General features: G+C 59.1%; 55 protein-coding genes, 5 tRNA genes and 1 pseudogene (1 of these 61 only partly in view). 37 read left to right on the forward strand and 24 right to left on the reverse strand.

The annotated features are described in order from the left end of the window. Positions 1-250 precede the first annotated feature (250 nt). The 11 genes from DK871_RS12190 to DK871_RS12240 all read left to right on the forward strand — a co-directional run bounded on the left by DK871_RS12190 (position 251) and on the right by DK871_RS12240 (position 10866). Positions 251-808, forward strand: coding sequence for a CvpA family protein (locus tag DK871_RS12190; RefSeq protein WP_005789751.1), 558 nt, complete (start codon positions 251-253; stop codon positions 806-808). A 41-nt stretch (positions 809-849) separates the two neighbouring features. Next, complete coding sequence (gene purF / locus DK871_RS12195; protein ID WP_003192537.1) at positions 850-2355, forward strand: amidophosphoribosyltransferase; 1506 nt, start codon at positions 850-852, stop codon at positions 2353-2355. Positions 2356-2420: 65 nt separating this feature from the next. Then, the gene (locus tag DK871_RS12200; protein ID WP_161905209.1) at positions 2421-3632 is read left to right on the forward strand and encodes an O-succinylhomoserine sulfhydrylase; all 1212 of its coding nucleotides are present in this window, start codon (positions 2421-2423) and stop codon (positions 3630-3632) included. Between the two features lie 11 nt (positions 3633-3643). Further along, positions 3644-4408, forward strand: a complete 765-nt coding sequence (locus tag DK871_RS12205; protein ID WP_003192533.1) for an SDR family oxidoreductase — start codon at positions 3644-3646, stop codon at positions 4406-4408. 108 nt (positions 4409-4516) lie between these two features. Then, a tRNA-Val gene (locus DK871_RS12210) sits at positions 4517-4592 on the forward strand. Between the two features lie 55 nt (positions 4593-4647). Then, positions 4648-4724: transfer RNA gene (locus DK871_RS12215), tRNA-Asp, on the forward strand. 105 nt (positions 4725-4829) lie between these two features. Continuing rightward, positions 4830-4906 (forward strand) — tRNA-Asp (locus DK871_RS12220). A gap of 385 nt (positions 4907-5291) precedes the next feature. Next, entirely contained in the window at positions 5292-8123 is a 2832-nt protein-coding gene (locus DK871_RS12225; RefSeq protein WP_161905210.1) for a xanthine dehydrogenase family protein molybdopterin-binding subunit, read from the forward strand. Next, positions 8116-8655 (forward strand): (2Fe-2S)-binding protein, encoded by a 540-nt coding sequence (locus tag DK871_RS12230; protein ID WP_161905211.1) that lies wholly within the window; start codon positions 8116-8118, stop codon positions 8653-8655. The genes DK871_RS12225 and DK871_RS12230 overlap by 8 nt, the downstream gene beginning before the upstream one ends. Before the next feature lie 2 nt (positions 8656-8657). Then, positions 8658-9893, forward strand: coding sequence for a cytochrome c (locus DK871_RS12235; RefSeq protein WP_161905212.1), 1236 nt, complete (start codon positions 8658-8660; stop codon positions 9891-9893). Position 9894: 1 nt separating this feature from the next. Next, positions 9895-10866: an XdhC family protein gene (locus DK871_RS12240; RefSeq protein WP_161905213.1), complete on the forward strand. Its 972-nt coding sequence runs from the start codon at positions 9895-9897 to the stop codon at positions 10864-10866. A gap of 114 nt (positions 10867-10980) precedes the next feature. Here the strand turns inward: DK871_RS12240 and DK871_RS12245 are convergent, their stop codons facing one another. Continuing rightward, on the reverse strand, positions 10981-12264 hold the full coding sequence (locus DK871_RS12245; RefSeq protein ID WP_161905214.1) for an FAD-binding oxidoreductase: 1284 nt from the start codon (positions 12262-12264) through the stop codon (positions 10981-10983). Between the two features lie 184 nt (positions 12265-12448). Here DK871_RS12245 and DK871_RS12250 point away from each other — a divergent pair. The 4 genes from DK871_RS12250 to pcp all read left to right on the forward strand — a co-directional run bounded on the left by DK871_RS12250 (position 12449) and on the right by pcp (position 15451). Next, positions 12449-12525, forward strand: a tRNA-Val gene (locus DK871_RS12250). Between the two features lie 625 nt (positions 12526-13150). Continuing rightward, on the forward strand, positions 13151-13867 hold the full coding sequence (locus tag DK871_RS12255) for a DUF969 domain-containing protein (RefSeq protein WP_032896171.1): 717 nt from the start codon (positions 13151-13153) through the stop codon (positions 13865-13867). Then, positions 13864-14814, forward strand: coding sequence for a DUF979 domain-containing protein (locus DK871_RS12260; protein WP_056785791.1), 951 nt, complete (start codon positions 13864-13866; stop codon positions 14812-14814). Before DK871_RS12255 ends, DK871_RS12260 begins: the two co-directional genes overlap by 4 nt. Positions 14815-14821: 7 nt before the next feature. Then, on the forward strand, positions 14822-15451 hold the full coding sequence (pcp, locus tag DK871_RS12265; RefSeq protein ID WP_161905215.1) for a pyroglutamyl-peptidase I: 630 nt from the start codon (positions 14822-14824) through the stop codon (positions 15449-15451). A gap of 33 nt (positions 15452-15484) precedes the next feature. Here the strand turns inward: pcp and DK871_RS12270 are convergent, their stop codons facing one another. Genes DK871_RS12270 through DK871_RS12280 form a run of 3 tightly spaced genes read right to left on the reverse strand, consistent with a single transcriptional unit; the run spans position 15485 to position 17856 of the window. Continuing rightward, the gene (locus DK871_RS12270; RefSeq protein WP_161905216.1) at positions 15485-16885 is read right to left on the reverse strand and encodes a heavy metal sensor histidine kinase; all 1401 of its coding nucleotides are present in this window, start codon (positions 16883-16885) and stop codon (positions 15485-15487) included. Further along, positions 16882-17553, reverse strand: coding sequence for a heavy metal response regulator transcription factor (locus DK871_RS12275; protein WP_003192516.1), 672 nt, complete (start codon positions 17551-17553; stop codon positions 16882-16884). Before DK871_RS12275 ends, DK871_RS12270 begins: the two co-directional genes overlap by 4 nt. A 42-nt stretch (positions 17554-17595) precedes the next feature. Then, entirely contained in the window at positions 17596-17856 is a 261-nt protein-coding gene (locus tag DK871_RS12280; protein ID WP_161905217.1) for a DUF2790 domain-containing protein, read from the reverse strand. A 196-nt stretch (positions 17857-18052) separates the two neighbouring features. On the opposite strand from DK871_RS12280, the gene DK871_RS12285 reads away from it, so the two are divergent. Further along, entirely contained in the window at positions 18053-18757 is a 705-nt protein-coding gene (locus tag DK871_RS12285; protein WP_161905218.1) for an HAD family hydrolase, read from the forward strand. Here the strand turns inward: DK871_RS12285 and DK871_RS12290 are convergent. From DK871_RS12290 to csrA, 3 genes are all read right to left on the reverse strand, one after another. Further along, positions 18719-19015 carry a hypothetical protein gene (locus DK871_RS12290; protein WP_161905219.1) on the reverse strand — a complete coding sequence of 99 codons (297 nt, stop codon included), beginning with the start codon at positions 19013-19015 and terminating at the stop codon, positions 18719-18721. The genes DK871_RS12285 and DK871_RS12290 overlap by 39 nt on opposite strands. A gap of 93 nt (positions 19016-19108) precedes the next feature. Beyond that, the gene (locus DK871_RS12295) at positions 19109-19369 is read right to left on the reverse strand and encodes a hypothetical protein (RefSeq protein WP_161905220.1); all 261 of its coding nucleotides are present in this window, start codon (positions 19367-19369) and stop codon (positions 19109-19111) included. A gap of 210 nt (positions 19370-19579) precedes the next feature. Then, positions 19580-19774, reverse strand: coding sequence for a carbon storage regulator CsrA (gene csrA, locus DK871_RS12300; RefSeq protein WP_003192511.1), 195 nt, complete (start codon positions 19772-19774; stop codon positions 19580-19582). A gap of 263 nt (positions 19775-20037) precedes the next feature. On the opposite strand from csrA, the gene DK871_RS12305 reads away from it, so the two are divergent. Next, entirely contained in the window at positions 20038-20403 is a 366-nt protein-coding gene (locus tag DK871_RS12305) for an SPOR domain-containing protein (protein ID WP_044275175.1), read from the forward strand. 32 nt (positions 20404-20435) lie between these two features. Here DK871_RS12305 and DK871_RS12310 read toward each other — a convergent pair whose 3' ends face one another. From DK871_RS12310 to DK871_RS12320, 3 genes are all read right to left on the reverse strand, one after another. Next, the gene (locus tag DK871_RS12310; protein WP_014719133.1) at positions 20436-21125 is read right to left on the reverse strand and encodes an endonuclease; all 690 of its coding nucleotides are present in this window, start codon (positions 21123-21125) and stop codon (positions 20436-20438) included. Positions 21126-21129: 4 nt separating this feature from the next. After that, positions 21130-21381, reverse strand: coding sequence for a DUF1654 domain-containing protein (locus tag DK871_RS12315; RefSeq protein WP_161905221.1), 252 nt, complete (start codon positions 21379-21381; stop codon positions 21130-21132). Positions 21382-21623: 242 nt separating this feature from the next. Beyond that, on the reverse strand, positions 21624-22712 hold the full coding sequence (locus tag DK871_RS12320; protein WP_161905222.1) for an asparaginase: 1089 nt from the start codon (positions 22710-22712) through the stop codon (positions 21624-21626). Between the two features lie 565 nt (positions 22713-23277). On the opposite strand from DK871_RS12320, the gene DK871_RS12325 reads away from it, so the two are divergent. Genes DK871_RS12325 through DK871_RS12355 form a run of 7 tightly spaced genes read left to right on the forward strand, consistent with a single transcriptional unit; the run spans position 23278 to position 30246 of the window. Further along, positions 23278-24237 (forward strand): sugar ABC transporter substrate-binding protein, encoded by a 960-nt coding sequence (locus DK871_RS12325; RefSeq protein ID WP_161905223.1) that lies wholly within the window; start codon positions 23278-23280, stop codon positions 24235-24237. A 57-nt stretch (positions 24238-24294) separates the two neighbouring features. Continuing rightward, positions 24295-25848 (forward strand): sugar ABC transporter ATP-binding protein, encoded by a 1554-nt coding sequence (locus DK871_RS12330; protein ID WP_161905224.1) that lies wholly within the window; start codon positions 24295-24297, stop codon positions 25846-25848. Further along, complete coding sequence (locus tag DK871_RS12335; protein ID WP_003192502.1) at positions 25845-26822, forward strand: ABC transporter permease; 978 nt, start codon at positions 25845-25847, stop codon at positions 26820-26822. The genes DK871_RS12330 and DK871_RS12335 overlap by 4 nt, the downstream gene beginning before the upstream one ends. A 3-nt stretch (positions 26823-26825) precedes the next feature. Beyond that, the gene (locus DK871_RS12340; protein WP_161905225.1) at positions 26826-27848 is read left to right on the forward strand and encodes a LacI family DNA-binding transcriptional regulator; all 1023 of its coding nucleotides are present in this window, start codon (positions 26826-26828) and stop codon (positions 27846-27848) included. A gap of 23 nt (positions 27849-27871) precedes the next feature. Then, on the forward strand, positions 27872-28789 hold the full coding sequence (gene rbsK, locus DK871_RS12345) for a ribokinase (protein WP_161905226.1): 918 nt from the start codon (positions 27872-27874) through the stop codon (positions 28787-28789). Further along, positions 28786-29190, forward strand: coding sequence for a D-ribose pyranase (rbsD, locus tag DK871_RS12350; RefSeq protein WP_161905227.1), 405 nt, complete (start codon positions 28786-28788; stop codon positions 29188-29190). Before rbsK ends, rbsD begins: the two co-directional genes overlap by 4 nt. 27 nt (positions 29191-29217) lie before the next feature. Then, positions 29218-30246, forward strand: coding sequence for a nucleoside hydrolase (locus DK871_RS12355; protein WP_032896207.1), 1029 nt, complete (start codon positions 29218-29220; stop codon positions 30244-30246). 34 nt (positions 30247-30280) lie between these two features. Here DK871_RS12355 and DK871_RS12360 read toward each other — a convergent pair whose 3' ends face one another. Continuing rightward, positions 30281-30481: a hypothetical protein gene (locus DK871_RS12360; RefSeq protein WP_161905228.1), complete on the reverse strand. Its 201-nt coding sequence runs from the start codon at positions 30479-30481 to the stop codon at positions 30281-30283. A 156-nt stretch (positions 30482-30637) separates the two neighbouring features. On the opposite strand from DK871_RS12360, the gene DK871_RS12365 reads away from it, so the two are divergent. Beyond that, on the forward strand, positions 30638-30943 hold the full coding sequence (locus DK871_RS12365; protein ID WP_161905229.1) for a hypothetical protein: 306 nt from the start codon (positions 30638-30640) through the stop codon (positions 30941-30943). Between the two features lie 144 nt (positions 30944-31087). Further along, on the forward strand, positions 31088-31408 hold the full coding sequence (locus DK871_RS12370) for an I78 family peptidase inhibitor (protein WP_161905230.1): 321 nt from the start codon (positions 31088-31090) through the stop codon (positions 31406-31408). A gap of 67 nt (positions 31409-31475) precedes the next feature. Here the strand turns inward: DK871_RS12370 and DK871_RS12375 are convergent, their stop codons facing one another. Both DK871_RS12375 and DK871_RS12380 read right to left on the reverse strand, forming a co-directional pair. Beyond that, positions 31476-31688 carry a cold-shock protein gene (locus DK871_RS12375; protein WP_003234260.1) on the reverse strand — a complete coding sequence of 71 codons (213 nt, stop codon included), beginning with the start codon at positions 31686-31688 and terminating at the stop codon, positions 31476-31478. A 289-nt stretch (positions 31689-31977) separates the two neighbouring features. Then, the gene (locus DK871_RS12380) at positions 31978-32292 is read right to left on the reverse strand and encodes a hypothetical protein (RefSeq protein WP_161905231.1); all 315 of its coding nucleotides are present in this window, start codon (positions 32290-32292) and stop codon (positions 31978-31980) included. A gap of 365 nt (positions 32293-32657) precedes the next feature. Here DK871_RS12380 and thrS point away from each other — a divergent pair, with 365 nt between their 5' ends. From thrS to DK871_RS12425, 9 genes are all read left to right on the forward strand, one after another. After that, positions 32658-34580: a threonine--tRNA ligase gene (gene thrS / locus DK871_RS12385; protein ID WP_003192490.1), complete on the forward strand. Its 1923-nt coding sequence runs from the start codon at positions 32658-32660 to the stop codon at positions 34578-34580. Beyond that, positions 34580-35131: a translation initiation factor IF-3 gene (infC, locus tag DK871_RS12390; RefSeq protein WP_015884933.1), complete on the forward strand. Its 552-nt coding sequence runs from the start codon at positions 34580-34582 to the stop codon at positions 35129-35131. Before thrS ends, infC begins: the two co-directional genes overlap by 1 nt. Positions 35132-35190: 59 nt before the next feature. Beyond that, complete coding sequence (gene rpmI / locus DK871_RS12395) at positions 35191-35385, forward strand: 50S ribosomal protein L35 (protein ID WP_002553160.1); 195 nt, start codon at positions 35191-35193, stop codon at positions 35383-35385. 29 nt (positions 35386-35414) lie between these two features. After that, complete coding sequence (gene rplT, locus DK871_RS12400; RefSeq protein ID WP_003192488.1) at positions 35415-35771, forward strand: 50S ribosomal protein L20; 357 nt, start codon at positions 35415-35417, stop codon at positions 35769-35771. A gap of 109 nt (positions 35772-35880) precedes the next feature. Further along, positions 35881-36897, forward strand: coding sequence for a phenylalanine--tRNA ligase subunit alpha (pheS, locus tag DK871_RS12405; protein WP_003192486.1), 1017 nt, complete (start codon positions 35881-35883; stop codon positions 36895-36897). Positions 36898-36923: 26 nt separating this feature from the next. Beyond that, positions 36924-39302: a phenylalanine--tRNA ligase subunit beta gene (gene pheT, locus DK871_RS12410; RefSeq protein WP_161905232.1), complete on the forward strand. Its 2379-nt coding sequence runs from the start codon at positions 36924-36926 to the stop codon at positions 39300-39302. Between the two features lie 3 nt (positions 39303-39305). After that, complete coding sequence (ihfA, locus tag DK871_RS12415) at positions 39306-39608, forward strand: integration host factor subunit alpha (protein WP_002553164.1); 303 nt, start codon at positions 39306-39308, stop codon at positions 39606-39608. Continuing rightward, the gene (locus tag DK871_RS12420; protein ID WP_003174972.1) at positions 39589-39945 is read left to right on the forward strand and encodes a MerR family transcriptional regulator; all 357 of its coding nucleotides are present in this window, start codon (positions 39589-39591) and stop codon (positions 39943-39945) included. Before ihfA ends, DK871_RS12420 begins: the two co-directional genes overlap by 20 nt. A 90-nt stretch (positions 39946-40035) precedes the next feature. Continuing rightward, a tRNA-Pro gene (locus DK871_RS12425) sits at positions 40036-40112 on the forward strand. 69 nt (positions 40113-40181) lie between these two features. On the opposite strand, the pseudogene DK871_RS12430 reads toward DK871_RS12425, so the two are convergent. The 5 genes and pseudogenes from DK871_RS12430 to DK871_RS12455 form a co-directional block, all read right to left on the reverse strand. Then, positions 40182-41378 (reverse strand): annotated as a pseudogene (locus DK871_RS12430) (tyrosine-type recombinase/integrase). Positions 41379-41698: 320 nt separating this feature from the next. Next, positions 41699-41995 (reverse strand): hypothetical protein, encoded by a 297-nt coding sequence (locus tag DK871_RS12435; protein WP_161905233.1) that lies wholly within the window; start codon positions 41993-41995, stop codon positions 41699-41701. A gap of 842 nt (positions 41996-42837) precedes the next feature. Next, positions 42838-44418: an aldehyde dehydrogenase (NADP(+)) gene (locus DK871_RS12445; protein ID WP_161905234.1), complete on the reverse strand. Its 1581-nt coding sequence runs from the start codon at positions 44416-44418 to the stop codon at positions 42838-42840. Positions 44419-44490: 72 nt separating this feature from the next. Then, positions 44491-46038, reverse strand: coding sequence for a UxaA family hydrolase (locus DK871_RS12450; RefSeq protein ID WP_161905235.1), 1548 nt, complete (start codon positions 46036-46038; stop codon positions 44491-44493). A 165-nt stretch (positions 46039-46203) separates the two neighbouring features. Then, entirely contained in the window at positions 46204-47163 is a 960-nt protein-coding gene (locus DK871_RS12455) for a LysR family transcriptional regulator (protein WP_161905236.1), read from the reverse strand. 120 nt (positions 47164-47283) lie between these two features. On the opposite strand from DK871_RS12455, the gene DK871_RS12460 reads away from it, so the two are divergent. Further along, on the forward strand, positions 47284-48480 hold the full coding sequence (locus DK871_RS12460; protein WP_161905237.1) for a fumarylacetoacetate hydrolase family protein: 1197 nt from the start codon (positions 47284-47286) through the stop codon (positions 48478-48480). 70 nt (positions 48481-48550) lie between these two features. Further along, positions 48551-49915: an MFS transporter gene (locus DK871_RS12465; protein WP_161905238.1), complete on the forward strand. Its 1365-nt coding sequence runs from the start codon at positions 48551-48553 to the stop codon at positions 49913-49915. 229 nt (positions 49916-50144) lie between these two features. Here the strand turns inward: DK871_RS12465 and DK871_RS12470 are convergent, their stop codons facing one another. The 6 genes from DK871_RS12470 to DK871_RS12495 form a co-directional block, all read right to left on the reverse strand. Further along, a complete protein-coding gene (locus DK871_RS12470; protein ID WP_161905239.1) occupies positions 50145-50564 on the reverse strand; it encodes an SRPBCC family protein in 420 nt (139 codons plus the stop codon). Positions 50565-50689: 125 nt separating this feature from the next. Then, the gene (locus DK871_RS12475; protein WP_161905240.1) at positions 50690-51901 is read right to left on the reverse strand and encodes an MFS transporter; all 1212 of its coding nucleotides are present in this window, start codon (positions 51899-51901) and stop codon (positions 50690-50692) included. Beyond that, positions 51898-52290, reverse strand: coding sequence for a heme-binding protein (locus tag DK871_RS12480; RefSeq protein WP_161905241.1), 393 nt, complete (start codon positions 52288-52290; stop codon positions 51898-51900). Before DK871_RS12480 ends, DK871_RS12475 begins: the two co-directional genes overlap by 4 nt. A gap of 84 nt (positions 52291-52374) precedes the next feature. Continuing rightward, on the reverse strand, positions 52375-53094 hold the full coding sequence (locus DK871_RS12485; RefSeq protein ID WP_161905242.1) for an IclR family transcriptional regulator: 720 nt from the start codon (positions 53092-53094) through the stop codon (positions 52375-52377). 79 nt (positions 53095-53173) lie between these two features. After that, positions 53174-54454 (reverse strand): MFS transporter, encoded by a 1281-nt coding sequence (locus tag DK871_RS12490; RefSeq protein WP_161905243.1) that lies wholly within the window; start codon positions 54452-54454, stop codon positions 53174-53176. Positions 54455-54496: 42 nt separating this feature from the next. Further along, positions 54497-55146 carry the 3' portion of a sugar phosphate isomerase/epimerase gene (locus DK871_RS12495; protein ID WP_161905244.1) on the reverse strand. It continues 208 nt past the right edge of the window, so only the last 650 of its 858 coding nucleotides appear in the window; its start codon lies off the right edge, out of view; its stop codon occupies positions 54497-54499.

Genomic DNA, 55146 nt, shown 5'->3' on the forward strand with positions numbered 1-55146 from the left:
ATCAAGATCAAAAGCAGATCAAGAGCGGCTCGCTTCGCATCGTGGTTACCGTCGGCGGCTACAGCCCACGAAGTTGTGTAGATACCTATGCTCATCGCAGGCAAGCCAGCTCCCACATTGGTTTGTGCCGGGGTTGAAATACGATCGGCCCATCACAATCTATTGATTTGCAAAGCACTCGCAATCACCGCTTACCGATAGCCCGGCGCTCTGCTAAAATGCGCCGCCTTATCCGTACGTAGGCTGCACTGTGCCATTTACTTGGGTTGATTGGGCGATCGTTGCAATCGTCGCCATCTCCGCTTTGATCAGTCTGAGCCGCGGCTTCGTAAAAGAAGCACTGTCGTTGCTGACCTGGATCATCGCAGGAGTCGTAGCCTGGATGTTCGGTGGTTCACTGTCGGTCTACCTAGCCGGGTACATAGAGACACCTTCGGCTCGCGTCATCGCGGGCTGCGCCATCATGTTCATCGCCACGCTGTTGGTGGGGGCAATGGTCAATTATCTTATTGGCGAGTTGATACGTGTCACCGGCCTTTCCGGGACCGATCGATTTCTCGGCATGGCCTTCGGGGCTGCGCGTGGCGCGCTGCTGGTGGTCGTGGCGGTCGGGCTGTTGAGCCTGGGGCCGGTACAGCAGGATTCGTGGTGGCAGGAGTCGGTACTCGTGCCAAAATTTCTATTGGTTGCAGACTGGTCCAAGAACCTCATATTGGGGTGGAGCAGTCAGTGGCTGGCCAGCGGAATCAGCGTACCCGCTGATCTTCCGTTCAAGGAACACCTCTTGCCGGCGCAAACGCCTCAGTAAGCTGTGTTCAGTCAAGATTCATTAAGTAGGGGTTGCGTCGCATGTGTGGCATCGTCGGTATCGTCGGTAAGTCGAACGTCAATCAGGCGCTGTATGACGCGCTAACCGTCCTCCAGCACCGCGGCCAGGACGCTGCCGGTATTGTGACCAGCCACGACGGCCGGTTATTCCTGCGCAAGGACAATGGCCTGGTGCGTGACGTGTTCCATCAGCGTCACATGCAGCGCCTCGTCGGGCACATGGGCATTGGCCATGTGCGTTACCCGACTGCCGGTAGCTCGACCTCGGCAGAAGCTCAACCGTTCTACGTCAACTCGCCTTACGGCATTACCCTGGCGCACAACGGTAACCTGACCAACGTTGAGCAGTTGGCCAAGGAGATCTACGAATCTGACCTGCGCCACGTCAACACCAGCTCCGATTCGGAAGTGCTGCTCAACGTGTTCGCCCACGAGCTGGCCCAGCGCGGCAAGCTGCAGCCGACCGAAGAAGACGTGTTCGCCGCCGTGATCGACGTGCACAACCGTTGCGTCGGTGGTTATGCGGTGGTGGCGATGATCACCGGTTACGGCATCGTCGGTTTCCGCGACCCCCACGGCATTCGCCCGATCGTGTTCGGCCAGCGTCACACCGACGAAGGCGTCGAGTACATGATCGCTTCCGAAAGCGTGTCCCTGGACGTGCTGGGCTTCACCCTGATCCGCGACCTGGCGCCGGGCGAGGCTGTCTACATCACTGAAGACGGCAAGCTGCACACCCGTCAGTGCGCCGTAGCGCCGAAACTCACTCCATGCATCTTCGAACACGTCTACCTGGCGCGTCCGGATTCGATCATCGACGGCGTCTCGGTCTACAAGGCGCGCCTGCGCATGGGCGAGAAGCTGGCCGAGAAGATTTTGCGCGAGCGTCCAGAGCACGACATCGATGTGGTTATCCCGATCCCGGACACCAGCCGTACCGCTGCGCTGGAGCTGGCCAACCATCTGGGCGTCAAGTTCCGCGAAGGCTTCGTGAAGAACCGTTACATCGGCCGTACCTTCATCATGCCCGGCCAGGCGGCGCGCAAGAAGTCGGTGCGCCAGAAGCTCAACGCCATTGAGTTGGAGTTCCGCGGCAAGAACGTGATGCTGGTGGATGACTCCATCGTGCGCGGCACCACCTGCAAGCAGATCATCCAGATGGCCCGCGAAGCCGGGGCGAAGAACGTGTACTTCTGTTCCGCTGCGCCTGCGGTGCGTTACCCGAACGTGTACGGTATCGACATGCCGAGCGCCCATGAGCTGATCGCCCATAACCGTTCGACCCAGGACGTAGCCGACCTGATCGGCGCCGACTGGCTGATCTACCAGGACCTGCCGGACCTGATCGAAGCGGTTGGCGGTGGCAAGATCAAGATCGAGCAGTTCGACTGCGCCGTGTTCGACGGCAAATACGTGACTGGCGATGTCGACGAGGCCTACCTGAACAAGATCGAACAGGCGCGCAACGACTCGTCCAAGATCAAGACCCAGGCGGTCAGCGCGATCATCGACCTGTATAACAACTGAGTAAACACCGGCCCTGAGGGGCCGGTTTTGTATCTTAAATAAAGAATTGAATAAGGAGTCGCAGCATGAGTCAGGAATGGGATGCCGGTCGGTTGGACAGCGACCTCGATGGCGTAGCTTTCGATACCCTGGCTGTGCGTGCCGGCCAGCACCGTACCCCGGAAGGTGAGCACGGCGACCCGATGTTCTTCACCTCCAGCTACGTGTTCCGTACTGCCGCCGACGCCGCTGCGCGCTTTGCCGGCGAAGTGCCGGGCAACGTGTATTCGCGCTACACCAACCCGACCGTACGCGCGTTCGAAGAGCGCATTGCGGCCCTGGAAGGTGCCGAGCAGGCCGTGGCGACCGCCACCGGCATGGCGGCCATCCTGGCGGTGGTGATGAGCCTGTGTAGCGCCGGCGACCATGTGCTGGTATCGCGCAGCGTGTTCGGCTCGACCATCAGCCTGTTCGAGAAGTATTTTAAGCGTTTCGGTATTGAGGTCGATTACGTACCCCTGGCGGACCTGTCTGGCTGGGAAGCGGCCATCAAGGCCAATACCAAGCTGTTGTTCGTCGAATCGCCGTCCAACCCGCTGGCTGAGCTGGTGGATATCGCCGCGCTGTCCGAAGTCGCGCATGCCAAGGGCGCGATGCTGGTGGTGGACAACTGCTTCTGCACCCCGGCCTTGCAGCAACCGCTGAAGCTGGGTGCGGACATCGTGGTGCACTCGGCAACCAAGTTCATCGACGGCCAGGGCCGTTGCATGGGCGGCGTGGTGGCCGGTCGCAGCGAGCAGATGAAGGAAGTGGTGGGCTTCCTGCGCACCGCCGGCCCGACCCTGAGCCCGTTCAACGCCTGGATCTTCCTCAAAGGCCTGGAAACCCTCAGCCTGCGCATGAAAGCCCATTGCGCCAACGCCCAGGCCCTGGCCGAGTGGCTGGAACAGCAGGACGGTATCGAGAAGGTGCATTACGCCGGCCTCAAGAGCCACCCGCAACACGCCTTGGCCCAGCGCCAGCAGCGTGGTTTCGGGGCGGTGGTGAGTTTTGAAGTAAGGGGCGGCAAAGACGGCGCCTGGCGCTTCATCGACGCGACACGCTTGATCTCCATTACCGCCAACCTGGGTGACAGCAAGACCACCATCACCCACCCGAGCACCACCTCCCACGGGCGCCTGGCGCCGCAGGAGCGTGAAGCGGCCGGCATCCGTGACAGCCTGATCCGCATTGCGGTGGGCCTGGAAGACGTTGCTGACTTGCAGGCAGACCTGGCCCGCGGGCTGGCGGCCTTGTGATCGAGTGGTCCATGGAGGCCGCAGCGGCCAGTAACGGGCGCGTGGCGTTGGTGACGGGCGCGGCGCGGGGCATTGGCCTCGGGATTGCCGCGTGGCTGATCAGTGAAGGCTGGCAGGTGGTGCTGACCGACCTGGACCGCGAGCGCGGTGCCAAGGTGTCCAAGGTGCTGGGCGACAATGCCTGGTTTATCACCATGGACGTGGCCGACGAGAAGCAAGTGGCCCAGGGCGTTGCCGAGGTGCTGGGGCAGTTCGGGCGCCTGGATGCGTTGGTGTGCAACGCGGCGGTGGCCGACCCGCGCAATATCACCCTGGAAAGCCTCGACCTGGCGTACTGGAATCGGGTGCTGGCGGTCAACCTCAGTGGGCCGATGCTGTTGGCCAAGCACTGCGCGCCTTACCTGCGTGCCCATGGCGGTGCCATCGTCAACCTGGCCTCGACCCGGGCGCGTCAATCCGAGCCCGACACCGAGGCCTATGCGGCCAGCAAAGGCGGGTTGTTGGCCCTGACCCACGCCCTGGCCATGAGCCTGGGGCCCGAAGTGCGGGTCAATGCAGTCAGCCCTGGCTGGATCGACGCGCGTGACCCGGCTGCACGGCGTGCAGAGCCGCTCACCGATGCCGATCATGCCCAGCATCCGGCGGGCAGGGTGGGAACGGTGGAGGACGTGGCGGCGATGGTGGCCTGGTTGCTGTCACGCCAAGCCGGGTTCGTCACCGGGCAAGAGTTCGTGGTGGACGGCGGCATGAGCAAGAAGATGATTTACAGCGAGTAGGGCCGGTAGCCGTCTTGAAGTCATTTTTGTCTTTTTCAGAAAAACTTCAAGCAGGCTATTGACTTAGGTCCGCTACCTGCGTAAATTTCGCGGCCTCAACGAAGCAAAGGGTGATTAGCTCAGCTGGGAGAGCATCTGCCTTACAAGCAGAGGGTCGGCGGTTCGATCCCGTCATCACCCACCACTTCTTGAGAGTTTTGCCTTAGGGCAAGACGCAACGTTAAAGGTTGCACCGACGCGCAGCGGTAGTTCAGTCGGTTAGAATACCGGCCTGTCACGCCGGGGGTCGCGGGTTCGAGTCCCGTCCGCTGCGCCATATTTTCCAGGTTCGATGTGTCGGGCTTGAGATTGAACAGCCAGAGCTGATCGGTCAGATGTTTAAAGGTGGTTGAGGGTTCATGCTCAGCCAGCCAAGCGATACGCAGCGGTAGTTCAGTCGGTTAGAATACCGGCCTGTCACGCCGGGGGTCGCGGGTTCGAGTCCCGTCCGCTGCGCCATATCTGCCTCAAGGCCCACTGAACGCCTTGAAGCACAAGGAAAGCCATTGGCTACCTTGATCCGATAGCAAAGACCCTGGTCGAAAGACCGGGGTTTTTTGTGTCTGGGGTTTGAAAAAAACCTCATCTTCTTCGCTACCACCAGCGCTCATTATCGGCAACGGCCGACAGATCATTTCGATTCTGTCGGCCGTTTTGCGTTCTTGTGTCAAAAAATTTCAATGTGGTTATTTGCCGCAGGCGCAGAAACCTTTAAAGTTAACCCTTCGGTCAACTTTGCACTGTCATCATGGCCTTTTGATTCGTCGAGAAAGGCTTCTGCAAGTCTCCAGATTCGGTGTACTTAACCATAAGGGCGGATTTATAACCGCTCAGAGGATGATCCATGTCCAACCGTGAAATAACCCGGCGCTCGTTCCTCCAGGGCGGGCTGGTGGCGGGTGTGAGTGTCACGCTCACGCCGCTCAGCACCCAGGCGCTGGCTGCCTTGATGGAAAACAGCGTGACCGTGCCGTCTGAAAAGTGGCTAGGCAATAACGGCAAGGCGCGCCAGCGTAACGATGCCTTGTCGAAAGTCTGCGGCAGCAAGGTGTTTGCCCGCGACATCCGTTCCAAGGACATGCCTGGCTGGCCCCAGCAGCAAGGCCACGCCATGTTGCTCAAAACCATCAAGGCCGACCACATCTACGCGGGCTACGACCTGTCGTGGCTTGGCGCCGATCTGCAGCCGGACCGTATTGTCACCGCTGCCGACCTGGACAAGGACGGTATCGTCTTCCCGGAAGAACATGCGCCGGACCCGTTGCTGCCTGAGGGCAAAGTGCCGATGTTCATCGGTCACCCGGTGGCGATCCTGATCTGGAACGACTTCGAACGTTTCCGCCAGGCCAAGAACAAGCTCAAGTTCAATGACAAGGCGATTCGTTACGGCGCCAAAGTGCCGTATTACGAAGGCGACCCCTACGGCAGCTTCCGCTATGTGCGCGTGGGTGGTGCAACCTCGGCCGACGAAGACGAATTCGCCAGCCTCAAGGATTCGATCCTGTTCCCGATGCTGAAAAACCGTCGCCCGGTGTGGAATTCCCAGCCAAACCTGCACGGCAACCTGACCGAGCGCGGGTTGTTCTACGCCGAGCGCATGAAGAGCCAGATCAGCACGCCGCCGGACAACTGGCTGGTGTTTGACGAGCGCTACAAAACCCCATCGATCGAACCGGCCGCCATGGAGCCGGACAACGGCAACGGTTGGTACGATCCGGCGACCAAGACCCTGCACTTTGTGGTGGCCACCCAGTGCCCATTGGAAGTCGCGACTGAGACCGCCAAGATGATCTCGCCGTCGCGCTTCGGCCTGGCCCATCTGAACATGCACCCGGGTTACACCGTGGGTTACGGTTCCAAAGACCACAACATTTTCGTCTACTACGCTGCCCTCGCTGCGTTGTACGGCGCCGGTGTGCCGGTGCGCCTGGCCAACGACCGTTACGAGCAATTCCAGAGCGGCATCAAGCGTCACCCGTTCGATATCCGCTATCAGTTGGCGGTCGACAAAAACGACCACAGCTTCAAAATCTTCCTTGCCGACATGAGCGTCGACGGCGGTGGCCGGATGAACTACAGCCCGTCGGTGGCTGCGGTGGGCGCCACGGCGGCGCAGTCGATCTACTACATGCCGCAGAACGACCTGCAAGTGACCGCGTACCACTCCCGTGGCGTTGAAGCCGGTTCGATGCGTGGCTACGGCACCTTGCAAAGTATGGCGGCGACCGAAATGATGGTCGACGAAATCGCCGGGCGCCTGGGTGTGGATGCCATTGAGCTGCGGCGCAAGAACGCACTGCGTTCGGGCATGAAGAACACCCAGGGCGCGATCCCAGCGGGGGCGTTGCGTCTGCACGAAATTCTCGACAAGGCCGCTGTGCACGACGTGTGGAAAAACCGCGACGCGATCAAGCACCAACGCGAAGCCGCAGACCCGGATAACTGGTATGGCGTTGGTTTCGCCATCTGCCAGAAAGACTTCGGCACCGGTTCCGAAGCGCCGATGGCCAGTGTCGAGTTCAGCGCTGACGGCCGCATCAGCCTGCGCCACATCGGGATCGAAATTGGCACCGGTATGTCCACTTCGCAATCGCTGGTGGTCGCCGATTTCCTCGGCAGCCCGGCTCATGAAGTAAAAACCGGCGAAACAGAGTGGCAGGAAATGCAGCTGGTCACCGGCGGCAACCCCTACACCATGAGCCAGGCCGAGCAGGACAACCTGCTGCGCAACCCGCGTTGGGTGGGTAAGCTCGCTTCGGCGTCTTCGGCGACCAACTCGGCGTACTACTTCAGCCACGCCACCCGTGAAGCGGCGCGTGTGCTGTTCAACCACGGCCTGTGGCCTGCAGCGCTGGAGATCTGGCGCCAGGGCCCGTTCGGCGGCCAGGCCAACCCCTATGTGGTGCGCCGCGAAGACGCGCATTGGGTCGACGGCAAACTCACCGCCAACGGCATGCAGCCGTTGAGCTTTGAAGAATTGGCCAAGCGTGCGCACGAGCGCGGCCTGGTCACTGCTGCCACGGTCCACGGGTTCAATCGCTGGAGCTGGGCCGAAGCCGAATACAGCATCGACGGCGTGCGCGAGCGCCTGCCGCTCGACGGTCTGGCGGTGAAGTACGGCGACGGCGCACCGAAAGCCAAGCAGGCGCTGATGAGCACTGCCGGTTTCCACCTGCTCGATCGCCAAAACATCAGCTATCCCGCCACCCAGTTGAACAACGCTGCGGTGACCTACTACAGCCCCGTCGCCACGTTGGTCGAGTTGAAGGTCAACAAGGGTTCGGCACAGGTCGAAGTGCTCAATCACCATTCGTGGATCGAGTGCGGGCGGGTGCTGGTTGAAGAGTTGGTCAAGGGCCAGCTTGAAGGCGGTGTGGCCATGGGCATCGGTCACGCCTTGATGGAAGAAATGCCGCTGTACGAAGGCGGGCCGGGGGAGGGTGACTGGAACTTCAACCGCTACCGCCTGCCGATGGCGCGTCACGTTGCTGTGTGGAAACAGACCTCGGAGATTCTGCCGGCGTTGTCGCCGAGCGACCCGTCCAAAGGTATCGCTGAGGTGGTGATGATCCCGATTGTCGGGGCCATTGGTAATGCGGTGGCGCACGCCATCGGTAAACGTGTTCGCGACCTGCCAATCACGGCTGCCCGCATCAAGGAGGCCCTCAATGGCTAACCGTCCGCTTCAACTGACCCTCAATGGTCAATCCGTCGGCCCGGTGGACATCCCTGATGATCTGCCGATGATCGACTACCTGCACGAGTACAAGAACCTCACCGGCTCGCGGTTGGGCTGCGGCCAAGGCATTTGCCACGCCTGCGTGGTGATCGTCGATAACCCGGACGGCACCAGCGAAGAGGTGCGCACCTGCATCACTGGCGCGCATTACTTTGAAGGTAAAAAAGTGCGCACCATCGAAGCCCATGCCAAGCGCGATGAGTCGGGCCAGGTCACTGAGCTCAACCCGATCCAGCAGCGCTTCGTGGATGAGTTCGCCTTTCAGTGCAGCTATTGCGCGCCGGGCTTCGTCAATGCGGCCACCGTGTTGGTGGAGAAACTGCAACGCCAGCCGACCGTGCACAGCAAGCTGGAACAAGTCATCGAGGACAGCCTCGGTCATCACGTCTGCCGTTGTACCGGGTACGTGCGCTATTACAACGCCACCCGCAACGTGCTGACCGATCTCGGCCTGGTCAAGGAGGGTTAAGCATGAAGCTTTTTCTGACCCGCCTGGCCTTGGCGGTTGGCCTGGCCGCGCCGGTATTGTTTGCCCACGCTGATGAGCAGGCCAAGCGCGGCGAATATCTCGCCCGCGCCGCTGACTGCATGGCGTGCCACACTGCGCCGGGCGGTGCGCCGTTTGCGGGCGGCCTGCCGATTGTCTCGCCGTTTGGCACCATCTACGGCACCAATATCACGCCAAGCAAAGAACACGGCATCGGCTTGTACACCGATGACGAGTTCTTCGCTGCGTTGACCGAAGGCAAGCGTCGCGACGGCGCGTACTTGTACCCGGCGATGCCCTACACCTCGTACCACCTGATGCCGCGTGAAGACTCGGACGCGATTCATGCGTACCTCAAGACCATCGAACCGATCGAGCGCGCAGCACCGGTGACGAGCCTGAGCTTTCCGTTCAACGTGCGCCTGGGCCTGATGGGCTGGAACGTGCTGTACGGCAAAGCGCTGAAACTGGAGCCGGCCCAAGGCAAGAGCGAAGCCTGGAAGCGCGGCCAGTACATGGTCGAAGTGCTCGGCCACTGCGGCGAATGCCACACGCCACGCGGCCTGCCCGGCGCGATGGAGCTGGACAAGCGCCTGACCGGCGGCATCCTCAATGGCTATCTGGCGCCCAGCCTGCTCGCCACGGACCTGGCTGCGCGCGGCTGGAATGAGCAAGACCTGAGCACTTTCCTCAAGCACGGCATGAGCGCCCAAGGCACGATGTTCAACGAGATGTTCCCGGTGTTCCACAACAGCACCCAGGGCCTGAGCGACGCGGACCTGGCCGCGATGGCGACCTTCCTGCTCGGCGATAAACCGCCGGCAGCCAAGGCGTTGGTCGAAGTGCCGGTGGACAAGCTCGGCCCGAGCGCTCAGCGCGGCCGCCAGGAATACCTGAACGTCTGTGCCGGTTGCCATGCCGCGGGTGGCGAAGGCAAGCCACATATTGCGGTGGCGATGCGCGGCAACACCACGCTGCGGCTGGAGGATCCGCGCAACCTGGTGCGGGTGATCGAGGACGGGATCGGCGAGCAGAAGTTCTCCGGGTTCGAACACATGCAACCGATGCCGGGCTTCGCTGGAAAACTCAGCCCGCAGCAACTCACCGACCTGGTCAATTACCTGCGCCAAGGCTGGGGCGGGCAATCGGCGGAGCTGGCGGTGAGCGACGTGCAGAAGCTGCAGGCTGAGGCGCCTTCCATCGAGCACAAGGCGCACTGACATGCAGCATCTGGATCTGCAGGTGATACGACGTGCGCTGGAGTGGTCGCTGGCCGGGCAACGCATCTGGCTCTGTACGGTACTGGCCACCTACGGCTCGGCGCCGCGTGCGCCGGGTTCGCTGCTGGCGGTGAACGCCGCTGGGCAGTGGGTCGGATCGTTGTCGGGTGGTTGCGTCGAGGAAGACTTTCTCGAACGCGTCGCCGAAGGAGCGTTTCTCGATGCGGTCAACGTGGTGCGCTACGGCGCAGGGGACGATCCGCGCTCGCGGGTCAGCCTGCCCTGCGGCGGCATTCTCGATGTCTTGGTTGAGACGTTCGAGCCTGGCTGCGAGGTGCAGGCGCACCTGCGTGAAATGGAGTCGGCGCTGCTCGGGCAGCGCCGTTTGATTCGCGAGGTGGACCTGGCCAGCGGGGCGCGCAGCCTGTTCGCTGATCGCGAGCAGGGCGCGCGCATCGAGCGTGACAGTGCGCGGGTGCGCATCCGCGTTGGTGCGGCTCAGCGTCTGTTGCTGGCCGGGTACTCCAGCGTGGCGCAGGCGTGTGCCGAGTTTGCAGTCGGCCTAGGATTCGAAGTGATTCTTTGCGACCCGCGCGATGAAGTGCTTGAAGGCGTGGTGCTCAATGGCGTGGAGATTCGTCGCCAGTTGCCGTCGGTGTTTATTGCCGACGGCGGCTGTCACCGTGATACGGCGGTGGTGGCGCTGACCCATGACCCGCGTATCGACGATCTGGCGATGATGGAAGCGGTGCGTACCGACGCGTTCTACATTGGCGTGATGGGATCGTTGCAAACCTCGCAGAAGCGCTTTGAGCGACTGCGCCGCATCGGTGGGTTAGGGGAGGCTGAATTGGCGCGGATACACGCACCCATCGGGCTTAACCTGGGCAGCAGGACGCCGGGGGAAATCGCGCTGGCAGTATTGGCCGATATCGTACGGATTCGTAGCGGGATTGCCCGCGACCAGCTCTGAAGCGCAGCCCTGTAGGAGCGAGCTTGCTCGCGAAAAACTCATAGCCGCCGCGTTCATTCAGAATAAATGCGTTATCGTTGAAGTTTTTCGCGAGCAAGCTCGCTCCTACAGTGGTTACATCCCGAATTTATCCCGCAGCCCGTAGTACCAGGCCCCCAGTGCCGCAAACGGCGTGCGCAACATCTGCCCACCCGGGAAGGGGTAATGCGGCAAGCCCGCAAACGCATCAAAACGCTCAGCCTGACCCCGCAAGGCCTCTGCCAGCACTTTGCCCGCCAGGTGCGTGTAGGTCACGCCATGGCCGCTACAGCCCTGGGAGTAATAGATGTTGTCACCCAGGCGGCCAACCTGCGGTAAGCGCGACAGGGTCAGCAGGAAATTGCCGGTCCAGGCGTAGTCGATCTTCACGTCCTTGAGCTGTGGGAATGCCTTGAGCATTTTCGGCCGGATGATCGCTTCGATATTCGCCGGGTCCCGCGCGCCATACACCACGCCGCCGCCGAAGATCAGGCGCTTGTCGCGGGTGAGGCGGTAGTAGTCGAGCAGGTAGTTGCAGTCCTCGACGCAGTAATCCTGAGGCAACAGCGTCTTGGCCAGTTCATCGCCCAGTGGCGCCGTGGTGATCACTTGGGTGCCGCACGGCATCGACTTGGCCGCCAGCTCCGGCACCAGGTTGCCCAGGTAAGCGTTGCCCGCGACGATAATGAACTTGGCCCTGACCCTGCCTTCAGCGGTGTGCACCACCGGATTGGCACCGCGCTCAATGCGCACCGCTGCTGATTGCTCGTAGATCGTGCCGCCCAAGGATTCCACGGCCGCGGCTTCACCGAGCGCCAGGTTGAGCGGGTGGATATGGCCGCCGCTCATGTCCAGCAGGCCGCCCACATAGTTGTCACAGGCCACCACCTCGCGGATGCGGCGCTCGTCCAACAACTCCAGTTGCGTATGGCCGTAGCGCTCCCACAGGCGCTTCTGTGATTCCAGGTGGCCCATGTGCTTGCTGTTGAGGGCAGCGAACACACCGCCGTCCTTCAAGTCGCATTGGATCTGGTACTTGGCCACGCGCTCACGGATGATCCTGCCGCCTTCAAACGCCATCTGCCCCAACAACTGCGCCTGCTGAGGCCCGACACTGCGCTCGATCACATCGATATCGCGGCTGTAACTGTTGACGATCTGCCCACCGTTGCGGCCCGAAGCACCAAAACCGACCTTGGCGGCTTCCAGCACCGTGACGCGAAAGCCGTTCTCCAACAAAAACAGCGCACTGGAAAGCCCGGTATAGCCAGCCCCGATCACACACACATCGGTCTCGACTTCACCTTGCAACACAGGACGGGGCGCAACTGCATTCGCAGAAGCGGCGTAATACGACTGGGGGTAGGGGGTGTTCGCCATCCTGGAACCTCTGTTTTATATTTTTTACGAGTGCGCCGATCCTACCTGAGTTGAAAATTGCCTGCCAGCCACCCGGAAATCACGGGTGGACCCGGTACAAATAAAAAATTCGCATATTCATAGGGTTAGCTGCAAAAAAGATGTTGACACCCCTTCGGAATTCCGTAGAATGCCGCCTCACAGCAGGCACGTAGCTCAGTTGGTTAGAGCACCACCTTGACATGGTGGGGGTCGTTGGTTCGAGTCCAATCGCGCCTACCAAACAAAATCCGCTCTGCTGGGCGGTCTAGAAGGGCTCACCGAAAGGTGAGCCCTTTTTTGTTGTCTGAAATTTGGGCACAGCAAAGCCAAGACGCCTGGCGGCGTCCTTTCAGGGCTTGAAAGTCCAATCAGGCGAACAGCGTCGCCACCGCCAGCAGGCAAATTACCTGGGCGAACAGTTGGCAGCGTATCTCGCCAAGCGTGGTCGCCATATTACTCATTTGTCCGGCATACATAGCGGGAACCCCTCATTGTCGGCGTGAAGCCGTGAATGAACTGCAAGTACACACAGCTGCATCGTCGAGTATAGGTGCTGATCAGGAATTTTCACTTCCGACGCCATAGCGAGGTCATCCACACGACGAGTCCAAAAAAACTGGGCTCAATTTCCTGCAGGCACCGCACCTCCCGGTGCCATCCCCCACAAAAAATATTGGTTTGCAGCAACAATTTTTCTTGTTGGACACCCCCGTCCCCAGGCAGCAAAGTTGCCGCCACTGACGCTCGACCTTCCAGGTCAACAATAAAAAAACCGAGCCGACTGCGCGCCACTTTCAAGCTGTGAGCCCTTTGCCCACATCCTGCTGTAATGGCGCCGCAGCGCGCACTAAAGGACCTCCCCGCCATGCAAACTGTTGTGAACTTATGGCCGTTGATCGGCGTACTTGTCATCGTGGTCGGCTTTGTATTGCGCTTCAATCCGCTGTTGGTGGTCACCGCGGCCGCCATCGCCACCGGGCTTGCCGCCCAGTTCCCGCTGGAAAAAATTCTCGCCACCATGGGTGATGGCTTCCTTCAGACCCGTGCCTTGCAACTGATTCTCTTATTGCCGCTGGCGGTGATTGGCCTGTTGGAGCGCCATGGCCTGCGCCTGCATGCGCAGAACTGGATCGCCCGCTTCGAACGCGCCACGGTCGGGCGCTTGTTGATCATCTACCTGTTTGTGCGTGAGTCCACGGCGGCCATGGGGCTGACCAGCCTGGGTGGGCATCCGCAAATGGTGCGGCCGCTGCTGGCGCCGATGGCCGAGGGCGCAGCGGAAAAACGCTATGGCAAGCTGCCGGACAAGCTGCGCCACAAGGTATTGGCCATGTGCGCTGCTACCGACAATGTCGGGTTGTTTTTTGGCGAGGATATCTTCGTGGCCTTTGGTGCGATTGCGTTGATGCACACCTTCCTGCTCGGCTCGGGGATTGATGTGGAGCCGCTGCACATTGCGGTGTGGGGCATCCCGACGGCGATCTGCGCCTTCATCATTCACGCTATCCGGTTGCATCGTTTCGACCGGCGCCTGACCCGCGAAATGAGCTCGGCCACCACCCCGGTGGAGGCTGCTCAATGATTATTTCCATTCAATACCTGTATTGGCTGGCGGGCGTGCTGTTGCTGATCACCGCGGGCATGATCCTGCTCGACCGTTCCCACCCCAAGCGCTGGTCCAGTGCGCTGTTCTGGTTGTTGTTCGCCGTACCGTTCCTTATAGGTGAGCGCCTGCCTTCGGTGGTCATCGGAGTGGGGGTTGTGGTGATGGCATTGATTGCGGGCTTGGGCGGCGTAGGTCGTGGCCAGCACGCCGAGTTGCACGACAAGGCGTCCCGCGCCAGTGCCGGGCGCCTGGGCCACAAATTATTCATCCCGGCGTTGGCGATTCCGCTGACCACGGTGATTGGTTCGGTGTTGCTCAAACACACCGAAATCGGCGGTGTACCGCTGCTGGACCCGAAGAACACCACCTTCGTTTCCCTCGGCATCGGTTGCCTGATCGCCCTTGGCCTGGCTTGCTGGCTGACCCGTGATACGCCGGTGCAAGCGTTGCGCGAATCCCGTCGCCTGACCGAAGCCCTGGGTTGGGCCATGGTGCTCCCGCAAATGCTGGCGATGCTCGGGTTGCTGTTCAATGAGGCCGGGGTGGGCACGGCGGTTGCCCACGTTACCACCACGTACATCAACCTGGACTACAAGTTGGTGGCAGTGATGGTCTATGTGCTGGGCATGGCGTTGTTTACCGTGATCATGGGCAATGGTTTTGCGGCCTTTCCGGTGATGACCGGTGGCGTCGGCGTGCCGGTGCTGGTGGGGATTTACGGCGGCAACCCTGCGGTGATGGCGGCCATTGGTATGTTCTCTGGCTATTGCGGTACGTTGATGACGCCGATGGCGGCCAACTTCAATATCGTACCGGCGGCGCTGCTGGAACTGCCGGACAAAAATGCAGTGATCAAGGCCCAGATACCCACGGCGTTGATGATGCTGGTGGTTAATATCGTGCTGCTTTACCTGTTGATGTGAGGTCTCTGTGCAAAGTGTATTGCTGACGGGCTTCGAGCCCTTTGATAAGGCGGCGGTGAACCCCTCTTGGGAGGCTGTGCGCCAGTTGGACGGTGTGTCGTTGAGCGAGGACGTGCAGATTGTTGCGCGTTGCTTGCCCTGCGCATTTGCCACCGCTGCCGAGAGCTTGCTGCAGTTGATCAACGAACTGCAGCCAGCAATGGTCATCGCCACGGGCTTGGGGCCTGGGCGCGGTGATATTTCCATCGAGCGCGTTGCGATCAACGTTAACGATGCGCGTATTCCCGACAATCTGGGCGCGCAGCCGATTGATACCGCCGTGGTGGAGGGCGGCCCGGCGGCGTATTTCTCGACGTTGCCGATCAAGGCCATGGTCAAGGCGGTGCGTGAGGCCGGTATTGCGGCCTCGGTGTCGCAGACGGCGGGGACGTTTGTGTGCAACCAGGTGTTTTATCGTTTGCAGCATGCGCTGGCGGGGACTGGGGTGCGCAGTGGGTTTATTCATGTGCCCGGCTTGCCGGAATCGGGTGAGCCATCGATGGTGCTATCGAAGATTGTAAAGGGGCTGCATGTTGCTACTTCGGCTGCTTGGCAAAACCCAGTGGATAGTGTCTTGCCCGGTGGCCAGATAAGCTGAAGGCAGGCGCTCTTGACCGAAGTTGAAGGGCGCTCAAACTTCACGCCCAGGGAAAAACAACTCAAAACAGGTCACGCCATCTTCACTGCTCACGCGGTACCGCCCGTTATGCAACTGCATGATGGTCGCCACTATCGAGAGTCCCAGGCCGTTGGACTGGGATGACCGCTCGCGGGATTCATCCACCCGGTAAAAACGTTCGAATAGCCGTGGCAGGTGCTCGGCCGGGATCGTCTGGCCGTGGTTACTGACTCTCACATTGATACCCGCGCCATCCGGCACTGCCTGGATACTCAGTGCCGAGCCCGGCGCGCCATATTTGATGGCGTTGGCGCACAGGTTGGCCAAGGCGCGGCGCAGCAGCATCGGTTCAGCCCAGATTACCCCTTCGCCCAAGGCGGTGATACGCATGTCCACATCACCGGCCAGCCCTTCGAAGTAATCCGCGATACGTTCCACTTCATCCGCCGCGTCCAGCGCCTGGCGTTGGCGCAGTGCGCTGGCGGGGTCGGTGCGGGCCAGGAACAGCATGTTGTCGAGCATCCGCGCCAGGCGCTCCAGCTCTTCGACATTGGAGGCCAGCAGTTGCTGGTAGCTTTCGATGTTGCGGTGCTGTTGCAGGGCCACCTGGGTTTCGCCGAGCAGGTTGTTGATCGGGGTGCGCAGTTCATGGGCCATGTCGGTGGACACTTGGCCCAGTTGTACAAAGCCTTTGGCCAAGCGCTCAAGCATGGTGTTGAACGAGTCGATCATGGGCAGCAATTCTTTCGGTGCGCCGTGGCTGTCGAGGCGTTCGGCCAGGTTGCTAACGCCGATCCCTTGGGCATGCCTCGCCAGACGGCGCAAGGGTAGCAAGCCGCGATGGACCAATAGGTAACCGACCAGCGCCAGGATGATCGCGGCGATACTCGCCAGGATGTATACGCTCAGACGATAACTGGCGAGCACCGCGGTGCGCTCGGTCATCAGGCGGCCGCTGGTGATTTGCAGGCTGCCCAGGTCGCCGGAGTCGATGGCCACGGATACCATCGAGAAGGGAATGTCGTTCAGGCCGGGCAAATGCTGCACGTCGTTCAACATGAGCTTGTGATCCTTGGGCAGCGGCTGGATCTGCGGCAGCGCAATGTTCCCCGGGTTTACCAGCAGCAGTGGCTGTTGGCCGGGCGCGGCGATGCTCAGCACCGATTCGCGGTTGCCCAGCATGTTCTGGAACAGCTCTGGCTTGGTCTTGATCAGGTCCAGGGTATTGCTGTCGTTGAGCAGGTTGCGCAATTGATCCACTCGGGATATCAGCGCGGCGTCATCGCGGCGGATCAGTTCGCGCTCCAGTTCCCGGTACAGCGCCACGCCCAGGGTTGCCAGCAGGGCGAAGGCGAGCAGGGCGAAGATCAGCGCCAGGCGCAGGGTCAGGGAGTAAGGGCGCTGGCGGCTCATGGCTGGGTGTCGAAGCGGTAGCCAATGCCACGCACGCTGTGGATCAGCTTGAGCTGGAACGGGTCGTCGATTTTCAGGCGCAGGCGGCGCACGGCGACGTCCACCACGTTGGTGTCGCTGTCGAAATTCATGTCCCACACCCGCGAAGCAATCAGCGAGCGGGACAGCACCTGGTCCTGGTGCGTGGCGAACAGATGCAGCAGGGCGAACTCTTTGTTGGTCAGAGTAATGCGCGTGCCGGCGCGGGTGACCCGACGTTTGAGTACGTCAATGTGCAGGTCGGCGATGTGCAGTTGTTCTTCATCCCGGCTCGGGCCACGACGGTTGAGGGTGCGCAGGCGCGCCACCAGTTCGGCGAACGAAAAGGGCTTGATCAGGTAGTCATCGGCACCCAGCTCAAGGCCTTTGATGCGGTCGGCGATGTCATCGCGGGCGGTGAGGAACAACACCGGGGTATCGGCCTCTTTGCGCAGGCGGCGCAGCACTTCCCAGCCATCCATTTTCGGCATCATCACGTCGAGTACGATCACGTCGAACGGCGTCTCCAGGGCCTGGTGCAAACCATCCACGCCATCGCGGGCCAGGCTTACGCAATGCCCCAGCTCCTGCAGGCCATTGAGCAGATAATTGCCGGCCTTGGGTTCGTCTTCGACTACAAGGATGTTCATGGGAAGTGCTCTGCTTCAATAAGTTGCGCCAGTGTAGCCCGATCAATTGTCATTGGTGCAACCGGTGTCCTGGACTTGGTAATCCAGCACGTGTACGCGGTCTTGGTGGTCCAGGTAGCGCAGTTGCGCCGGCACAACCCCGCATTGGCCGTAGGTGTCGGTGCTCGACAGTACCTTGGCGACATCCAGGTGGACGAAGAAGCCGGTTTTGTCGTGGATCACGTTGGCGGCAGGGGCGGTGTCGGCTGCGAATATCGAGCCAGTGACGAGCAAAGCGGTGAAGCCCAGGGCAATCAGTTTCATGGTGGTGTCTCACGTTTCGGGTTGGCTACCGGGTTGGCAGTGAGCTCACGGTAACCAGGCGACCCCAACAGCCAACCAACAGGATCATGACAAGTTCGTCATTTTTGCCTCGGAACTGAGGGGCCAGGTCTTGGCGTTTACAAGCGTCGAGGTGATCCGTAGATTGCAAGGGCCCAGCCCATGAGGAAGCCGCGCAGTGTCCAGCCCAACTCCAAATGTCTTTACCCGGCGTTACCGCGCCTTCCTGTTCGATATGGACGGGACCCTGCTCAACTCCATTGCCGCTGCGGAGCGCGTCTGGGGCATCTGGGCTGCACGGCATGGCTTGGATGTGGAAGCGTTTCTGCACACCATTCATGGCGCCCGCGCAATCGATACGATCACCCGCCAGGCGTTGCCGGGTGTCGATCCACAAGTAGAAGCCCAATGGATCACCGAGGCTGAGCTGCATGATGTCGAAGGCATCGTGGCGATTCCCGGTGCGGTGGCGTTTTTGGCAAGTCTGCCCGTCGATCAATGGGCGTTGGTCACTTCTGCGCCAAAAGCGTTGGCCGTGCGCCGGCTGCAAGCGGCGGGCATTCCGTTGCCGGCGGTACTGGTGACAGCCGAAGATGTGAAGACGGGCAAGCCTGATCCGGCCTGTTATGTGCTGGGAGCCCAGCGCCTGGGTGTGCCGGTGCAAGACTGCCTGGTGTTCGAGGACGCCACAGTGGGTATTCAGGCAGGGGAAGCGGCGGGAGCGGATATCATGGTGGTGACCTCGACACACTTGGCGCCGATGGTGACTGCCCATGCTTGCATCGAGGAATACGGTGCGTTGAAAGCCCAGCGTGGGGCTGATGGCTTGCTGTCCTTGAGCCCGTTACCGGTTTCGGCCTTCCATGCAGTCGATGGGGTCTGATAGGGCCTGCAACCGGCTATTTTTCATGCCTTGGCGCGACATCACCATTTCCCTGAGTATCTCGGTGGCGAGCTGGTTGATGGCCTCTGTACCGTGATAGTGCGCACGCACGATGCCGGTAATCGCGAAGTGATCGGTCTCTGGGCCGCTGAGTATGGCTGACAGGGTGCCGTCGGCATGCAGTGTGCACTCAACCTTGTAGCTGGGCAGACGATCTGCCAGGGCTCTCTCGATTTGGGATTTGTTGAGGGTGTCCATCGGCATTTGCACCTTTGACTGACTGCGCAAGCCCAATGATAGGGGGAGTTGCGGCGGTGTAAATACCGGCGATCCGATAGCTGTGAAAGGCGCTCAGCGTGCGGTTTTCTCATGGGCGCGATGAGCGGCACGCTGGCACAGCTTGCGCAAGATCACCTTCTGGATCGGCTTGAGGCAGAACACAAGCAGGTAGCCGCAGAGCAGAAGCGCCAGATCCACCCAGGAATGGGTGTCGGGATCGGCCCCTTCAACTTCCATTCTCAACCCACACCCGAGTGCCACGAAGACCAGCCCTATCAGCAGGGCAATCATCCAGGATCTTGAAACAAGGGGTTGCGACGCGGCTGGCCTCATCGACGTGTTCCTGAAATGCACTCGGATGGCAGGATAAAGTGTCAGAAATTGGGCTGCCAATAGCGCGACAAGTTCCGGATGCCCTGACAGTTTCATCTTGCAGCGAAGGGAAGGCTCAAGGCGCGCTGGTCACGCGGGGATACGCGAACAGACCAATGGGGTTTTCGCCAGCCGTTACAGTGAACGAAAAGGCTGGCTACTGGAGGCGTTTCAAGGCGTCTGGTTTTTGTCGGGTGCAGTCAGGCCGGCCTGGATACGTTGGTAAATCTCTTCGCGATGCACGGCAACATCCTTAGGGGCGTTGATGCCGATTCGTACTTGCTGGCCGCTAACGCCCAGGATGGTGATCGTAATGTCATCACCGATGTTTATGCTTTCACCGACTTTGCGGGTGAGTATAAGCATGGACTTCTCCTTGAATTACTTTTAAGGACACATGTTTCAGACAGGGCAGGTGTCGGATGTGTGTAGCTTACTGCGAAGCGCTTCCCTGTGACTGCCTCTTTTAGGACGCGTAGAGGCGGCATTAATTCCCATGGCGGTATCATACAGGTCGCGATACATGATTCGCATTGTTTAAGCCAACGTTTATGACGGCCAGAATAGACAGTGAATGGTAAAGTTGCCTCTTTGATCCTCAAAGGAGCAGGGCAGTGCGTAAAGTAGCGATGGCAATTGTGGTGTTGGCGTTGGCCGGATGCGGTGAAGGTAAGTCGGTCGATACCCCCAAGGCCAAGCCTGCCGTGACCGAAAGCCTGCCGCAAGCCGGTGCGATTGCCGCTCAGGAATGGGATATCCGGGTCGGCCCGCCGGACCACAAGCTGCAGGCGATCACCGACCTGACCGCCTGGTTGCTGGAGCATGGTTTCAATTTCTATATCGTGAAAGTCGACGGCAAGGATGAGGTGCTGTTGGGGCCGTTCGCGACCAAAGCCGAGGCCGAGGCCAAGCAGGCGCTGCTAAACGAAAAAATGGCGCGGGCCAAGAAAAACGACACCGTGTCGGAGATTATCGAGCACAAGGCTGCGCAGTAGCAGGCCAGGTGGGCGGGCACCCCCGCCCACGTTCAGCCGCAGGCCTTGAGGTTGACCGGGCCGACGAACTCATTACCACGCCCCATCACGCAAGCCACGGTCTGGTTGCGCTGGCGTTCCCAGGTTTGCACCGGGTAGGTCTTGTTCCAGGCTTCATACAATTGTCGGTCCTGCTTCGACAGGCGCAGGCCGTATTGCTTGCTCATATAAAAATACGTGCGCGCGATCATTCCGCGAATGGACGGGCGCGGCATGACCTTCTTCGCCTTGAAGTCCACCTGTGTCAGGCATGAGCCGTACTGCCCGCTTTGCACCGGCAGCCAGCCAAAGCTGAAGTTGTTACGGTCGCCATTCACTTCGCCGATGCTCGGCACCAGGTTATGCAGGTCTGCCTCGGCGCGCTTGAACACCTCATCATGGCGCGTGCAGTTTTTTCGTCCGCCGTTTTGCCAGCATTGGCGCAGATGCCCGATTTGCCAGGCCGGCACGATGTGTTCCCACTCAATGCGCGCGGCGCGGTTGGCGTTTTTACGCGGTATGTAACCGCAGGCTTTCAGGTTCACCCGGTTGCCGGTGTATTTGCAGCCGCAATAGAATTCGGTGGATTGCGGCGCGTAAAGCTTCCAGGCGATTTTCTTGGCTTCGCTGAAGGTTCGAGGGGCTTGGGCGTTGGCGGTGACGGTTAAAAACAGACAGCACACAGCAATAAAACGGGCACTCATTGAATCAATCTTCCTTCGGCACAACCCAGAAAATCTGCACGCCACCGTCATCTCGATAGGCGAGGGTGACGTTGTCGTTTTCCGCAATCTCTTCCAGTAAACGTTGCCAATCGTTTTCCGGTTCATCGGGTAAACGGAAGATCAACGCGGCCTTGGCTTTTTGGGCGTTGGTCGAGTTGATGATTTTTTGCACGCGGATAGCCAGGCGCTGGTAGGCGTCAGGCAAGGTAGGTGCTGCGGAAGAGGGCTTTGCCACAGAGTGTTCCTTAATTGGCTGTACGCACATACAGTATTTAACTGTAGGCAATTTCGCAACTGCTTAAATTTCAAGAAGTTCGTCTGACAGCGAATCAGGAAGTTTGTTGAGGGGGAGGGCAGGCATTGTAGGAGCGAGCTTGCTCGCGAAGAACGTTAACGATAACGCGTAAAGCCTGATTTACCGCGGCGCTATCAAGTTTTTCGCGAGCAAGCTCGCTCCTACGGGTGGATCAGCAGGGATCAGTACTCCCAGAAGATCCGTTGCAGTTCCTTGCTTTCCTGGGTCTTGGTCAGGGCGACCATCGCCAGGATGCGGGCTTTCTGCGGGTTCAGGTCAAGGGCGGCGACCCAGTCGTATTTGTCGTCTGGCTGTTCGGCGTTACGCAGAACCATGCCACCGGCGTTGACGTGGGAAGAGCGAATGATCTGCACGCCTTGTTTACGCAGTTCCACCAGCGCTGGAACGACCTTGGACGATACCGAGCCATTGCCGGTACCGGCGTGAATGATCGCTTTGGCACCCGCTTGGGCCAGTGCTTTGTAGGCGGTGTCGCTCACGTTGCCGTAGCCGTAGGCAATTTCAACGTCAGGCAGGCTTTTGATGGTCTTGATGTCAAACTCAGAATCCATGGTGTGACGCTTGGCCGGCAGGCGGAACCAGTAGGATTTGCCCTCGACGACCATGCCCATTGGGCCCCACGGGCTCTTGAAGGCTTCGGTCTTGATGTTGATCATCTTGCTGACGTCGCGGCCCGATTGGATCTCGTCGTTCATGGTCACCAGCACGCCTTTGCCGCGGGCTTCCTTGCTACCCGCGACCGCAACCGCGTTGTACAGGTTGAGCATGCCGTCTGCCGACATCGCGGTGCCTGGGCGCATGGAGCCGACCACCACGATAGGCTTGTCGGTTTTTTCTACCAGGTTCAGGAAGTAGGCGGTTTCTTCAAGGGTATCGGTGCCGTGGGTGATCACGATGCCATCCACGTCCTTGTTGTCGGCCAGTTCGGCGACACGGCGACCCAGTTGCAGCAGGTTTTCGTTGTTGATGCTTTCCGACGCAATTTGCATCACTTGTTCGCCGCGAACATTGGCGATCTGGCTAAGCTCAGGAACGCCGGCGATCAGTTGTTCGATGCCGACTTTGGCCGCTTGGTAGGTGGCACTGTTGGCCGCACTGGCGCCGGCGCCAGCGATGGTACCGCCGGTGGCGAGGATGACCACATTGGACAGTTTGGTCTTGCTTTCAACTTCCTTTGCCTGGGCAGCAACGGGGAACAGCAGCAGAAGGGCCATGGCGCCCGGAATAACGTTCTTCAATGCAGATTTCATTATTTTTCTCTCTGGTTTTTGATGAGTGCTGTAGCAGGTTCATCTAGAACACCCGGGCGGTTCTGAACGCCGCTAGGTGCTGAGAAAGAGCAGGATTTGTACCAGGCTGAGCATGTTGATTTTTTTAAATTAACTTATTGATTTAAAACAACTTAAAGTGAGGTTTCGGTTTGATGGGGCTGGGCGCTGTCCGGCTTTCCGAACGAGAAGGGCTGTGGTGTTCGGTTGTCCGAAAGCGTTCACGATTTGTCCGGGCACCCTGTGTGATCATTCGCCACACAGCCTGTCGTTTCAGAGAACGGTCAGAGAGGGGGAGTTTGCTTAAACGTATCAGCTGTCAGTGGCTGAAGGATAAGCTTGGAGGGCGCCCATGAAAGGCTCGCTGCTACCGTTGACAAATCTCGACAAGGTTCTCATAGTTTGCTCAACGCAAACGTTTGCGAGATGTTTCACTGCGCCCTTGGCACATCGTCACAGCTCGTATCAGCCGCCCGGGTGGGAGGGCTGCCGAAGGGGTCTTCGGTGCAAGCGTTGCTCACAATAATCATAAGATCGGAGTGAACCCATGAAGCTGCCATTTGCTGGACGTCTTCTTGCTGTTGCTGTGCTTGCTGCCGCATCCGCCGCTTTGCCTCTCTCTTCTGCATTTGCCAATGACGCTGCCAAAACGCCTACCGTGGGTTTGGTGATGAAGTCCCTTGCCAATGAGTTTTTCGTCACCATGACCGACGGTGCGAAGGACTACCAGAAAGCGCACCCAACAGAATTCAAGTTGATCTCCAACGGCATCAAGAACGAAACCGATACCAGCGCGCAGATCGCCATCGTCAACGAAATGATCAACGCCAAGGTCGATGCGCTTGTCATCGCCCCCGCCGACTCCAAGGCACTCGCCAGTGTGCTGAAGAAAGCTTCCGATGCCGGTATCAAAGTCGTCAACATCGACAACCGTCTGGACCCGGAAGTACTCAAAAGCAAAAACCTCGATATCCCGTTTGTAGGCCCGGATAACCGCAAAGGCTCCAAGCTGGTGGGCGACTACCTGGCCAAGCAACTGGCCGCCGGTGACAAGGTTGGCATCATCGAGGGCGTACCCACTACCACCAATGCCCAGCAGCGCACCGCAGGCTTCAAGGATGCGATGGACGCGGCAGGCATGAAGATTGTTTCCACCCAATCCGGTAACTGGGAAATCGACCAAGGCAACAAGATCGCCGCAGCGATGCTGAGCGAAACGCCGGATATCAAGGCGCTGTTGGCCGGTAACGACAACATGGCCCTGGGCGCTGTTTCCGCCGTGCGTGCGGCAGGCAAGGCTGGCAAGGTGCTAGTTGTGGGTTACGACAACATTGAAGCGATCAAGCCGATGCTCAAGGATGGTCGCGTGTTGGCCACCGCTGACCAGGCGGCCGCCCAGCAAGCCGTGTTCGGTATCCAGAACGCGCTGAAGCTGGTCAAGGGTGAGAAAGTCGATGCCAAAGATGGCGTGATCGAAACCCCGGTCGAACTCGTCATCAAGCAGTAATCCTGGCAGTACCCAACAGCGCCCGCTCGTCCTGGGCGGGCGCCTGGAGATTTTCCTATGTCATCTTCCGCCCCGAACGCTGTCCTCTCGGTCAGCGGTATCGGTAAGACCTATGCCCAGCCGGTTCTCTCCGACATTACCCTGACGCTCAATCGCGGGGAAGTGCTGGCGCTGACCGGTGAAAACGGCGCAGGCAAAAGTACCTTGTCGAAGATCATCGGCGGCCTGGTCACGCCCACCACAGGGCACATGCAATTCAATGGTCAGGATTACTGCCCTGCCAGCCGCACCCAGGCCGAAGCCTCGGGCGTGCGCATGGTCATGCAGGAACTCAACCTGCTGCCGACGCTGACCGTGGCTGAAAACCTGTTCCTGGATAACCTGCCAAGCCGCTGTGGCTGGATCAGCCGCAAACAGCTGCGCAAGGCCGCGATCGAAGCCATGGCCCAAGTTGGCCTGGACGCGATCGACCCGGACACGCTGGTGGGCAGCTTGGGCATTGGTCACCAGCAAATGGTCGAGATCGCCCGTAACCTGATCGGCGACTGCCATGTACTGATCCTCGACGAGCCCACGGCGATGCTTACTGCTCGTGAAGTCGAGATGCTGTTCGAACAAATCACGCGCCTGCAGGCTCGAGGCGTGGCGATTATTTATATTTCGCACCGGCTCGAAGAGTTGGCCCGTGTCGCCCAGCGCATTGCGGTATTGCGCGACGGCAAACTGGTCTGCGTCGAACCGATGGCCAACTACAACAGTGAGCAGCTGGTGACTTTGATGGTCGGTCGCGAACTGGGCGAACACATTGACCTGGGCCCGCGCACCATCGGTGGCCCAGCCTTGACGGTGACGGGCCTGACCCGTTCGGACAAGGTTCGCGATGTGTCCTTTGAAGTGCGCGCCGGTGAGATCTATGGCATTTCCGGCCTGATCGGCGCCGGCCGCACCGAATTGCTGCGCCTGATCTTCGGCGCCGACCCGGCCGACAGCGGCACCGTGGCCTTGGGTTCGCCGGCCAAGGTGGTGAGCATTCGCTCGCCGGTTGACGCAGTCGGTCATGGTATTGCCCTGATCACCGAAGACCGCAAGGGCGAGGGCCTGCTGCTGACTCAGTCCATCAGCGCCAACATCGCCCTGGGCAACATGCCGGAAATTTCCGGCGGGGGCGTCGTCAACAGCCGCAACGAAACTGCTCTGGCCAAGCGCCAGATCGACGCCATGCGTATCCGCAGTTCCAGCCCGACGCAGTTGGTGTCCGAGCTGTCGGGCGGCAATCAGCAGAAGGTAGTGATTGGTCGCTGGCTAGAGCGCGATTGCGCGGTGATGCTGTTCGATGAGCCCACCCGCGGCATCGACGTCGGTGCCAAGTTCGACATCTATGCCTTGCTCGGTGAACTGACCCGCCAGGGCAAAGCGCTGGTGGTGGTGTCCAGTGACCTGCGTGAGCTGATGCTGATCTGTGACCGCATCGGCGTGTTGTCTGCCGGGCGCCTGATCGAGACCTTCGAGCGTGACAGCTGGACCCAGGACGAATTGCTCGCCGCCGCCTTTGCCGGTTATCAGAAACGTGATGCGCTGCTCAACGAAGCGGCGCCTAGGAATACCCCATGAAAACAAGCATTTCCCCCGGTAAAACTGGCGGCAACTTCTATGGCCTGGGTACCTACCTGGGGCTGGCGGGTGCCTTGCTGGCGATGATTGCGCTGTTCTCGGTACTCAGCGATCACTTCCTGTCCTATGACACCTTCAGCACCCTGGCCAACCAGATCCCGGACCTGATGGTGCTGGCGGTGGGCATGACCTTCATCCTGATCATTGGCGGCATCGACCTGTCCGTGGGCTCGGTATTGGCATTGGCGGCCTCGGCGGTCAGCGTGGCGATCCTGGGCTGGGGCTGGAGCGTGTTGCCGGCCGCCCTGTTGGGCATGGGTTGCGCGGCGTTGGCCGGCACTATCACCGGTTCCATCACGGTGGCCTGGCGCATTCCGTCATTTATCGTGTCCCTCGGCGTGCTGGAGATGGCCCGCGGCGTGGCCTACCAGATGACGGGCTCGCGCACCGCTTATATCGGTGACTCGTTTGCCTGGCTGTCCAACCCGATTGCCTTCGGTATTTCCCCGTCGTTTATCATCGCGCTGCTGGTGATCATCGCGGCCCAGTTGGTACTGACCCGTACGGTCTTCGGTCGTTACCTGATCGGCATCGGCACCAACGAAGAAGCGGTGCGCCTGGCGGGCATCAATCCCAAGCCTTACAAGATCCTGGTGTTCAGCCTGATGGGCCTGTTGGCTGGTGTGGCGGCGCTGTTTCAGATTTCGCGTCTGGAAGCGGCGGATCCGAATGCCGGTTCGGGCCTGGAGCTGCAAGTGATCGCCGCCGTGGTGATTGGTGGCACCAGCCTGATGGGCGGGCGTGGCTCGGTCATTAGTACGTTTTTCGGCGTGTTGATCATTTCGGTCTTGGCGGCCGGGCTGGCGCAGATCGGTGCGACGGAACCGACTAAGCGCATCATTACCGGTGCTGTGATCGTGATCGCTGTGGTCCTCGACACTTACCGCAGCCAGCGCGCCAGTCGGCGGGGCTGAACCATGGCAACGATCAAGGATGTGGCAGCGCTTGCAGGTATTTCCTACACCACCGTGTCCCATGTGGTGAACAAGACGCGCCCGGTCAGCGAGCCGGTACGCATCAAGGTCGAGGCGGCGATCAAGCAGTTGGACTACGTGCCCAGTGCCGTTGCACGCTCGCTCAAGGCTAAGACCACGGCGACCATCGGCCTGCTGGTGCCCAACAGCCTCAACCCGTATTTTGCCGAGCTGGCCCGGGGTATCGAGGATTACTGTGAGCGTAATGGCTATTGCGTGATCCTCTGCAACTCGGATGACGACGCAGAGAAACAGCGCAATTATTTGCGCGTGTTGCTGGAAAAGCGCGTCGACGGCTTGATCGTGACCTCCGTGGGCGGCGATGACAGTGGTCTTGCCGCAGGCTTGAGTGCAGTGCGTACGCCCATGGTGATTGTCGACCGGGCGCTGGATGGAATTGATGTGGACCTGGTGCGCATCGATCACGAAGAGGGCGCTTACCTGGCGACCCGGCACTTGTTGGAATTGGGGCACCGGGACATCGCCTGTATCGGCGGCCCAGGGCATACCCGCGTGGCGCAGATGCGCCTGGCGGGGTACCAGCGTGCATTGCGCGAGGCGGGCATCGAGGTGTTGGCCAGCCGCACCCTGGAAAGCGATTTCACCAGCACAGGCGGCTATGCCGCAGCCGTACAGTTATTATCGCAACACCCGCCCAGCGCGATTTTCGCCAGCAACGATATGATTGGTTTTGGCGTGCTGCGCGCCGCCGCCGAGCGCAATGTGCGGGTGCCGGGCGAGCTGTCGGTCATCGGTTTCGATGACATCCAGATGGGGCGCTACGTCTACCCGGCGCTGACAACGGTCGGCCAGTCGATCCTGCAATTGGGCGAGACGGCAGCCGAATTATTACTGCAACGAATAGCAACACCCCAACTGCCGATCGATCAACGTATCGTGACGCCCAGTATTGTTTTGCGTGAGTCGACCGCGCCATTGGCTGATGTGTTCGCCCAATACCGCTGAACCGAATTGATGAGTACTGATGTATGCCAGCAAAAGTAGTGGTAATAGGCAGCTTGAACATGGACCTGGTCACCCGCGCCAGTCGCTTGCCGCGTGCCGGTGAAACCCTGATCGGCCAGACGTTCTCCACTGTGCCCGGTGGCAAGGGTGCCAACCAGGCCGTCGCCTCGGCACGTCTGGGGGCGAGTGTCGCAATGGTGGGGTGCATCGGTACCGACGCCTACGGCAGCCAATTGCGCGATGCGCTGCTGGTGGAAGGCATCGATTGCCAGGCAGTCAGCACGGTGGACGGCTCCAGCGGTGTGGCGTTGATCGTGGTCGATGACAGCAGCCAGAACGCCATTGTCATTGTGGCCGGCAGCAACGGTGAGCTGACGCCCGCGTCGCTGCAAATGTGCGACGCTGTGCTGCAGGCGGCAGACGTGATTATTTGCCAGCTGGAGGTGCCGATGGAAACCGTAGGGTATGCGCTCAAGCGGGGTCGCGAGCTGGGCAAGACCGTCATCCTCAATCCGGCCCCGGCAAGCGGGCCGTTGCCCCCAGATTGGTATGCCTCGATCGATTATCTGATCCCCAATGAAAGTGAGGCCAGTGCCCTGAGCGGTGTGACGGTCGACTCCCTCGGCAGCGCCAAGGTCGCCGCGACCGCGCTGATCAAGGCGGGCGCCGGTAAGGTCATCATCACTCTTGGCGCCCAAGGCGCGCTGTTTGCCGACGGCAAGAGCTTTGAGCACCTGGTGGCGCCGAAGGTCAAGGCGGTGGATACCACGGCTGCTGGCGATACCTTTGTCGGTGGCTTCGCCGCCGCATTGGCAGCGGGCGAGAGCGAAGCCGAGGCGATCCGTTTTGGCCAGGTGGCGGCGGCGTTGTCAGTGACCCGCGCCGGCGCTCAGCCCTCCATTCCTACGCTGCACGACGTAAAAGGTTTTGTGCCCGCATGAAAAAGACACCTTTGCTGAATATCGCCCTGTCGCGTGTGATCGCGTCCCTGGGCCACGGTGACATCCTGGTCATCGGCGATGCCGGCCTGCCGGTACCTCCCGGCGTCGAATTGATCGACCTGGCACTGACCCAGGGCATCCCGGACTTCATCAGCACCTTGCGCATCGTGCTTAGCGAAATGCAGGTGGAAAGCCATGTGCTGGCAGAAGAGATCCTGCTGAAACAGCCGGCCGCGCTGGACGCGCTAAATGCGCTCACAGAGCAGGCTGCACTGGGTGAGCGCCGCCTGCTCAGCCATGACCAATTCAAGCAATTGAGCCGCAATGCCCGCGCCGTGGTGCGCACTGGCGAGTGCCAGCCGTACTGCAATATAGCGCTGGTGTCCGGCGTAACGTTCTAGCGTCCCCCCTATGACAAGGAGTGCTTTATGCAACGTGGTCTACCTACCCTGAAAAACCTGTTCCGGAGTGTTCTGCTTTTGTCCGCGCTCACTGCTGCAAGCGCCCAAGCGGCGGAAAAAATCGACCTGATCATCGACACCGACCCGGGTGCCGACGATGTGGTGGCCTTGCTGTTCGCCATGGCTTCGCCGCAGGAACTGAGCATTCGTGCGCTGACCACCGTCGCCGGCAATGTGCGCCTGGACAAGACTTCGCGTAACGCGCGCCTGGCGCGCGAGTGGGCAGGGCGCGAAGACATTCCGGTGTACGCCGGTGCGCCAGCACCGCTGCTGCGCAAACCGATCTACGCCGAGAATATCCATGGCAAGGAAGGTATCTCTGGCGTCACGGTGCATGAACCGAAAAAAGGCCTGGCCGAAGGCAATGCCGTCGACTACCTGATCAAGACCCTGAGCAGCGCCAAGCCGCATAGCATCACCATCGCCATGCTCGGCCCGCAGACCAACCTGGCACTGGCCCTGACCCAGGCGCCCGAAATCACCCAGGGCATCAAGGAAGTGGTCGTGATGGGCGGCGCGCACTTCAACGGCGGCAATATCACCCCAGTGGCCGAGTTCAACCTGTTCGCCGATCCGGTGGCGGCGGAAATCGTGCTCAAAAGCGGGGTGAAACTGACTTACCTGCCGTTGGACGTGACCCATAAAGTCCTCACCAGCGACGCCCGTCTGAAGAAGATTGCCGACCTGAACAACAACGCGAGCAAGGTCGTCAGCAGTATTCTGAATGAGTACGTCAAAGGCGATATGGAGCACTACGGCATTCCGGGTGGCCCGGTCCATGACGCTACCGTGGTGGCGTACCTGCTCAAGCCTTCGCTGTTCAGCGGTCGTGAGGCCAATATGGTGGTCGACAGCCGCGAAGGCCCGACCTTCGGCCAGACCATCGTCGATTGGTACGACGGCCTCAAGCAGCCCAAGAATGTGTTCTGGGTTGAGAATGGTGACGCCCAAGGCTTCTTCGATCTGCTGACCGAGCGCCTGGCGCGTTTGAAGTAATACGTTTTACCGGTCGGCGTTCGCCGGCCGGTTCTTACTCTTGTGCGCCTATGTAGTCGGCCGGGTATTTCTCGAATACCTGGCCAATGAACGCTTGTGCCGCCTGGGTTCCCAGTTCCTTGACCAACAGGTCGATACCAATGATCGCCAGTTCTTCGGGACTGCCGGGGCTGTAGGAACTTTGCCCTTGGGGCCACTTGGCTTTGATGTCGGCTTGAAGCGTTACGGTGGTCATGGAAATCTCACGGGCTGAAAATGCGGGGTAATGCACTGGAACGCCGTTCCAGAGGGGCGCAGTTAAGCATTTTGTACGGCGTTTGGCACTGCTACTTAGGCATGACGCAGCGGCTGTGCGACACTGTCGGCCTGTTAAATGACCGGGAAACACCGCGTGCAAATCGATTTGAGCAAGCCCGACAACCTGACGCTGGACGCCGTGCGCCAACTGCTTGGCAGCGCCAGTGACGACGAACATACCCAGCTGCGAGTGACCAAGGCTGGCGTTGCCTACCTTTCTTCCGGCGTAGTCGGGGGGGTTGATATCGATGGCCTGGTGTTTCGCCTGGAGACCTGGGCCAAAGGTTCAGGCTATGTCGGCATCGTGGCGGCCAGCGATGAAGTCTGGGTCATGCAGATTTTCAACGCGCTGAAGGACAATTGGCCTACACCTGCGTCGGACTACATCGACATCTACTGAATACGTTCATATCTAGTCACGATTCACCGAGCGATAGCAGGCCTTGACTCAGGCAGACTTGCTTGCAGGCGGTTAACGTCTTGAAACCAATCGCCTTGACTGCTGTCGCACGATCTCTGTCCACTTTTTATCATAGGAGGCTTCATGCCTTTGAAGCTCGCATCATTCGGTACTTTGTTGGCTGCGCTCGCGTTGGCGGGTTGCAGTACCCCGGGTGCCTCTGAGCCAGGCAAAGCTGCCACTTCGACCGATGCAGGTCATAGCCGCTGTGAGTCGAAGGCTGCAGAGTTCGCCATCGGCCAGAAAGCCTCGCCCCAGTTGCTGGAGCAAGCCCGCACGCGTGCTGGAGCGCAGAATGCACGCATCCTCAAGCCCAATGACATGGTCACGCTGGAGTATCGCTCCGACCGCTTGAACCTGAACACCGACAACAACCTGGTGATCAACCGGGTTAACTGCGGCTGACACGGCTTTTGCATCACCCATAAAAAACCCCGCCACATGGACGGGGTTTTTTTAGCTCAGCGGAGAGTTACTCGCCGCGAACCTGTGCAGCTTGCATACCCTTTTGGCCTTTCTCAGCCACGAAGGAAACGGTTTGGCCTTCTTTCAGGCTTTTGAAACCGTCGCTTTCGATAGCTTTGAAGTGTACGAACAGGTCGTCACCGCCACCTTGAGGAGTGATGAAGCCGAAGCCTTTTTCATCGTTGAACCATTTAACGGTGCCGGTTTGGCGATTAGACATGGTGTATCTCCAAGAAACATATATTTTCAGTAGTGCTGTGCTGCTCAGGCCAACTGGGCACACAGGGCTATCATAGTCGAAATGTTCGGCTTGGGAGCCCCCCCAAGGCACTGTTTGCTAATCAATCGCTTTGCGTTTGATTCATTATTGGGCTGAAAGCCCCGATTTACGGGGCTTTGCGACGAAATATCAGCTGTTAAAAAAAGCCGTAAAACCTGAATAATTTGTGTGAAATGGCAGTTTTCAGGCTGTTTTTCCAGCGAAATGGCCGTCGAATCGTCAGCCAATCTTACTTTTTCTTCACCACTTTGCAGGACGAAATAGCCGCGACCGCTTTGTTTTTAAGCTCCGGGCTGGCGTTCTGGTTGGTCATCAATTCCTTGATCTCGGCAGTGCTCAATTCGGCATTGATCTTGTCAGCGCCACATTCGCAATGGGTCTTGGCAGTTTTGACGTCCACGTTCTGGCTGGCGGCGGCACTGCAGTCGTTGACGAAGGCGTCACGGGCGCCGGCTGGCCAGTTGGAAGGGGCTGCAGCCTGCGCGCCGAGGGAAAGGAGGCTCAGGGTAGCGGCGACAGCGAGGGTAGAGGTAAAACGCATCATGGGATGCTCCTTTGGGTCGAGGACGAACGGCGATTCTCAGTGGCTTTGAGGCCTTACGTACAGCTCAAGTTCACTTTCGCAGCTATAAAAGCCGTGAATTGCTCTTTACCCAACGCTTGGCCGACGCGATGACCGTTCATCTGTGCTAGCATCCTCGCCTGGCTATTTCCCGGTGCGCCATTTGCCGCCTTGCCAGGTTCTTTTTGTTCACTCCAGTCACTCTGGTTCGATTATCGGTTGGCCGAAAGGCTCCTGCCGCTGTAAGGCAGGCGTTCATCATTGAACGGCCTGGTGTTGGATCTTGTACTGGCTCATCCCAACCCACGTGACCTTTGGTAGGGGTCACCACTAGGAGAGGAGGCGCCATGCCAACTATTACTCTTCCCGACGGCAGTCAACGTTCATTCGATCATCCGGTTTCCGTAGCCGAGGTCGCCGCATCCATTGGTGCTGGCCTGGCCAAGGCCACCGTGGCCGGCAAGGTCGACGGCAAGCTGGTTGACGCCAGCGACCTGATCACCAGCGACGCCAGCCTGCAAATCATCACGCCCAAGGATCAAGAGGGGCTGGAGATCATTCGCCACTCTTGTGCGCACTTGATTGGCCATGCGGTCAAGCAACTGTATCCAACCGCCAAGATGGTGATCGGCCCCGTCATCGAAGAAGGCTTCTATTACGATATCGCCTATGAGCGTCCTTTTACTCCGGACGACCTGGCGGCCATCGAACAGCGCATGCACGCGCTGATCGAAAAAGATTACGACGTCATCAAAAAAGTCACCCCGCGTGCCGAAGTGATCGACGTGTTTACCGCACGTGGCGAGGACTACAAGCTGCGCCTGGTGGAAGACATGCCGGACGAGCAGGCGATGGGCCTGTACTACCACGAAGAATACGTCGACATGTGCCGTGGCCCGCACGTGCCGAACACGCGCTTTCTCAAGTCGTTCAAGCTGACCAAGCTGTCCGGTGCCTACTGGCGCGGTGATGCGAAGAACGAACAACTGCAACGGATCTACGGCACGGCCTGGGCTGATAAGAAGCAGCTGGCCGCCTATATCCAGCGCATCGAAGAAGCCGAAAAGCGCGACCATCGCAAGATCGGCAAGCGCCTGAACCTGTTCCACCTTCAGGAAGAAGCACCGGGCATGGTGTTCTGGCACCCGAATGGCTGGACCCTGTACCAAGTGCTTGAGCAGTACATGCGCAAGGTGCAGCGCGAAAACGGCTACCTGGAGATCAAGACTCCACAGGTGGTTGATCGCAGCCTGTGGGAGAAATCCGGGCACTGGGCCAACTATGCCGACAACATGTTTACCACTCAGTCGGAAAACCGCGACTACGCCATCAAGCCGATGAACTGCCCATGCCACGTGCAGGTATTCAATCAGGGCCTGAAGAGCTATCGCGAGTTGCCGATGCGCCTGGCCGAATTCGGTGCCTGCCACCGTAACGAGCCATCGGGTGCGCTGCACGGCATCATGCGTGTGCGTGGCTTCACCCAGGACGACGCCCACATCTTCTGCACCGAAGAGCAGATGCAGGCCGAGTCCGCAGCGTTTATCAAACTGACGATGGACGTTTATCGCGATTTCGGCTTTACCGAAGTCGAGATGAAGCTGTCCACTCGTCCGGAAAAACGCGTCGGTTCCGACGAGCTGTGGGATCGCGCCGAAGCGGCACTGGCCGCAGCGCTCGACAGTGCGGGCCTTGCATACGATCTGCAGCCGGGTGAGGGCGCCTTCTACGGTCCGAAGATCGAGTTCTCGCTCAAAGATTGCCTTGGCCGTGTCTGGCAGTGTGGTACCCTGCAGCTCGATTTTAACCTGCCGATCCGTCTGGGAGCCGAATATGTCTCCGAAGACAACAGCCGTAAACACCCGGTTATGCTGCACCGGGCGATCCTCGGCTCGTTCGAACGGTTCGTCGGTATCCTGATCGAGCACTACGAGGGCGCGTTCCCTGCGTGGCTGGCTCCGACCCAGGCAGTGATCATGAATATCACTGATAAACAGGCAGATTTTGCCGCTGAAGTTGAAAAAACTCTCAACGAAAGCGGGTTTCGTGCCAAGTCCGACTTGAGAAATGAAAAGATCGGCTTTAAAATCCGCGAGCATACCTTGCTCAAGGTTCCCTATCTCTTGGTTATTGGAGATCGGGAAGTCGAGATGCAGACTGTCGCTGTGCGTACTCGTGAAGGTGCTGACCTGGGCTCGATGCCCGTCGCCCAGTTCGCTGAGTTCCTCGCGCAAGCGGTTTCCCGGCGTGGTCGCCCAGATTCGGAGTAATTATTATTAAGCGTGAAATGAGACAAGATAAACGAGCTGCACCGAAAGCCCCGATCAACGAGAATATCTCGGCACGCGAGGTTCGGTTAATTGGCGCTGATGGCGAGCAGATTGGCATCGTCTCGATTGATGAAGCGCTTCGTATTGCAGAAGAGTCCAAGCTGGACCTGGTGGAAATCTCCGCCGATGCAATCCCACCTGTTTGTCGGGTGATGGACTACGGCAAGTCGATCTTCGAAAAGAAGAAGCAGGTTGCCGCAGCGAAGAAGAACCAGAAGCAGATTCAAGTAAAAGAAATCAAGTTTCGTCCAGGGACGGAGGAAGGGGATTACCAGGTAAAACTGCGCAACCTGGTACGTTTCCTGAGTGATGGGGACAGGGCCAAGGTATCCTTGCGATTCCGCGGCCGTGAGATGGCCCACCAGGAGCTGGGGATGGAACTCCTCAAGCGGGTTGAAGCTGACCTGCTCGAGTACGGTTCGGTCGAACAGCATCCTAAGATGGAAGGACGCCAGCTTATTATGGTCATCGCCCCGAAAAAGAAGAAGTAATCAACAGGGCACGGCAGGCCTTCTGATTATGTTTATCAACTGAATGCGGAGTACCGAACATGCCAAAGATGAAAACTAAAAGTGGTGCTGCTAAGCGGTTTCTGAAAACTGCTAACGGCATCAAGCACAAGCACGCTTTCAAGAGCCACATCCTGACCAAAATGTCGACCAAGCGTAAGCGTCAACTGCGCGGTAGCAGCTTGCTGCATCCGTCTGACGTGGCAAAAGTCGAGCGCATGCTGCGCCTTCGTTAATTTTGGTTCAAGAATAGAGGAAGTAACTCATGGCTCGTGTAAAGCGTGGCGTCATGGCCCGTAAGCGTCACAAAAAAATTCTGAAACTTGCTAAAGGCTACTACGGCGCGCGTTCACGCGTATTCCGTGTTGCCAAGCAAGCGGTAATCAAGGCAGGCCAATACGCCTACCGCGACCGTCGTCAGAAAAAACGTCAGTTCCGCGCTCTGTGGATCGCTCGTATCAACGCTGGTGCACGTGTTAACGGTCTGTCCTACAGCCGTTTCATCGCTGGCCTGAAAAAAGCGTCCATCGAAATCGACCGTAAGGTTCTGGCTGAACTGGCCGTGAACGAAAAAGCGGTGTTTGCTGCGATTGTCGAGAAAGCTAAAGCCTCCTTGGCTTAAGTACCCCCGACAGTCACCCTGGGCTACTCCTGTGGCCCGAGGTGGTAAACGTCATAAATAGGGGAAGAGCCTTCAAGCTCTTCCCCTATTTTGTATCTGGAGTCTGTACATGGAAAACCTGGACGCGCTCGTCGCCCAAGCCCTTGAGGCTGTGCAAAGCGCTGAAGATGTAAATGCCCTGGAGCAAATCCGGGTTCACTACCTTGGCAAGAAAGGTGAATTGACTCAGGTGATGAAGACCCTGGGAAATCTGCCCGCTGAAGAGCGTCCGCAAGTCGGTGCGCTGATCAACGTCGCCAAGGAGCGTGTCACAGAGGTTCTCAATGCGCGCAAGGCGTCGCTCGAGGAGGCCGATCTTGCGGCCAAGCTCGCCGCCGAGTCCATTGACGTGACCTTGCCTGGTCGTGGCCAGGCCTCGGGCGGTCTGCATCCGATCACCCGGACTCTGGAACGTATCGAACAGTTCTTTACCCACATCGGCTACGGCATTGCCGAAGGCCCTGAGGTCGAAGACGACTACCACAACTTCGAGGCGCTCAACATCCCAGGCCATCACCCGGCCCGGTCGATGCACGACACCTTTTATTTCAACGCCAACATGCTGCTGCGCACCCATACCTCGCCGGTACAGGTCCGCACCATGGAAGCGAACAAGCCGCCGATCCGCATTGTCTGCCCAGGCCGTGTGTACCGTAGTGACTCGGATATCACCCATTCGCCGATGTTCCACCAGGTTGAAGGCCTGCTGGTTGATCGCGATATCAATTTCGCCGACCTCAAAGGCACCATCGAAGAGTTCCTGCGGGTGTTCTTCGAAAAAGAGTTGGCGGTGCGTTTCCGTCCCTCGTTCTTCCCGTTCACCGAGCCATCGGCTGAAGTCGACATGGAATGCGTGATGTGCAGCGGTAAAGGCTGCCGTGTGTGCAAGCAGACCGGCTGGCTGGAAGTGATGGGCTGCGGCATGGTTCACCCCAACGTGCTGCGCATGTCCGGGATCGACCCGGAAGAGTTCTCGGGCTTTGCCTTCGGCATGGGCGTTGAGCGTCTGGCCATGCTGCGTTACGGCGTGAACGACTTGCGTCTGTTCTTCGACAACGACTTGCGGTTCCTCGCGCAATTTCGCTAGTCGTAACGAATCTTTAGGAGAGCAGGATGAAATTCAGTGAACAATGGCTGCGTGGCTGGGTAAGCCCGCAGGTAGATCGCGACGAGCTGGTTGCCCGTCTGTCGATGGCCGGTCTTGAGGTCGATAGCGTTACGCCGGCCGCCGGTGTTTTCAGCGGTGTGGTGGTGGGCGAGGTGTTGAGCGCCGAGCAGCACCCGGATGCCGACAAATTGCGTGTGTGCCAGGTCAGCAACGGTTCGGAAACCTTTCAGGTCGTGTGCGGAGCGCCTAACGTGCGCCCGGGCCTGAAGATCCCGTTCGCCATGATCGGTGCCCAGTTGCCGGGCGACTTCAAGATCAAGAAGGCCAAGCTGCGTGGCGTTGAATCCAACGGCATGCTGTGCTCCCAGGCCGAGCTGCAAGTAGGTGAGGGCAATGATGGCCTGATGGAGCTGCCGGCCGACGCGCCAGTGGGTCAGGACATCCGTGTTTACCTGGAGCTGGAAGACGCCAGCATCGAGGTCGACCTGACCCCCAACCGCGGCGACTGCCTGTCCCTGGCTGGCCTGGCCCGTGAAGTGGGTGCGCTGTACAACGCGCCTGTCACCCGTCCAGTGGTTGCTGCCGTGCCGGCGGTACACGACGAAGTCCGCTCGATTGACGTATTGGCGCCCAACGCTTGCCCGCGTTACCTGGGGCGTGTGATCCGTAACGTCGACCTGTCCAAGCCAACCCCGCTGTGGATGGTCGAGCGCCTGCGTCGTGCCGACGTGCGCAGCATCGACGCCGCCGTCGACATCACCAACTACGTGATGCTTGAACTGGGCCAGCCGTTGCACGCGTTCGATCTTGCCGAAATCAATGGCGGCATCCGCGTGCGTATGGCCGAAGAGGGCGAGAAGCTGGTGCTGCTCGATGGCCAGGAAGTCAGCCTGCGTGCCGATACCCTGGTGATCGCCGACCACGCTCGCGCCCTGGCGATTGCCGGCGTGATGGGTGGCGAGCACAGCGGTGTATCCGCGACCACCCGTGATGTATTCCTTGAAAGCGCGTTCTTCGACCAGATCGCGATCGCTGGCAAGGCCCGTTCCTACGGCCTGCACACCGATGCGTCGCACCGCTACGAGCGTGGCGTGGACTGGAAACTCGCCCGTGAAGCCATGGAGCGCGCCACCGGCCTGCTGCTGGAAATCACCGGTGGCGAAGCCGGCCCGATCACCGAAACCGTCAGCGAACAGTACCTGCCGTCGATTGCGCCGATCACCTTGCGTGCCAAAAGCGTTGAGCAAATGCTCGGCCTGGTCATCGAGCCGGCTGAAATCGAGCAACTGCTGTCCGCGCTCGGCCTGGGTATTTCTGCGGGTGGGGAAGGGCAGTGGCAGGTTGCAGTACCTAGCCATCGCTTCGACATCAGCCTGGAAGTCGACCTGATCGAAGAGCTGGCACGTCTGTACGGCTACAACCGCCTGCCGGTTCGCTATCCGCAGGCACGCCTGGCACCGCAACCCAAGGCCGAAGCGCGTGCGCACCTGCCTGAACTGCGTCGCCTGCTGGTGGCCCGTGGTTATCAGGAAGCCGTGACCTATAGCTTCATCGATCCAAAGCAGTTTGAACTGTTCAACCCTGGCGTTGAGCCGTTACTGCTGGCCAACCCGATCTCCAACGATATGGCCGCCATGCGTTCGTCGCTGTGGCCGGGCCTGGTGAAGGCGCTTTCCCACAACCTGAACCGCCAGCAAGACCGCGTGCGTCTGTTCGAAAGCGGCTTGCGTTTCGTCGGCCAACTCGATGGCTTGAAGCAAGAGCCAATGCTGGCGGGTGTTGTCTGCGGCAGCCGTCTGCCGGAAGGCTGGGCACAAGGCCGTGAGGTTGTGGACTTCTTCGACGTCAAGGCTGACGTGGAAGCGGTGCTGGGCTTCGCCGGTGCGCTGGACGCCTTTACGTTTGTACCGGGCAGCCACCCAGCCTTGCACCCGGGCCAGACTGCACGTATCGAGCGTGAAGGTCGCCTGGTGGGCTTCGTCGGTGCCATTCACCCAGAACTGTCGAAAACCCTGGGGCTGGACCGTCCAGTCTTCGTGTTTGAGCTAGTCTTGGCTGAAGTTGCGTCGGGCAAGATGCCTAAATTCAGCGAGTTGTCGCGCTTCCCTGAAGTGCGCCGCGACCTGGCCCTGATTGCCGACCGTGAAGTCGCCGCCACTGCAGTTCTGGATGTAATCCGTGAAAATGCAGGGGAATGGCTGACAGACCTCAGGCTATTTGACGTCTATCAGGGTAAAGGCATTGATCCGCATAGAAAAAGCCTCGCAGTTGGCTTGACCTGGCAGCATCCATCGCGCACTCTTAATGACGATGAGGTGAATACCACGACGCAAAATATCCTCACCTCGCTCGAACAAAGGTTGAACGCCACGTTAAGGAAGTGACGTATGGGGGCTTTGACGAAAGCTGAGATGGCGGAACGTCTGTACGAAGAGTTGGGTCTGAACAAGCGCGAGGCCAAGGAATTGGTCGAGCTGTTTTTTGAAGAGATCCGCCACGCTCTGGAAGACAACGAACAGGTCAAATTGTCCGGTTTCGGCAATTTTGACCTGCGAGACAAACGCCAGCGGCCTGGCCGCAATCCAAAAACGGGAGAAGAAATCCCGATCACGGCTCGCCGTGTGGTCACCTTTCGTCCAGGGCAGAAGTTGAAGGCCCGAGTTGAGGCTTATGCTGGAACCAAGTCATAACGACGAGCTACCCGTCATCCCAGGCAAACGCTACTTCACCATTGGTGAAGTCAGCGAGCTGTGTGCGGTAAAACCGCACGTGCTGCGCTATTGGGAGCAGGAGTTTCCTCAACTCAACCCCGTCAAACGCACCGGGAACCGTCGGTATTATCAGCGCCAGGACGTGCTGATGATCCGACAGATCCGTGCGTTGCTGTACGACCAGGGGTTCACCATCAGCGGCGCACGCCAGCGTATGTCCGGTGATGAGGCCAAAGACGACACCACCCAATACAAGCAACTGATCCGCCAGATGATCTCCGAATTGGAAGATGTACTGGTGGTGCTGAAAAAATGATTCAAGCTTTAAAAATACTTCCACATTTCAAAAGCTTGCGGTATATTCCGGTTCGCTTCGTTAAGAAGCGAACCCAGTAACACGCCTAGTCGGGGCGTAGCGCAGTCCGGTAGCGCACTAGCATGGGGTGCTAGGGGTCGAGTGTTCGAATCACTCCGTCCCGACCATATTATTCAATGACTTAGCCGAACTCTAACCAGTTCGGCTTTTTCATGCGTAGGGACTTTTGCGGGGGATCATCCAAACTTCCTCCTCAAGATGGTCAGTGCCGGCCCGCGAGAGTCAGTAGCCGACACTTTGTTCGCAGCCTCAATCAAGTGCTGCAACTCCGGGGTAGAATAGTGGCTCGTAATGCTGCCGTTCTTATGCCCCAACAACGCTTTCCGATCTTCCTCCGTCACGCTTGCTGCACGTAACCTTCTGCCAAAGGTGTGCTTCAAGTCGTGAATCCTGATCGACCTGAATCCGGGGTGTGCTGGCGATTGGTGGGTCTTTTCCCACTTGTCCGCTGCGCGCACCCTGGCTTTCTTCCAGGCCGAGTCATTCATTCGATGCATCGCCGTTGGCCCGAACTGATCTGGCTGCCCATACGCGAACACCAGATCTTTGTGTAGGCCTCGCTGTTTATCGATGATGTTCATAGCCACCCTGTTAAGAATCACCAGGCGTTCATCGCCGTTCTTTACCCCGGCCTTGTCGCTTCGCCCGCCGAATCCGGCAGGTATCAGAAACACGCTGGTGTTCAGGTCCGGCACCCGTATTTCCCAATCCCACCGCAACTTGCACACTTCCTGCTCCCTGCACCCCGTGTTCACCTTATAGAGGGCCATCCTCAAGAGGTGGTCGGGCAGCTCAGGGAACAAAAGAGCCTGCTCTTCCCAGGACATTGGGTAGGGCTTTCGGCTCGACTTCCTTTCCTCAAGCATCGATATCATCGGCACGCTTTCCAGCCATGGCCGCTTTTCCGCGTCACGTCACTTGCGGTGGCACAGGTTCAAGATTCTGACGACACGCTGCAGGGCAATATTGACCGTCCTGTTTGCGACGCCAGGTTTAACCTTACCCTGTGCCGTCTTCGTTGGCTTTTGCCGATCTCGCACGAATGGGGCCAGTGTCCCATCATCAATGTGCGTAATCGGCAGATCACCTATATACGGGTCAAGCTGTTCAATGTGAGAGGCGGAAAGGCCAATTGATGCCTGGTCCTTGAATTCCACCAGGAACCGAGTAGCGGCCTCACGCCAGGTGCGAACCTGGCGCACACCGTAAATCTTCTCCTGCCTGAGCTTTTCCAGTCGGTGAATCAGGTACTGCTCGGCTTCTTCCCTCTCGCTTGCTCCAGTGCTTTCTTGAAGTCGGCTACCTCTGACGACTTTGTCGATGTGCCAAATTCCGTTCCTCTGGTAGAGGCCCGACATTGTTTTTCGCGCCATTGTTTTGCGCCTTGGCGCCCACTGCGGGGCGGATTGTTGTCCTGATTGGCCTGCTTTTCAATTGTCATACGTTCGATATAGGCGTCTGCCCACTGGTCCAACTCATGACGGTCGAATGCAACACCCTGTTTTCCAATAGGGAATTCACGGACATCGGGACGTACGGTTTCGTCGAAAACTGCTCAACACATTCCGAGATAAGCGGGGGCGTGCTTCGCCCGAATGAAACGCGGCGCGGTCTCTAGGGCCGGCGCCAGCGTTGTGTTGGCCATGGGAATACCTCGCCACGCCGTTGCCGGGTGGATTGATTGGAAGGTGGGTTACTTGGTGTTGAGTTCGGTGCGCAGCCAGTCGGCGAAGACTTCCGCGGTGTACATGTTTTCAAGATCGGGGAAGCGCTGTGCAAGGCGCTCGATCAGGCGATCAGCTACCGGCGCGGGCTGCTCGACGTAGAGCTGTGTTCCGTCTGCCAACTCAAGTCCGAACGCGTTTAGTGCGACTGCCCTTGGTGCCCCAACAAGCCAGGCTTTGGCGATCACAGTTGCCACCGGCTTACTTTGGGCTGGAGCGGATGAATCACCTTTTGATTTTGCGCAGGGCGAATCCTTTGCCAGCATCGCACGTAGCTCTTCCCGCATAGCATCGAGCGGCAGCCACCATTCATCGCCGTAGTTGTGCCGTAGATTCGGGACGCTATCACTGCCCAGTGAATATCATCAGTGCCTTGGCGAGCTTGCCGAGCAGCTCACGCGGCACGCCGTCAATCGTTTGGTTAGACATAAAGCCCTGCTCCTTTGTATGCCATGTCCCGACGCGATCCCTTGCAGCACTGCGGACAGGTGATCACACCGCCCTTTCCGGCGCATTCATGATCTTCAACGGCGTCTCCCGTACCACCTGGCAACCTTAAACAGATCGCCCATGGCTTTCGCCGGGCAGGTCCAGGCCTCGCCATCAATCTTGAGCGGGAGTCGAGCAGGGCGGTTACCTGTGAAGAGCTCCGGCCCGATGTCGACTAGGCCTATCTGCGCAATTCAGGCCAACAGCCAAATCTTTAATCCCGATTAAAAGAAGCCCTGATTGAACTGATTTCAGCACTGTCAGTGCAGAAGATCGCTGCGGTACGGACTTTCTTGATCGCCACCTTGATCGTGCCGGCGGGGCATCATCCATACGCAGGTAGACCCATCGACCACGCTGATGCAAATGTTGAAGCCTTGCTCGATCGCCAGCGATATAGCACGGTTCACAATTTCTTGAGGCTGGTGGCCTAGCACATTGACTTCTTGATCTGAAAGGCTGGGAACCCTGATTGTCCTGGGGCTTTATGCTTGTGTGAAGACAGTAGCGGCGTTGGGGCGGGAAAGCATGATGATACCGGTATTCTCGTGCTGACGATTGACAGCGCCAGTGAAGCAAGGAACCACTGACGGGCTCCTTGTTCATGAGGTCGTTAGTACTACTGAGCGTCGCGAGTGGCTTGCCCATTCACCAGGCGAGAGATACGCAGGGGGTTGGCATCTTTCAGGGCATCAGGCAGCAAGGTGTCCGGAAAGTTCTGGAAACACACCGGGCGCAGGAAGCGGTCAATCGCCAAGGTGCCGACCGACGTACCGCGCGCATCGGAAGTTGCCGGATACGGCCCGCCATGGACCATCGAATCGCAGACTTCCACGCCGGTTGGATAACCGTTCAACAGAATCCTTCCGACCTTCTGCTCCAGCAATACCGTCAACTCGCCGAACTGCTCGAAGTCTGAGGGTTCGCCAATGATCGTCGCCGTCAGCTGCCCGTGCAGGCCATTCAGCGCGGCGCTGAGTTGCGCCTGATCGGCGACTTCGACAAACACCGTGGTCGGGCCGAACACTTCTTCCAGCAGCACTTCATCGCCCTTGATCAATAGGCTGACATCCGCCTTGAACAGTTGCGGCTGAGCCTGATTGCCTTGTTGCGGACTGCCGGCGAGATGCTCAATGCCGGGATGGGCGAGGAGTTTTTGCAGGCCTTGGCCATAGCTGCTCAAGGTCCCGGCATTAAGCATGGTTTGCGCCGGCTGATCGCCGATCAGTCCTGCGACCTGCTGAACGAAGGCGCGGAACTGCGGCGAGCGAATACCGATCACCAAACCGGGATTGGTGCAGAACTGACCGCAACCCTGAACCACCGAAGCGGTCAGGTCACGGGCGACCGATTCGGCGCGAACTTGCAGTGCCTGCGGCAACACGATCACCGGGTTGATGCTCGACATCTCGGCGAACACCGGAATCGGCTGTGCACGTGCAGCGGCCATGTCGCACAACGCACGACCGCCCTTCAACGAACCGGTAAAGCCAACCGCCTGAATTGACGGATGCTTGACCAGTGCTTCGCCGACCCCGCCACCGTAGATCATATTGAACACCCCGGCCGGCATGCCGGTTTTTTCTGCGGCGTGAATGATCGCGTCGGCCACCCGTTCAGCGGTGGCCATGTGACCGCTGTGAGCCTTGAACACCACCGGGCAACCGGCGGCCAACGCCGACGCGGTGTCGCCGCCCGCCGTGGAGAATGCCAACGGAAAGTTGCTCGCACCGAATACGGCGACCGGCCCGAGGCCGATGCGGTACTGACGCAGGTCCGGACGCGGCAACGGTTGGCGCTCAGGCAATGCCTGATCGATCCGCGCCCCATAGAAATCACCGCGACGCAGTACTTTGGCGAACAGGCGCATCTGACCGCTGGTGCGACCGCGCTCGCCTTGAATGCGTGCGGCGGGCAGCGCGGTTTCGCGGCAGACCAGCGCTACAAAGTCATCGCCCAACAGGTCCAGTTCATCGGCAATCGCATCGAGAAATTGCGCCCGGCGTTCGGCACTCAGGCTGCGATAGGCCGGGTAGGCGGCAGCGGCAGCCTTGGCGGCGGCATCGACTTCTTCGAGGGTGGCCTGGTAAAAATCGTGAGGCAAGGCTTCGCCGGTGCTGGCATCAACGCTGTTGACGATGATAGTGCCGGCAGCGCTGCGCTGACCGGCGATGTAGTTGTGGCCGATGATCGTGGTCATTTCTGGCTCCAGAAAAGAATGTTCGAATCCGCCTTGCGGGGATTTCAGGGCAATAGGGGAGGAGAGAAAGGTTCAGGTGACTGCGCCGATCTGCCAGGGCACGAATTCGTTCTGCCCGTAACCGTGCTGCTCGCTCATGCTGCGTTCGCCCGAAGCGATGCGCAGCATGAGTTTGAAGATGGCTTCACCGCATTCTTCGATGGTCATGGTGTCTTCGGCGATCTCGCCGCAGTTGATGTCCATGTCTTCGCGCTGGCGGTTCCACAGGGCGCTATTGGTCGCCAGTTTGATCGATGGCGTGGGGGCGCAACCGTAGGCCGAACCACGTCCGGTGGTGAAGGCAATCAGGTTGGCGCCACCGGCCACCTGGCCTGTCGCCGATACCGGGTCATAGCCCGGAGTGTCCATGAACACCAGGCCTTTGGCGCTGACCACCTGGGCATACTCATAGACATCGACCAGGTTACTGGAGCCTGCCTTGGCCACGGCACCCAGGGATTTTTCCAGGATGGTGGTCAAGCCTCCGACCTTGTTACCGGCCGAAGGATTGTTGTTCAGCTCTGCGCCCATGCGCGCGCAATACGCCTCCCACCAATGGATCCGTGCGATGAGTTTTTCACCGACGGCGCGGTTGATCGCCCGACGGGTGAGCAGGTGTTCGGCCCCATAAATTTCCGGGGTTTCGGAAAGGATGGCCGTACCGCCACAGGCGACCAGGCGATCCACGGCATTGCCCAGAGCCGGATTGGCGGTGATACCGGAATAACCATCAGAGCCGCCGCATTGCAATCCAATCACGAGATGCCTGGCACTCACGGGCTCGCGCTTGACCTGGTTGGCCTCCTCAAGCAACGCCTTGACCTCGGCGATGCCGCTGGCGACTGCTTTGGCGGTGCCGCCACTGTCCTGAATGCTGAAAGTACGCAGAGTAGCGCTACGACTCAGGCCCTGGGTGCTGAGCAGTCCTTCGATCTGGTTGGTTTCGCAGCCCAGCCCGATGACCAGCACGGCGGCGAAGTTGGCATGGGTGGCGTAACCAGCCAGTGTTCGGCGCAGTAAGGCCAGGCCTTCACCGGCGGGGTCGACGGCGCAACCGGCGGAATGGGTGAGGGCGACTACGCCGTCGATGTTGGGGTACGTCAGTAGCGCGGCAGGATTGATGTCCCGACGAAAATGGTCGGCAACGGCGCGGGCCACGGTGGCCGAGCAATTGACCGAGGTCAGGATACCGATGTAGTTGCGCGTCGCGACTCGACCGTCCTGGCGCACAATCCCCATGAACACGGGCTCTTCATTCAAGGGGCTGGCGGCTTTCACATCCACGCTGAATGCATAGTCACGGGCAAAATCGCCCATGGTCAGGTTGTGCACATGCACGTGTTCGCCGGCGTCGACAATCTCTGTGGCAAAACCGATGATCTGCCCGTAACGACGCAAGGGCTGGCCGGCTTCGACACGGCGTGCGGCGATTTTGTGGCCGGCGGGTATCGGCTGGCGCACGGTCACGCCTTCCTGCTCGAGTACATCGCCCACTGCCAACGGCCGACGGGCGATCAATACATCGTCCAGAGGATTGAGGCGCAGCACGGCGGCTGCACCGGTTTTCATGATCAATTCCATCTCAGACTCTCTGGCTATGAGGCGTGGGAGGTCGCTGGCGAACGGGCCGCGCCTTACCTTTGTTGCTGCACTATAAGAGTCGCCGCAGGTGGCTGCCTAATGAGACGTTTGGATTGATCGATAACCTTTTCTCATTGATTAAAGGTTTCTTGCGTAAAAAATTGCTCAACGATCGCCCGCTTCCCTTCGCAATCGGGCGAACGCCAGCAAGGTATCGGCGAACTCACGTGCAGCTTCGCTCAGCGGTTCGTCCTTGCGCGTGATGATGCCGTAGTCCTGGGGCTCGACCTTGAACGGCGTATTTAGCACTTTGAGCAAACCGCTCTGGACCTGGGGCTGGACCATCGACTCGGGCAACATCGCGAGCATCGGCCCCGATTGCAGAAGTTGCAGGAAGGTCGGCATCGAGATGGTTTCGACCGTGTTGGTGGGCGTGCGTACATTGAACTCGGTGAAGGCTTTTTCCATTCGTCGCCGTATGGGGGCATTGAAGGGGTACATGACCCAGGGCCAATCGCCGAGCTGGTCGGTCGCCACTTCATCGAACTGCGCTAAGGGATGGCGACTGTTGACCACCAGGCAAAACGGCTCGGGCCCCAGTGGGCGAAATTCGAAGGGTTGCTGATAACGCTCGTCGGTGAAGCGGGCAATGATCAGGTCGAGCTTTTTATGCTCGAGCATTTCCAGCAGTTGATTGCTGGTTTGTTCGATCACTTCGATGGACAACATCGGGCGGTCCAGCTTGATCCGGGTGATCGCCTCGGGCAGCACGACCGAGGTCGCCGCGAAAATCGCGCCGACTTTCAAATGACCATGCCCACCTTTGCGCAGCTTGTTGAGCTGATCGACGAAAGATTGCGTGTCGTCCAGGGTCATCCGCGCATAGCGGACCACGAACTCGCCGAGCTCGGTCAGGACCATGCTGCGGGTCTGCCGTTCGAACAAGGCAAAGCCGAGCAACAGTTCGATGTCGCGCAACATCTTGCTGATGGCGGGCTGAGTCAGATTCATCAGCTCGGCGGTGGTGTGCATGTTGCGGGTCCGGGCCAGCGTATCGACCAGCATCAGGTGCTTGATCTTGAGCCATTTGCTGACGCTGGCGTATGAAATCTCGTCGTTTTCCATAACTCGCTCACATCTGATCGATAACGAAACGATATCAAATGCTGAAAATATGTCATTGGGATTTATCAATCAAGTCCACTAGCTTTGCCCGGTCGTTACCGAATTGACCTGGATCTGTATATGCCCAAGCTGAGTTTGACTGGTAAAAACACCCTCCCGATCGATGGCCTGGAAGGCACGCTGATCGGTCGCGCCTGGGTGCCGGGGGAGGCCGCAGGCCCATCGCCAGTGGTACTGCGCGCCGATGGCGTGTTTGATGTGTCGCAGGAGTTTGCGACATTGAGCGATCTGCTTGAGAGCCCGTCACCGCTCGAGGCTGTTCGCGGCGCTCGGGGTCGATACATTGGCAGTGTTGACGAATTGTTGGCCAACACGGGAATGGGCTCCGACCCCGACAAAGCGTTCTTGTTGCCTCCGGCTGACCTGCAAGTGATCAAAGCCGCCGGTGTGACATTCGCTTCCAGTATGATCGAGCGCGTGATTGAAGAGCAGGCCGGTGGTGATGCGGTCAAGGCCGAGAGCGTGCGCAACGTGGTCAAGGCGGCTATCGGCGATAACCTGCGTTCGATCAAACCGGGTTCGAGCGAAGCGGCGCGGCTAAAGGCGGCGTTGATCGGGCAGGGGTTGTGGTCGCAATACCTGGAAGTGGGGATCGGCCCGGATGCCGAGATATTCACCAAGGCGCCGGTTCTCGCTTCCGTCGGCAGCGGCAACGAGGTCGGTATTCATCCCGAGTCCAGATGGAACAACCCTGAACCGGAAATCGTCCTGGCGGTGAACAGCCATGGCCGGATACTCGGTGCAACGCTGGGCAACGACGTCAATTTGCGCGACTTCGAAGGCCGCAGCGCATTACTGTTGAGCAAGGCCAAGGACAACAATGCGTCTTGTGCGATCGGCCCGTTTATTCGCCTGTTCGACGAAGGCTTTTCTCTGGATGATGTGCGCCGCTGCGTGGTCGATCTGGTCGTCGAAGGTGATGACGGTTTCATCCTGCGCGGCAGCAGTTCGATGGAGCAGATTAGCCGCGATCCGCTGGAGCTGGTAGCGCAGACTGTAAGCAGCAATCACCAGTACCCGGATGGCTTCATGCTGTTTCTGGGCACCCTGTTTGCTCCGACACAGGATCGTGAAGAGCAGGGTAGCGGTTTCACTCACAAGCAGGGCGATAGCGTCAGCATCGGCAGCCCGTTGCTGGGCACGCTGCACAATCGCGTTACCTACAGCAATCACGCCACACCCTGGACGTTTGGCCTGCGTGCATTGATGGGCAACCTGGCTGCTCGCGGCCTGGTGGCAGGTAAATCACTCCACTGATTTACCTGCCAGAGGTTCCTGGCAGATAAAAACAGTGGTCGCTGGACAATAATAATAAGGCACACAAATGATGAGCAAAAATACAACAAGACCGGATCACGAGGCAGCCATCGAGAGCGCCATCGCCAAATGCAGGTGGAAGCTGTTGCCGTTCCTGGCATTGATGTTCGCCTTGGCTATGCTCGATCGCTCCAACGTCGGCTTCGCCAAGGCGGCACTACAGGCCGATATCGGCTTGAGCAATGCCGCCTTCGCCCTGGGCGCGGGTATTTTCTTTATCGGTTATGCGATCTTTGAAGTCCCCAGCAACTTAATGTTGCACCGGATCGGCGCGCGGCTTTGGCTGAGCCGAATCATGATCACCTGGGGGTTGGTATCCGCCGCCATGATGTTCACCCGGGATGAAACGACGTTTTACGTACTGCGTTTTCTGCTCGGTGTTGCCGAAGCGGGCTTTTCCCCAGGTGTCATCCTGTACCTGACGTACTGGTTTCCGGCTCAGCGTCGTGGCCAGGCCATCGGCATCTACTATTTCGGCTTGCCAATGGCTCTGATGCTGGGCAGTCCGCTGTCGGGCTGGTTGCTGGAAATGCACGACATGTTCAACCTGACCAACTGGCAGTGGATGTTCCTGGTGGAAGGCCTGGCGGCTGTCGTCGTGGGGATCATTGCGCTGTTTTACCTCAAGAGTAAGCCACAGGATGCGCCTTGGCTGACCCGCGAGGAGAAGGCCGCCCTGAGCCAGGAGCTCGAAGCCGAAGACAAGCTCAAACTGGCCCATGGCCCGAACAACCTGATGGGCCTGATGCGCAACAAGCGCGTGCTCAAGTTCATCCTGATCTACTTCAGCGTTCAGGTCAGTGTGTACGGAGTGATCTTTTATCTGCCAACCCGAATTGCGGAGCTGCTGGGGACCAAGGTCGGTTTAGAGGTGGGCATGTTCATTTCACTGCCATGGCTGTGCGCCGCCATCGCCATGTACTTTGTGACGCGTTATGCCGACCGGCATGGGGCTCATCTGAAAATGGCGATGTGCATGCTGGGCATGGCAGCCCTAGGTATTGCGGCTTCGGCCTTGCTCAACAGCTTCGCTCCGGTACTGCTGGCTTTTTGTTTCTCAGCCGCCGGTTTCGTGACGGTTCAACCGCTGTTCTGGACGCTGCCTACCGGTTACCTCGGTGGGGTCGCTGCGGCAGGCGGCATTGCCCTGATCGGGTCTATGGGCAACATCGGCGGCTTCGTCGCGCCCATGCTCAAGGCCAACATGGAGGTCTGGTTCACTGATCCACGTGCCGGGATGTTGTCGCTGGCGGCGGCGGGGCTGGTGGGGGTTTACCTGCTTTGGACGTTGCGCGTGCCGAAAGGACAACTGCAGACCAGTCAAGGTCCGTTGGGCGGAGTGGCTAGTAAGGCACGGGCGCCTTCGAGCTCTTGAAGTCGTGGTGTTGACAATAGACCGATAGAAACAGCCGAAGCCTTTTAAGGGCTTCGGCTTTTTTTGTTTGTTTTTCAGCAGTATGTACACGAAAAGTCAGGAAATTTTTAATAGATAATCACTGCCATCAAAGGGAATGATCGGAAATGGATTGGGTAGCGTGGATCCAACCCAGCCCGGAGTGATGTCCTGCAACTCGCCGGTGCAGACATCACCCCAGTCGCCATCGTCAGTTTGTGGACTCGATGATGTTTTTCAGGTGTTCCAGACCTTCGCAGTACAGGTTCTCAAAAAGCCGAGTGACCTCAGCCTCATCTGCATCCTTGACCAAAAAGGTACTGGACCAAGAAACCAGTGTGCTGCCTTGGCCATCACTTTTGGCCGACATCGTGCCAACGTAATCAATGACCGGTGAAGGGCCCTCAAGAAGGGCGTAGGTGTATTGCTTTTGATCTTCGTCAAACGTTAGCAAGCGCTCAACAATGATTGCGCCGTCAGCCGTTTTCAGATGGCGTAGGCGCCCTCCGTCGCTGAGGGTGCTGCTCACGATGACACTGAGCCAACGGGGCAGCCAATCAAAGCCGCCCAGAAGTGACCAGACTTGTTCAATGGGACGTTCAATGGCAATTGAGACACGGACTTCATTCATGTATTTCACCTTTGTAAGAGAGGGATTTGATGGATGACTGACGCCCCATCAAAGGTGGGTGGAGTTGATCATCTGAAAAGTGAATCAGGCCAATACTGTCGGTCTGGCAGCTTCAAAAAATTGCCTTAACCGACAGTCGAACTCCTGCGTACATGGCGCTGATCTCTACGGTTGCGCGACACCAGCCAAACCAGCGGTAACTGCGCAACGATGACCGTCACAACGCCCGCCCACGGTGTGAGGGCGATATGCCCGTTGTTGACCAGGGCACTGCCGCTGGTTTCTCCCAAGGCGATGCCTAGGTTGAATGCCGAGATGTTCAGTGCCGAGGCGAACGCTATGGCTTGTGGGGTGAAACGCTCAGCGGTGGCCAGCATCCCCGACTGGGCTGCAGGTGACAGGCCGAAAGCCAGTGCTCCCCAGAAAAACAGCATCACGACCATGGGCATTTGATAGGGCAGCAAGAGCGCGACAGCGGCCAGTATCAATGCCAGCATTACGAAGATAATGCGCAGTGCAGGTTGCCAGCCAATTGCGGCCGCTAGCCGGCCGCCGCCGAGATTGCCCGCCAGTGTCGCGATGCCGAATACGACCAAGAGCAGATTGGCGGTTTCGGTGGAAAAACCGCTGATGTCGGTGAGGATCGGCGTGATAAAGGTGAACGCGGCGAAGCTTGCACCGAAGCCCAATACGGTCACTGCCATCATCGCCAGAATGGCTGGATGCCCGAGTGCCGCCAGTTGAGTCAACGCCTTTCCCGAGGGTGGCGTTGGCACGTTAGGCAGCCATAGTGCGGTAGCCACCAGGGCCGCTGCGGCCAACAACGCGACGGCATAAAACGGCAGTCGCCAGCCCATGCCGTTGCCCAGGAAACTGCCGAGCGGTACACCGACAACCATGGCTAGCGTCAGGCCGGCGAACATCGCTGCGATGGCTTTACTTGATTGTCCCTTCGGCGCCAGGCTGGCGGCGACGGTGGCACCGATAGCAAAAAAACTGCCATGCGCGAGTGCTGTCACAACGCGTCCTGCCAACAGCGAGGGATAATCGGTGGACAGTGCGGCCAGCAGGTTCCCGCCCAGAAATAGAGCAATCAGCGTCAACAACACCGGCTTTCGCGGCAGCCGTGCCAAAGCCAGCACCATCAATGGCGTACCTATGGCCAGCGCCAGCGCGTACAACCCGACCAGGCTGCCCGCCCGCGCCAGTGGTACGTCGAGGTCAGAGGCGATAGCAGGAAGAACTCCCACGACAATAAACTCAGCCATACCGATAGCAAAGGCTGTCACCGCCAATGCCAGCACGCCTGGATGAATACGTTGCTTTAACTGATTCATGGACGGCCTACGGCCTGCAGGGCGATCACTTGATCGGCCTCGACGGTGGCACCGGCGACGCCTACGGCACCGATGGCCTGGCCCTGGTCATCGTGCAACACCACGCCACCACCAAAGCTGATCAGCCCACCGTTGGTGGCTTCCAGCGAGTAGATGGCTCCACCCGGTTGCGCCTCCACACCCAGTTGCGCACTGTCGGTGCGGAACAATGCCGCAGTGCGCGCTTTTTTCAGCGAAACGTCGATGGCGCCTGGTACGGCGTTATCCATTCGGACGAAATGGCGCAGAAGTCCGGCATCGTCGACCACGCTGATGCAAACGGCGAAGCCTTGATCACGCGCCAGCGCTTTTGCACGGTTGATCACTTCCAGGGACAGTTGCTCAAACATTCGGGACTCCATTGAGTAAAACGACAGAGTCCCAATGATCCCGATGATTGCTTTTCAGGGGAATATGCGCCAGGCCATTGGCGACTAAAGTTTGAGCATGTCGAACATTTCTCGCATGGCTTGGGTCGCCACCTTGTGCAGCGCATTTTTGGGCAAGCGCGATGCCGGTGCCGCTACGCCGAGTGCCGCGACTACCCGACCTTGCAAGCGTAGGGGTAGCGCTACGCAATTGAGCCCGGCCTCGGCTTCTTCCAGGTCCAATGCATAGCCATCTATGACGATGCTGGCCAATTCATTCTCCAGTTCTATCGGTAGCAATTGCGCTCGGCGCAAACTGCGGCGCAAGTCTTCGTCGAATGCCAGGAATATCTTGCCAATGGCCGAAGTGGTCAGTCCCGCGCGGCGCCCGCGCGGACTGGCAACGCGCAGGCTGCCGGTACCTTCAAGGGCGTCCATGTAGAAGTATTCGCGAGTGCCACAAGGTGCCGCGAGAAAACAGGTTTCGCCAGTGCGTTCAGCTAGCGTGCGTAGCGCAGGGGCGAAGGCTTCGCGCAGTAACGCATCAGCGTCGTTCAACGGCTGCGCGATCTCCCGCAAACGTAAGCCCAGGGCGTAGTGAGTGCCGCGACGGGCGATGTAGCCCATGGCGGCCAGGGTATTGAGCAATCCGTGCAAGGTACTTTTGTGCAAGCCCGATTGCCCCGCAAGGTCTACCAAGCGGATTTCGCCATCTGCCGCCGCGATGGTCTCAAGAATCATCATCGCGCGTTCGACGGACTGTATGCCTTTGTTCTCGTTGATCATGTGAGGGACGTTCGTTGGCCTGTAATGAGTCTGAGGTCCACGAGGCGCAAAGCCTCGTGGTTCGGCGAAAGCCCGGATATCAGGTTTTCACAGGTTCTTGAAGCACGGACGCGCCACCACTGCCCATGAGCCGCATGATTATCCATGCGGTCAGGTAAGAACTCGCGCACACCATGAAGATCAGGTTATAGCCGAGGGTGAGATTCTCCATTGTTTTGTAGTGCTCCAGAACCAGGCCGACGATGAATGGAAAGATCATCCCGCCCACAGATCCCGCCGTGCCACCGATGCCCATGACCGAGGCGACTTGCGAGCGTGGGAAATTGTCCGCCACGGTGGTGAACAGGTTGGCTGACCATCCCTGATGCGCAGCCGCCGCCAGGCTCAGCAGGCCGACCATGACCCACATGTTGTCGACGTAGCTTGAGAGTCCAATCGGTAAAACCAATACTGCCATGATCAGCATTGCGCTGTTGCGAGCTTTTCGTGTCGACCACCCGGCGCTGATCATTCTCGACGATATCCAGCCACCCCCCACGCTACCGATGGATGTTGCGCAGTAAACGATCATCAGCGGCAGGCCGAGGTGTTTGAGGTCGAGTTCGAAGCGACTGGAGAAGTAGGACGGCAACCAGAACAACATGAACCACCAGATCGGATCGGTGAGGAACTTGCCGGTGACGAACACCCAGGTCGAGCGCAGCTTCAGCAGATCGGCCCATTTGACCTTGTCGACGGGTTCAACCTGAGCACCCTGATTGATGTAGGCCCGCTCTCTGGCACTGATCCGTGGGTGTGCGGTGGGGGAGTGGTAAAAAATCTTCCAGAAAACCAGCCAGACAAAGCCGGTCAGGCCGGTAATGACAAACGCCGACTCCCAACCGTAAGTGGCGGCGAGCCAGGGCACGCAGGCGGGTGCCAGAATCGCCCCGACGCTGGTCCCGGAGGTGAGAATGCCGACCGCCAGGGCCCGCTCTTTTTTCGGGAACCACTCGGACACGGCTTTGATCGCCGCCGGGAAGTTGCCGGATTCCCCAAGTCCCAGCAGCGCCCGCATGTACATGAAGCTCAAGGCGGAGTGCGCCGCTGCATGGCCGATCGCCGCGATGCTCCAGACCGTGATGCACAAGCCATAACCGAGCTTGGTGCCCAGACGGTCGATCAGTTTGCCGAAGACCAGCAAGCCACCTGCGTAGCTTGCTTGGAAGACAATGACCAGATAGCTGTAGTCCGTCTCGCTCCAGTGAAACTGTTGCTCCAGCAACGGCTTGAGCAGGCCGAGAACCTGACGGTCGAGGTAATTGATGGTGGTGGCGAAAAACAACAGCGCGCAGATTTGCCAGCGGTATTGATGGGGCATGGGAGCATCTCTCTTTTTATTGTTATCGAGGGTGCACGACGTTTAGCAGCAGCTTTGCAAACGTTCGGCGCAGGTGTGCAGGACTTCGGCCTCGTCGCGTTTCCACCAGGTATCACGGGAAAAAATTTCCACTTCGACGGCGCCGTCATAACCGGCTGCTTCAACCTGTTGGCGAATGCCGCGCAGATCAATCACACCATCGCCCATCATGCCGCGATCGAGCAGCAGGTCCCGGGTGGGCACCAGCCAGTCGGACAGATGCAGGCCCAGGATTCGCTTTTGCGCGCCGGCGCGTTGTATCTGCTCGTGCAGTTTGGGGTCCCACCAACAGTGGTAAACGTCCACGGCGACGCCAAGGCGTTGGTAGTTTCCCGGCTCCAGTATCTCGCACAGGTCTAGTGCCTGTTCCAGCGTCGACAGGCAGGAGCGGTCCGCCGCATACATCGGGTGCAGGGGTTCCAGCGCCAGTGAAACCTGATGCTGTCTGGCATGTTCAAGCAGAAGGGCCAGGCCTTCGGCTACTTGATCCCGTGCGGCCGACAGGTCCCGAGAGCCATCGGGCAAGCTGCCGACCACCATGATGAAAGACTGCGCTTGCAATTCGGCAGCTTCCTCAATGGCCCGCAAGTTGTCCGCAATGGCGGCGTCGAAGCCCTGGCGCGTGGCTGCCGGAATGAAGGTGGAGCGGCAAT

This window comes from Pseudomonas sp. L13, assembly GCF_009935965.1.
GTDB lineage: Bacteria > Pseudomonadota > Gammaproteobacteria > Pseudomonadales > Pseudomonadaceae > Aquipseudomonas > Aquipseudomonas lactis.

What these genes read in the sequence shown, in the direction of transcription:
- purF (WP_003192537.1), top strand. Translation starts at nt 850, where the DNA reads ATGTGTGGCATCGTCGGTATCGTCGGTAAGTCGAACGTCAATCAGGCG.
- DK871_RS12200 (WP_161905209.1), top strand. Translation starts at nt 2,421, where the DNA reads ATGAGTCAGGAATGGGATGCCGGTCGGTTGGACAGCGACCTCGATGGC.
- DK871_RS12205 (WP_003192533.1), top strand. Translation starts at nt 3,644, where the DNA reads ATGGAGGCCGCAGCGGCCAGTAACGGGCGCGTGGCGTTGGTGACGGGC.
- DK871_RS12225 (WP_161905210.1), top strand. Translation starts at nt 5,292, where the DNA reads ATGTCCAACCGTGAAATAACCCGGCGCTCGTTCCTCCAGGGCGGGCTG.
- DK871_RS12230 (WP_161905211.1), top strand. Translation starts at nt 8,116, where the DNA reads ATGGCTAACCGTCCGCTTCAACTGACCCTCAATGGTCAATCCGTCGGC.
- DK871_RS12235 (WP_161905212.1), top strand. Translation starts at nt 8,658, where the DNA reads ATGAAGCTTTTTCTGACCCGCCTGGCCTTGGCGGTTGGCCTGGCCGCG.
- DK871_RS12240 (WP_161905213.1), top strand. Translation starts at nt 9,895, where the DNA reads ATGCAGCATCTGGATCTGCAGGTGATACGACGTGCGCTGGAGTGGTCG.
- DK871_RS12245 (WP_161905214.1), bottom strand. Translation starts at nt 12,264, where the DNA reads ATGGCGAACACCCCCTACCCCCAGTCGTATTACGCCGCTTCTGCGAAT.
- DK871_RS12255 (WP_032896171.1), top strand. Translation starts at nt 13,151, where the DNA reads ATGCAAACTGTTGTGAACTTATGGCCGTTGATCGGCGTACTTGTCATC.
- DK871_RS12260 (WP_056785791.1), top strand. Translation starts at nt 13,864, where the DNA reads ATGATTATTTCCATTCAATACCTGTATTGGCTGGCGGGCGTGCTGTTG.
- DK871_RS12270 (WP_161905216.1), bottom strand. Translation starts at nt 16,885, where the DNA reads ATGAGCCGCCAGCGCCCTTACTCCCTGACCCTGCGCCTGGCGCTGATC.
- DK871_RS12275 (WP_003192516.1), bottom strand. Translation starts at nt 17,553, where the DNA reads ATGAACATCCTTGTAGTCGAAGACGAACCCAAGGCCGGCAATTATCTG.
- DK871_RS12280 (WP_161905217.1), bottom strand. Translation starts at nt 17,856, where the DNA reads ATGAAACTGATTGCCCTGGGCTTCACCGCTTTGCTCGTCACTGGCTCG.
- DK871_RS12290 (WP_161905219.1), bottom strand. Translation starts at nt 19,015, where the DNA reads ATGGACACCCTCAACAAATCCCAAATCGAGAGAGCCCTGGCAGATCGT.
- DK871_RS12295 (WP_161905220.1), bottom strand. Translation starts at nt 19,369, where the DNA reads ATGAGGCCAGCCGCGTCGCAACCCCTTGTTTCAAGATCCTGGATGATT.
- csrA (WP_003192511.1), bottom strand. Translation starts at nt 19,774, where the DNA reads ATGCTTATACTCACCCGCAAAGTCGGTGAAAGCATAAACATCGGTGAT.
- DK871_RS12305 (WP_044275175.1), top strand. Translation starts at nt 20,038, where the DNA reads ATGGCAATTGTGGTGTTGGCGTTGGCCGGATGCGGTGAAGGTAAGTCG.
- DK871_RS12310 (WP_014719133.1), bottom strand. Translation starts at nt 21,125, where the DNA reads ATGAGTGCCCGTTTTATTGCTGTGTGCTGTCTGTTTTTAACCGTCACC.
- DK871_RS12320 (WP_161905222.1), bottom strand. Translation starts at nt 22,712, where the DNA reads ATGAAATCTGCATTGAAGAACGTTATTCCGGGCGCCATGGCCCTTCTG.
- DK871_RS12325 (WP_161905223.1), top strand. Translation starts at nt 23,278, where the DNA reads ATGAAGCTGCCATTTGCTGGACGTCTTCTTGCTGTTGCTGTGCTTGCT.
- DK871_RS12330 (WP_161905224.1), top strand. Translation starts at nt 24,295, where the DNA reads ATGTCATCTTCCGCCCCGAACGCTGTCCTCTCGGTCAGCGGTATCGGT.
- DK871_RS12335 (WP_003192502.1), top strand. Translation starts at nt 25,845, where the DNA reads ATGAAAACAAGCATTTCCCCCGGTAAAACTGGCGGCAACTTCTATGGC.
- DK871_RS12340 (WP_161905225.1), top strand. Translation starts at nt 26,826, where the DNA reads ATGGCAACGATCAAGGATGTGGCAGCGCTTGCAGGTATTTCCTACACC.
- rbsK (WP_161905226.1), top strand. Translation starts at nt 27,872, where the DNA reads ATGCCAGCAAAAGTAGTGGTAATAGGCAGCTTGAACATGGACCTGGTC.
- rbsD (WP_161905227.1), top strand. Translation starts at nt 28,786, where the DNA reads ATGAAAAAGACACCTTTGCTGAATATCGCCCTGTCGCGTGTGATCGCG.
- DK871_RS12355 (WP_032896207.1), top strand. Translation starts at nt 29,218, where the DNA reads ATGCAACGTGGTCTACCTACCCTGAAAAACCTGTTCCGGAGTGTTCTG.
- DK871_RS12360 (WP_161905228.1), bottom strand. Translation starts at nt 30,481, where the DNA reads ATGACCACCGTAACGCTTCAAGCCGACATCAAAGCCAAGTGGCCCCAA.
- DK871_RS12370 (WP_161905230.1), top strand. Translation starts at nt 31,088, where the DNA reads ATGCCTTTGAAGCTCGCATCATTCGGTACTTTGTTGGCTGCGCTCGCG.
- DK871_RS12375 (WP_003234260.1), bottom strand. Translation starts at nt 31,688, where the DNA reads ATGTCTAATCGCCAAACCGGCACCGTTAAATGGTTCAACGATGAAAAA.
- DK871_RS12380 (WP_161905231.1), bottom strand. Translation starts at nt 32,292, where the DNA reads ATGATGCGTTTTACCTCTACCCTCGCTGTCGCCGCTACCCTGAGCCTC.
- thrS (WP_003192490.1), top strand. Translation starts at nt 32,658, where the DNA reads ATGCCAACTATTACTCTTCCCGACGGCAGTCAACGTTCATTCGATCAT.
- rpmI (WP_002553160.1), top strand. Translation starts at nt 35,191, where the DNA reads ATGCCAAAGATGAAAACTAAAAGTGGTGCTGCTAAGCGGTTTCTGAAA.
- rplT (WP_003192488.1), top strand. Translation starts at nt 35,415, where the DNA reads ATGGCTCGTGTAAAGCGTGGCGTCATGGCCCGTAAGCGTCACAAAAAA.
- pheS (WP_003192486.1), top strand. Translation starts at nt 35,881, where the DNA reads ATGGAAAACCTGGACGCGCTCGTCGCCCAAGCCCTTGAGGCTGTGCAA.
- pheT (WP_161905232.1), top strand. Translation starts at nt 36,924, where the DNA reads ATGAAATTCAGTGAACAATGGCTGCGTGGCTGGGTAAGCCCGCAGGTA.
- ihfA (WP_002553164.1), top strand. Translation starts at nt 39,306, where the DNA reads ATGGGGGCTTTGACGAAAGCTGAGATGGCGGAACGTCTGTACGAAGAG.
- DK871_RS12420 (WP_003174972.1), top strand. Translation starts at nt 39,589, where the DNA reads ATGCTGGAACCAAGTCATAACGACGAGCTACCCGTCATCCCAGGCAAA.
- DK871_RS12435 (WP_161905233.1), bottom strand. Translation starts at nt 41,995, where the DNA reads ATGCTGGCAAAGGATTCGCCCTGCGCAAAATCAAAAGGTGATTCATCC.
- DK871_RS12445 (WP_161905234.1), bottom strand. Translation starts at nt 44,418, where the DNA reads ATGACCACGATCATCGGCCACAACTACATCGCCGGTCAGCGCAGCGCT.
- DK871_RS12450 (WP_161905235.1), bottom strand. Translation starts at nt 46,038, where the DNA reads ATGGAATTGATCATGAAAACCGGTGCAGCCGCCGTGCTGCGCCTCAAT.
- DK871_RS12455 (WP_161905236.1), bottom strand. Translation starts at nt 47,163, where the DNA reads ATGGAAAACGACGAGATTTCATACGCCAGCGTCAGCAAATGGCTCAAG.
- DK871_RS12460 (WP_161905237.1), top strand. Translation starts at nt 47,284, where the DNA reads ATGCCCAAGCTGAGTTTGACTGGTAAAAACACCCTCCCGATCGATGGC.
- DK871_RS12465 (WP_161905238.1), top strand. Translation starts at nt 48,551, where the DNA reads ATGAGCAAAAATACAACAAGACCGGATCACGAGGCAGCCATCGAGAGC.
- DK871_RS12470 (WP_161905239.1), bottom strand. Translation starts at nt 50,564, where the DNA reads ATGAATGAAGTCCGTGTCTCAATTGCCATTGAACGTCCCATTGAACAA.
- DK871_RS12475 (WP_161905240.1), bottom strand. Translation starts at nt 51,901, where the DNA reads ATGAATCAGTTAAAGCAACGTATTCATCCAGGCGTGCTGGCATTGGCG.
- DK871_RS12480 (WP_161905241.1), bottom strand. Translation starts at nt 52,290, where the DNA reads ATGTTTGAGCAACTGTCCCTGGAAGTGATCAACCGTGCAAAAGCGCTG.
- DK871_RS12485 (WP_161905242.1), bottom strand. Translation starts at nt 53,094, where the DNA reads ATGATCAACGAGAACAAAGGCATACAGTCCGTCGAACGCGCGATGATG.
- DK871_RS12490 (WP_161905243.1), bottom strand. Translation starts at nt 54,454, where the DNA reads ATGCCCCATCAATACCGCTGGCAAATCTGCGCGCTGTTGTTTTTCGCC.